This window comes from Hominiventricola sp., from assembly GCF_057604405.1.
The window spans coordinates 1-40,793 of record NZ_DBLYVB010000021.1 but is presented as its reverse complement, the minus strand read 5'-3'; the positions used below and the strand labels follow the sequence as shown (position 1 = coordinate 40,793).

General features: G+C 42.0%; 39 protein-coding genes, 2 tRNA genes and 1 pseudogene. 9 read left to right on the top strand and 33 right to left on the bottom strand.

The features are described 5' to 3' along the window. Positions 1 to 387: 387 nt before the first annotated feature. The 25 genes from ACZMB2_RS11555 to ACZMB2_RS11435 all read right to left on the bottom strand — a co-directional run bounded on the left by ACZMB2_RS11555 (position 388) and on the right by ACZMB2_RS11435 (position 22,719). Complete coding sequence (locus tag ACZMB2_RS11555; RefSeq protein WP_487596872.1) at positions 388 to 792, bottom strand: helix-turn-helix domain-containing protein; 405 nt, start codon at positions 790 to 792, stop codon at positions 388 to 390. 148 nt (positions 793 to 940) lie between these two features. Continuing rightward, entirely contained in the window at positions 941 to 1,894 is a 954-nt protein-coding gene (locus ACZMB2_RS11550; protein ID WP_487596871.1) for a phosphoglycerate dehydrogenase, read from the bottom strand. Positions 1,895 to 1,906: 12 nt separating this feature from the next. Further along, entirely contained in the window at positions 1,907 to 2,536 is a 630-nt protein-coding gene (gene eda, locus ACZMB2_RS11545; RefSeq protein ID WP_441018558.1) for a bifunctional 4-hydroxy-2-oxoglutarate aldolase/2-dehydro-3-deoxy-phosphogluconate aldolase, read from the bottom strand. A gap of 15 nt (positions 2,537 to 2,551) precedes the next feature. After that, positions 2,552 to 3,508 carry a phosphotriesterase family protein gene (locus ACZMB2_RS11540; RefSeq protein ID WP_441018556.1) on the bottom strand — a complete coding sequence of 319 codons (957 nt, stop codon included), beginning with the start codon at positions 3,506 to 3,508 and terminating at the stop codon, positions 2,552 to 2,554. A 21-nt stretch (positions 3,509 to 3,529) separates the two neighbouring features. Continuing rightward, complete coding sequence (locus ACZMB2_RS11535; RefSeq protein WP_487596870.1) at positions 3,530 to 4,105, bottom strand: glucose-6-phosphate isomerase family protein; 576 nt, start codon at positions 4,103 to 4,105, stop codon at positions 3,530 to 3,532. 10 nt (positions 4,106 to 4,115) lie between these two features. Next, entirely contained in the window at positions 4,116 to 5,051 is a 936-nt protein-coding gene (locus ACZMB2_RS11530; RefSeq protein WP_487596869.1) for a shikimate dehydrogenase family protein, read from the bottom strand. Between the two features lie 21 nt (positions 5,052 to 5,072). Next, positions 5,073 to 5,465, bottom strand: coding sequence for a VOC family protein (locus tag ACZMB2_RS11525; protein WP_487596876.1), 393 nt, complete (start codon positions 5,463 to 5,465; stop codon positions 5,073 to 5,075). Between the two features lie 116 nt (positions 5,466 to 5,581). Then, positions 5,582 to 6,331: a GntR family transcriptional regulator gene (locus ACZMB2_RS11520; protein WP_487596868.1), complete on the bottom strand. Its 750-nt coding sequence runs from the start codon at positions 6,329 to 6,331 to the stop codon at positions 5,582 to 5,584. Between the two features lie 147 nt (positions 6,332 to 6,478). Further along, positions 6,479 to 7,156: a hypothetical protein gene (locus tag ACZMB2_RS11515; protein ID WP_441018548.1), complete on the bottom strand. Its 678-nt coding sequence runs from the start codon at positions 7,154 to 7,156 to the stop codon at positions 6,479 to 6,481. Then, complete coding sequence (locus ACZMB2_RS11510) at positions 7,153 to 7,899, bottom strand: hypothetical protein (RefSeq protein WP_487596867.1); 747 nt, start codon at positions 7,897 to 7,899, stop codon at positions 7,153 to 7,155. Before ACZMB2_RS11510 ends, ACZMB2_RS11515 begins: the two co-directional genes overlap by 4 nt. Before the next feature lies 1 nt (position 7,900). Then, positions 7,901 to 9,424, bottom strand: coding sequence for a xylulokinase (locus ACZMB2_RS11505; protein ID WP_487596866.1), 1,524 nt, complete (start codon positions 9,422 to 9,424; stop codon positions 7,901 to 7,903). A 22-nt stretch (positions 9,425 to 9,446) separates the two neighbouring features. After that, positions 9,447 to 10,403, bottom strand: coding sequence for an ABC transporter permease (locus tag ACZMB2_RS11500; protein WP_487596865.1), 957 nt, complete (start codon positions 10,401 to 10,403; stop codon positions 9,447 to 9,449). An 18-nt stretch (positions 10,404 to 10,421) separates the two neighbouring features. Next, entirely contained in the window at positions 10,422 to 11,930 is a 1,509-nt protein-coding gene (locus ACZMB2_RS11495) for a sugar ABC transporter ATP-binding protein (protein WP_487596864.1), read from the bottom strand. 75 nt (positions 11,931 to 12,005) lie between these two features. Further along, positions 12,006 to 13,085 (bottom strand): substrate-binding domain-containing protein, encoded by a 1,080-nt coding sequence (locus ACZMB2_RS11490; protein ID WP_487596863.1) that lies wholly within the window; start codon positions 13,083 to 13,085, stop codon positions 12,006 to 12,008. 142 nt (positions 13,086 to 13,227) lie between these two features. Continuing rightward, positions 13,228 to 13,728, bottom strand: a complete 501-nt coding sequence (locus tag ACZMB2_RS11485; protein ID WP_487596862.1) for a nitroreductase family protein — start codon at positions 13,726 to 13,728, stop codon at positions 13,228 to 13,230. A 78-nt stretch (positions 13,729 to 13,806) separates the two neighbouring features. Continuing rightward, positions 13,807 to 15,024: an L-ribulose-5-phosphate 4-epimerase AraD gene (araD, locus tag ACZMB2_RS11480; RefSeq protein WP_487596875.1), complete on the bottom strand. Its 1,218-nt coding sequence runs from the start codon at positions 15,022 to 15,024 to the stop codon at positions 13,807 to 13,809. Between the two features lie 70 nt (positions 15,025 to 15,094). Beyond that, on the bottom strand, positions 15,095 to 15,427 hold the full coding sequence (locus ACZMB2_RS11475) for a DUF6040 family protein (RefSeq protein ID WP_487596874.1): 333 nt from the start codon (positions 15,425 to 15,427) through the stop codon (positions 15,095 to 15,097). Between the two features lie 2 nt (positions 15,428 to 15,429). Then, on the bottom strand, positions 15,430 to 16,209 hold the full coding sequence (locus tag ACZMB2_RS11470) for a ParA family protein (RefSeq protein ID WP_487596861.1): 780 nt from the start codon (positions 16,207 to 16,209) through the stop codon (positions 15,430 to 15,432). Between the two features lie 15 nt (positions 16,210 to 16,224). After that, complete coding sequence (locus ACZMB2_RS11465) at positions 16,225 to 17,085, bottom strand: ParB/RepB/Spo0J family partition protein (RefSeq protein ID WP_487596860.1); 861 nt, start codon at positions 17,083 to 17,085, stop codon at positions 16,225 to 16,227. 309 nt (positions 17,086 to 17,394) lie between these two features. Next, positions 17,395 to 17,466, bottom strand: a tRNA-Arg gene (locus ACZMB2_RS11460). Between the two features lie 743 nt (positions 17,467 to 18,209). Then, positions 18,210 to 19,094, bottom strand: a complete 885-nt coding sequence (locus ACZMB2_RS11455) for a DUF3881 family protein (protein ID WP_487596859.1) — start codon at positions 19,092 to 19,094, stop codon at positions 18,210 to 18,212. A gap of 10 nt (positions 19,095 to 19,104) precedes the next feature. Then, on the bottom strand, positions 19,105 to 20,382 hold the full coding sequence (gene serS, locus ACZMB2_RS11450) for a serine--tRNA ligase (protein ID WP_487596858.1): 1,278 nt from the start codon (positions 20,380 to 20,382) through the stop codon (positions 19,105 to 19,107). Between the two features lie 73 nt (positions 20,383 to 20,455). After that, positions 20,456 to 20,989 carry a DUF4446 family protein gene (locus ACZMB2_RS11445; RefSeq protein ID WP_487596857.1) on the bottom strand — a complete coding sequence of 178 codons (534 nt, stop codon included), beginning with the start codon at positions 20,987 to 20,989 and terminating at the stop codon, positions 20,456 to 20,458. A gap of 57 nt (positions 20,990 to 21,046) precedes the next feature. Next, positions 21,047 to 21,952, bottom strand: a complete 906-nt coding sequence (locus ACZMB2_RS11440) for a ParB/RepB/Spo0J family partition protein (protein WP_487596856.1) — start codon at positions 21,950 to 21,952, stop codon at positions 21,047 to 21,049. Continuing rightward, complete coding sequence (locus ACZMB2_RS11435) at positions 21,943 to 22,719, bottom strand: ParA family protein (RefSeq protein WP_487596855.1); 777 nt, start codon at positions 22,717 to 22,719, stop codon at positions 21,943 to 21,945. The genes ACZMB2_RS11440 and ACZMB2_RS11435 overlap by 10 nt, the downstream gene beginning before the upstream one ends. 342 nt (positions 22,720 to 23,061) lie before the next feature. On the opposite strand from ACZMB2_RS11435, the gene ACZMB2_RS11430 reads away from it, so the two are divergent. After that, positions 23,062 to 24,030, top strand: a complete 969-nt coding sequence (locus ACZMB2_RS11430; RefSeq protein WP_487596854.1) for an alpha/beta hydrolase — start codon at positions 23,062 to 23,064, stop codon at positions 24,028 to 24,030. 15 nt (positions 24,031 to 24,045) lie between these two features. On the opposite strand, the gene rsmG is transcribed toward ACZMB2_RS11430, so the two are convergent. From rsmG to rpmH, 8 genes and pseudogenes are all read right to left on the bottom strand, one after another. Further along, on the bottom strand, positions 24,046 to 24,768 hold the full coding sequence (gene rsmG, locus ACZMB2_RS11425; protein WP_487596853.1) for a 16S rRNA (guanine(527)-N(7))-methyltransferase RsmG: 723 nt from the start codon (positions 24,766 to 24,768) through the stop codon (positions 24,046 to 24,048). Positions 24,769 to 24,770: 2 nt separating this feature from the next. After that, a pseudogene (mnmG, locus tag ACZMB2_RS11420) lies at positions 24,771 to 26,713 on the bottom strand (tRNA uridine-5-carboxymethylaminomethyl(34) synthesis enzyme MnmG). Continuing rightward, positions 26,679 to 28,058 carry a tRNA uridine-5-carboxymethylaminomethyl(34) synthesis GTPase MnmE gene (mnmE, locus tag ACZMB2_RS11415; RefSeq protein ID WP_487596852.1) on the bottom strand — a complete coding sequence of 460 codons (1,380 nt, stop codon included), beginning with the start codon at positions 28,056 to 28,058 and terminating at the stop codon, positions 26,679 to 26,681. The pseudogene mnmG and the gene mnmE overlap by 35 nt, the downstream one beginning before the upstream one ends. Before the next feature lie 23 nt (positions 28,059 to 28,081). After that, positions 28,082 to 28,813, bottom strand: coding sequence for an RNA-binding cell elongation regulator Jag/EloR (jag, locus tag ACZMB2_RS11410; protein WP_487596851.1), 732 nt, complete (start codon positions 28,811 to 28,813; stop codon positions 28,082 to 28,084). A 16-nt stretch (positions 28,814 to 28,829) separates the two neighbouring features. Further along, positions 28,830 to 30,107, bottom strand: coding sequence for a YidC/Oxa1 family membrane protein insertase (locus tag ACZMB2_RS11405; RefSeq protein ID WP_487596850.1), 1,278 nt, complete (start codon positions 30,105 to 30,107; stop codon positions 28,830 to 28,832). A 17-nt stretch (positions 30,108 to 30,124) separates the two neighbouring features. Beyond that, a complete protein-coding gene (gene yidD, locus ACZMB2_RS11400) occupies positions 30,125 to 30,334 on the bottom strand; it encodes a membrane protein insertion efficiency factor YidD (RefSeq protein WP_487596849.1) in 210 nt (69 codons plus the stop codon). After that, the gene (rnpA, locus tag ACZMB2_RS11395; protein ID WP_487596848.1) at positions 30,331 to 30,666 is read right to left on the bottom strand and encodes a ribonuclease P protein component; all 336 of its coding nucleotides are present in this window, start codon (positions 30,664 to 30,666) and stop codon (positions 30,331 to 30,333) included. The genes yidD and rnpA overlap by 4 nt, the downstream gene beginning before the upstream one ends. Before the next feature lie 47 nt (positions 30,667 to 30,713). Beyond that, positions 30,714 to 30,848 (bottom strand): 50S ribosomal protein L34, encoded by a 135-nt coding sequence (rpmH, locus tag ACZMB2_RS11390; protein ID WP_117500048.1) that lies wholly within the window; start codon positions 30,846 to 30,848, stop codon positions 30,714 to 30,716. A gap of 315 nt (positions 30,849 to 31,163) precedes the next feature. On the opposite strand from rpmH, the gene dnaA reads away from it, so the two are divergent. The 8 genes from dnaA to ACZMB2_RS11350 all read left to right on the top strand — a co-directional run bounded on the left by dnaA (position 31,164) and on the right by ACZMB2_RS11350 (position 40,573). Next, positions 31,164 to 32,537 (top strand): chromosomal replication initiator protein DnaA, encoded by a 1,374-nt coding sequence (dnaA, locus tag ACZMB2_RS11385; RefSeq protein WP_487596847.1) that lies wholly within the window; start codon positions 31,164 to 31,166, stop codon positions 32,535 to 32,537. 287 nt (positions 32,538 to 32,824) lie between these two features. After that, entirely contained in the window at positions 32,825 to 33,937 is a 1,113-nt protein-coding gene (gene dnaN, locus ACZMB2_RS11380) for a DNA polymerase III subunit beta (RefSeq protein ID WP_487596846.1), read from the top strand. Between the two features lie 11 nt (positions 33,938 to 33,948). Further along, the gene (locus ACZMB2_RS11375; RefSeq protein ID WP_487596845.1) at positions 33,949 to 34,158 is read left to right on the top strand and encodes an RNA-binding S4 domain-containing protein; all 210 of its coding nucleotides are present in this window, start codon (positions 33,949 to 33,951) and stop codon (positions 34,156 to 34,158) included. 15 nt (positions 34,159 to 34,173) lie between these two features. Continuing rightward, positions 34,174 to 35,259 (top strand): DNA replication/repair protein RecF, encoded by a 1,086-nt coding sequence (recF, locus tag ACZMB2_RS11370; RefSeq protein WP_487596844.1) that lies wholly within the window; start codon positions 34,174 to 34,176, stop codon positions 35,257 to 35,259. Positions 35,260 to 35,273: 14 nt separating this feature from the next. Continuing rightward, positions 35,274 to 37,190, top strand: coding sequence for a DNA topoisomerase (ATP-hydrolyzing) subunit B (gene gyrB / locus ACZMB2_RS11365; protein ID WP_487596843.1), 1,917 nt, complete (start codon positions 35,274 to 35,276; stop codon positions 37,188 to 37,190). Between the two features lie 21 nt (positions 37,191 to 37,211). Beyond that, positions 37,212 to 39,740 carry a DNA gyrase subunit A gene (gene gyrA / locus ACZMB2_RS11360; RefSeq protein ID WP_487596873.1) on the top strand — a complete coding sequence of 843 codons (2,529 nt, stop codon included), beginning with the start codon at positions 37,212 to 37,214 and terminating at the stop codon, positions 39,738 to 39,740. Continuing rightward, a complete protein-coding gene (locus ACZMB2_RS11355) occupies positions 39,737 to 40,453 on the top strand; it encodes a lysophospholipid acyltransferase family protein (protein ID WP_487596842.1) in 717 nt (238 codons plus the stop codon). Before gyrA ends, ACZMB2_RS11355 begins: the two co-directional genes overlap by 4 nt. A 32-nt stretch (positions 40,454 to 40,485) precedes the next feature. Then, positions 40,486 to 40,573: transfer RNA gene (locus ACZMB2_RS11350), tRNA-Ser, on the top strand. Positions 40,574 to 40,793 lie beyond the last annotated feature (220 nt).

The window sequence follows — 40,793 nt, the reverse complement described above, 5'->3', positions numbered from 1 at the left end:
ATAGATTGGATACCACGAATTTCTTTGTATGTAACTTGCAATATTTCCTGCTTTCGGAATCTTTTCTTTTATTCTGCTTAAACACTCCTGATTGTCTGGAAGCATTGGTAACAATTCTCTCGGTGCTCACGAGCACCGGAAAAAAGAAAAAGCAGCAATGAGCTTTTACGATCATTGCTGCAAAAAATGCACGTTCCCAGGGGGAATCGAACCCTCAACTAGTGCTTAGGAGAGCTCCAACCTATTGTCACTCTCTGTCAATCTGAGGTAAGGTAAACCCATATGGGACACTATTAAAAACTGTTTCCTATTCAATTTGAGTTATTCTGAATACCCCCTCTGTCAAGCTCTGTAAAGCTCTGAAAGTTAGCTGATTGTTTGCTCCAGCTAATAATTGGGGAATGCCTTGATATTACCATCGACATCTGTTATATGACCACCATACGTCCAGGTTTCAGCAGCATATCCAAAATCAATTGGCTTCTGGCAGGCAATGTTAATGATCCAGGCTTTTTCTTCGTCTGTAATTTCAGCATTCCTGCCACGACCAGGGGCATCAGAGAGTGCATTTTCAATGCCGCCTTCTTTAAATTTTTTTAGGCAAAGCATGACGCTACAGCGGTTGAGCCCCACTTTATCGGCAATCGCATCTATTGATACGGAATCCGCACGTAATAATAGAATTCGCGCTCTTGCAACTGTTTGAGCCTGAATTGTTCTGGCACGAGTTTGAATTTCCAGATATTCTCTTTCTTCATTGCTAAGTTCAATTGATGATGCTCTTTTGCCCATGTAAATGCCCTCCAAAATCTTTATAAGGACATTGTCGCACAGATTTTTAATATAGTCGAGCTATTACTAGTATGGACAAAGATTATCAAAATATAAGACAAAGAACAGGCAAATTATTTCCCTTGTATTGCCTGCTCTTTGTCTTTTTCTAAATTTTATAACTGCAATTTCCTGTTTCCAACACCTCTATCACATTTTGTGCCGCCATCAAACTCATCTTGCTGCTGGCTTCTTTGGTTGCCGCTCCGGCATGCGGAGTAATAATACAATTCTGAAGCGTACACAGCGGACTATCATACGGCGGTTCCTGCACAGTTGCATCTAAACCTGCCCCTCTGATTTCTCCATTCTTTAATGCAGTATAAAGAGCCATTTCATCCACTATGCCACCTCTGGCTGTGTTGATCAGAATTGCATCTTTTTTCATCATCTGGAACTCTCTTGCCCCAAACATATTTTTTGTTTCTTCTGTTAAAGGAGAGTGTATCGTAATAAAATCAGACTCCTGAATCAGGGTATCCAGATCAACATACTTTGCTCCAAACTCTTTCGAAAAAAGATCATCCTGATATTTATCGTAACACAGGATTTGCATATTAAAACCTTTGCATCGTCTTGCTACTCCTTTCCCGATCCGCCCAGTCCCAATCACACCCAGAGTCTTTTCCCACATTTCGACACCGGAGGGTCTCACTCCATTTTTCCCTTTTATACTATTATCCATTATGGTAATATTACGTGCACAATTTAGCATCAGAGCCACTGCCATATCTGCTACTGAATCACCATTGGCACCAGGTGTTATTGTTACAATAATATTTTTTTCTTCTGCTGCCTGCACATCAACTTTATCGTATCCCACTCCATACCTGGATAGAACCTTAAGCTGCCCTGCCTTTTCTAATAAACTGCGATCATAGTTTTCTAAACCTGCAATTATTGCATCGGCAGTCCCGATCTCCTGTGCAAGCTGCTCCGTAATCGGCCCATCTGCTGCTTCCAGTTTTTTTATTTCACAATTATGCGCTTCCAATAGCTCCTTTGCTTTCGAATCCACACTGCCAAAAGAACGAGCCGTTACCAGAACCCTGTATTTTCCCATAGGTATCCCTCCTTACAAATCCTTTACAAGTTCGACTGCCTCCATCGTTGCCTTTTTTATCTCGTCAAACTTGCCTTCCCGGATCAATGAATCTTTTACCATCCAACTGCCACCGCATGCTATAATTCTGGGATCTGCCAGATACTCACGGATGTTGCCGGCATTAATACCTCCTGTCGGCATAAAACGCATCTGGGGAAATGGTCCGGATAATGCCTTAATCGTCGCCAGTCCTCCATATTGTGAAGCAGGGAAAAATTTCGCTACCGACAAACCGTATTCCAGCAAATACATAAGTTCTGTCGGCGTACAGATTCCTGGGAAAACAGGGATTTTATTTTCAATGGCATATTCTGTAACTTTTTGGCTAAAACCGGCTGAAACCAGGAATTTTGCTCCGGCTGACACTGCTTTTTTTGCCTGTTCTACTGTCACAATCGTTCCGGCTCCCACCAACATTTCTGGAAATCTCTCAGTAATTGCCCGAATCGATGCTTCTGCTGCCTCCGTCCGGAATGTGATTTCCGCAATCGGAAGTCCGCCTTGTATCAGTGCATCCGCCAGCGGGACTGCATTATCTGCATTATGAAGTACTACTACCGGAACAATTTTTAATTCTTCAATTTTCTTATTTACATCCATCTCTTCTTCATCCTCCTATTCCCACGCCAAAATCCGTCCTGGATTTTCTCTGAAAATCTTTTGGATTTGTTCTTCTGTAATTCCCTGTTTTCGCATTTCCGGAATAAATGTTTTTAAGATATACGCCAATCCAACTCCCTCAGGAGTATAGGTTTTTAATCTTTCTCTTGTGGTATCCAGCGAACATAACAATTGTCTCTCATAGCCACATTCAAATATTCTTTTGATCAATGCTATCTCTTTTTTGTCGCTGTGATATTTAAAACGTCCAATCGTATCAAATTCCAGCGCCGCTCCCGTTTCCAAAACTTTCCAGAAGCTTTCCTCTGCACACGCGCGATCCATATGACAGAAATAAACCTTTTCCATATTTATTCTTTCTGCCTTAAAAAATGTCAACAACTCATTAAGATCGCTTTCTGCCTCGATATGCACCATCAACGGTGCTCCTGTCTCTTTTTGTGCCCTCACTGCTGCCTTGAATAACACCGTGTATTGTCCCTGTAAATTACACTTATCTAAAGCAGTTTTAATGATCCCGGCTTTTCCTTTTTGCTGTTTTTCGAAAAATTTCAGGTCTGTATCGGTATACATTCCTTCTGTTAATTCCTTACAATAGAATTCGCACAATTTACGTTCTTCAACTGTACGAATCCAATGCTTCTCCGGATAAAACAGAAGCTTATGAAATCCGGTTGATGCCACAATATGCACGCCCGTTTTTCTACTGATTTTTTCCAGTCCTTCTGCGTCCCGACCACAGCCACCCGGCTGCGCTTCTACCAAAGCGCAGCCGCCTGCTTTTTTATAGTCCGTCACTTCCTGTTCCGACCATTCCCTGTTATCCATAAATAAGGCCGGATTGATCTCAAAAGATGTTCCTTTCCGCAGCAGAAGATGTTCATGACATTGTGTAAATCCCAAATCCTTAGATTCTATTTTTCCCAGTACCGTATGTATTTGCCCTTTCATCCGATTCACCGTACTTTATTTTTACCACTTAGGATTCGGCACAATCACAGGTTTCCCCTCCCGCTCCAGAATCAATTTGTGGTATCCCTTTGTCTCAATGGTTCCGTAATCATGGCCTGCATCCGCAGCGAAACAGAAAAACATCACCAACGGCTCTTTTCCTGTATTCACTGAACGATGCGCATATCTTCTCGGAACATACAAGGCCTCTCCCTTTTTTAACGGCATTTCCATGGTATCGCCTTCCGGATTCTCTAAAACCATATATCCGCTTCCATTTAATGTGTAATATACCTCTGCTGTCTCAAGCTGGGTATGAAAATGTCCCTTGGTCATAAAATATTCTTCGCCAACCAGACCCGGATATAAAATGGTAGTGCCGAATCCCAGATCGCCCTTTCTCTCCGGGAATCCCAGCTCATAAAACTCGTAAACCAACGGATCAGAAGTCTCCAGAATCTTCTCTGCCGCCTCCGTATCCAGATACATATTTTTCATCTGCGAGAGATATCTCTTTGTACTTTCCGCTGTCTTTGAAAACCCATTTAACAAATCAAAATCTACTGAAAAACTGCTGTCCCAATTAAAAGAATTCATATTATCCCCCTTATGCGTTCTTTGCCACTTCACTGAGCATCATTACTTTCGATTGCATATCATCGATATGAAATACCTCTGCCACTACCTGCGTCCAACCGTGTATAAAATAAATCCAGCCGTCCTCAATCGTAAGGTTTTTCTCTTTCTCCTGCGCCTTTGCCTGCTCCATAAATACAAGCTCTCCACGATAATTGATCTCCCATACCAAACTGTCTACCGGGAATTGCGCTGCATCCGTCAAAGGTGAACCCGGTGCATCTTTTCCAAGCCCTGTCGCATTTACTATCAGAGAATGCGGTTTTAAATCAGCCAGGATCTTATCATTGTCTCCCATATTGGGCGTATAGAGATATTCTAACTGGATATTTGGATTCAAACCGGTCAGAATTTTCTTTGCGGACTCCAGACGGGGCATGCTTCTATTAGAAATAATAATTTTCTTCGGGATGTCATCGCCGCCCTTCTCCTGACCAAAATACAGGGACATCGCAAGCGCTGCTCCACCTGCTCCCATCAGGAATACTTCGCCATCATACTTCTTCCAAAAATCCTTCGGCACAAAATGCTCCAAAGCCAGACCGCTTGAGATCGGATCTTTGGCATGTCCGCACAGCTTTCCATCCTTCTTCGAGATACTTGATATCTCTCCCAGCTTCTGCGCAAAAGGATCCAGATATTCAAATAAATCTTTGCATGCATTATATAAATCAATCTTATGCGTTGTTACAAGCGCTCCCAGGGAAAGCGGATCATTTTTAATAAATTCTACCGCTTCTCTGTAATCCTCTGCCGGCGAATGCGGTTTAAAATCAATTCCCTGAATTACTGCATCCAGTCCCAGTGCCTCCGCCCATTTCGGAAACACACGCATAATCGATGATTTTCCGGTAGTTACGCCAATAAAATAAATTGTCGGCCTCTCTGCTTTTTTCACATTTAACATTTTAATTTCCTCCTTTTTCTTTTATTTCAATCTCTCATTTAATTCCAGATGTTCATTATCCGGCCCGCGGAACATTACCCATTTCGAACCTTTCTCGAATGTCTGCGGCGCATGCGTATAGCTGCCCTCCTCAAAAGCAATCCCCTTTTTCTCCAACTCCGCTATCACTGCATCGATGTCTTCCACATTCATCGCAATGTGATCAAACCAACCATCTTCCCGTTGAATCGGTTTCGGAAATTGTACCAGTTCAATCACTGAATCTCCGTTTTGAATAAACTTCACCAGAACATCTCCATCGTCGCACTGATTCACAGATTCCCAGATCAGCTTGAAATTTAATTTTTCTGTATAAAACTTCAGCGATCTCTCAATATCATTTACAAACAGACCAATATGCGCAAATCCTTCCATCTTCAATCTTATTTCCTCCTTTTAATAATGATATTACGACGTATTGTTACGACATAGCAAGAAATAAAATAGAGAGTCCTATCATATGATTCATCACTTTAGGACTCTCTTTCCTCTTACTTATCTGTAAATACCGTGACTTCAAAACTATTTCTGTCACCCCGGTACCTTGCCAATGAAAACTCTATCGGCTGACCAAATACATTTACGCCCACGCTGGAAAAAAACTGTATTGGCTTTCCCTTTTTCATCTCGAGTATTTCCGCATCACTGGCTGTAGCTTCCACTGCTTCCACCAAACGTTTCACACAATATACCCTTGTGGAATCATCCCTTGATAATACCGAATATAATGATTCCTTGGTAAAATCATGTTCCATGACAAAAGAACAACGATCATAGGGAAGATAAGTTTTTAACACCACAATTGGCTCATCGTCAGCATATCTTTTCCGATACAAGAAGACAACTGGATCTTCCGGCCTGATATTCAAATGCTCCGCCACCTCCGGCTTTGCCTTTTCTACTTTAAAATCAAGCACTTCCGTATATGGTGTGCGTCCAGTCCGAACAATCTGATCATTGTATGGTTCCAGCTTCTGAATAAAATCCTGATTAATCTTGGGTTGTGATACGAAAGTCCCTTTACTCTTTACACGATAGAGCCAGCCTTCCTGTACCATTTCTGTAATGGCCTGTCTGACCGTTGTCCTGCTGATACCAAACATGTCACTCAATTCTTTTTCTGTCGGTATCATGCTATCTTTCGGGTATGACCCATTCTTAATCTCAGACATAATCAATTCTTTCAGCTGAAAATACAGTGGAATGGGGGTCGTTTTGTCTAACTTTTTTCCAAGCAGCATATGTCCTCTCTGGTCTTTCCTTTCCTTTTTATGCTTTTATGTAATCATGACAATTATATGTCCGATTGTAGTATCTTTGCATTTTATATTAGCATAATCTGGATATTTGTCAATCAAACCGATCCCTTTTTCCCTTAAGAGTCCTTTTCATGCTTCCATATTTAATTTTGTCAAAATTTCAAATCCAACCGGAGTATTTACCCGTGTAACCCCTGCTTCCAGCATATCCAGAAAACGCTTTGGTTCTGTTACATTACCTGCTCCAATAACCTCAAACCGTCCTGCTGCCAGTTTTACAAACTCACGTACCTGCTCAATCGTTGGTTCCGGAATATCGTAGGGACGGAAGTCTGCAGATACCACCATTGCACTAACTCCGGCCTCAGCTGCCGCATCACATATCTCCTTCATCTGACTGTGGTCAAAGACACTGATTTCTGTCACAATTTTCACCGGGATTCCATCCGCCGCTTCCACCAGCGCCTTCAATTCTTCCCGCATCTCATCCTTATGTCCGCTCAAATACATTCCCACCTGCATGACAATGTAAAATTCGTCAATATGCAGCGGTTCATTCAGCATATCTTTCACTTCCTCTACTTTCTGAGATGTGAAATATGCCCCTGAAGGATACGATAACGCACAATCTACTTTTATCTGATCCTCCTGATTCAAAAGACTGTTTACTACAGGTACCGCAGAGGGACCTACTACAACTGTGTTTCCTCCTGCACGTACAGCCTTTAATACCAGATTTTCAATCTGCTCATCCCCAACTTCATATTGCTGTATATTCGAAAACTCTACTCTTTCCGCGTATTTCATGCCTCAAGTCCTCCATATAACCGTGCCTGACGCTCCATATAGGTATTTGCAATATCCAGAGTACTTGCTGTATGTATTACTTCACAGCCCAACGCTCGATACCTTTCGAACTGCTCCAGTGTACGAATATTTCCCGATGGGTGGATATCAAACCGATTAGGGAAACACCGTTTAATCAATTCTACTTCTTCAAAAGATACTCCTAATTTACATCCCGGATTTACTTTTACCGAATATACGCCTGCTGAATCCAGAGCTTTCAGAACCTCTACTAATTCTGTATCACTTAACAGCGTCGCAGGTATCACAAATGCATTTTTAAAGAATTTTCCATCAAATTCTTTCATAATTTCAGCTGCTTCCATCTCCACATCTTTGTATCTGTGTGAAAATATTGCCTGCCAGTCAAGGCATACACAGGTATCTTCAATTCCTATTTCTAATAAATGCTCCAGATCCTGAAGCTTCTTCTTTAACGTCATTCTCCCAAGCGGATAAGATACTGCTGCATGCAGGCGGATAGAACCTCCGGTAATCTCTTGAATCATTTTTACAAAAACTGGTTCTGTATCAAAAGCAACCGGCTTAAAACCCGTATCAAGCAATCTATATAAAGCTTTTTTTACATCATCCTCTGTCTTTGTCAGTCCCTGCACTCCGAAATGGCAATGCGCTACCAGCGCCGCTCCCTCATTTCGTACGCGTTCTGCTATAATTGGATTCTTTATTTTTGTAAAATCCATATCACTTATCCTCCTGCGCTTCCGCCATATGTTTAAATGAAGGCTGCAGCACATCGTGCAATTCACAGAATACCTTATACATTCTGTCATAAATTGCCCGGTTCTCCGGTCTTGGCTGATAAATTTTCTTTACCTTTAAAAGCTTCTCAGCTCCAGCTTCCAAATCATCCACGAATCCCACTGCTACGGCTGACATCAGCGCCACGCCCAATACGCCGCCCTCATCTGCTTCCAATGTGCAAATCGGCACATTATAAATATCTGCCTTGATCTGATTCCAGGTATCTCCCTTTGCGGCACCGCCAGAATGATATACCATCTGAATCTTTTCTCCATTTGCCTCAAAAATATCAAGCGTACGCTTGAACTCAAATGCTACGCCCTCCAGGAGTGCCCTGACCATATGACCCAGACCTTTATCCAGGGACAGACCGATATAACAACCTCTGGAATCTGCACTTCCCATAGTACGCTCACCCATCAGATAGGGAAGGAAGTATAAGCCTTCTGCACCAGGCGCTACCTGTTCTGCCAGTTCACACAGATATGCATATTCGTCCATTCCTTTTGCATGTGCGGTCTCTGTCTCTTTCTTACCGAGATTATCACGCAGCCAGCGGAACGCACCACCCGCAGAATCAATATTTCCAAATGGTACCCAGCCATCCAGAACATGCCGCAGATTCATAATTCGCTTATCCAGCACCGGTTTCCTGGTATAAGCCTGAATCGTCGCTCCGGTTCCTGTGATATCTACTACACTGCCCAGCTTATGCATACCGGACACATAAAGCATACTCAGCATATCTCCGCCGCCTGTAATAACTGCTGTCTTTGTGCTCAGTCCTGTCTCCTTCGCCGCCTTTTCACTGACGGTTCCAATTACCTCATAAGCTTTTTTAATTTCCGGAAGCTTCTCTTTATCAATCCCAAGAAGGGCAATCAGCTCATCTGACCATGCGTCCTTCTCGCAATCCATAGCAAAAGTACCGGAAGCCTCAGACGGATCAATACATGCCTTTCCGGTCAGCATGAAATTTACGAAATCCTTCGGAGTCAGAAATTTATCTGCAGCTGCGTATACTTCCGGTTCATTATCTTTTAACCAACGAATCTTCACACCGTGCCAGGATGCGATAGGTGCATTCGCGCTCCGGTGATAATCTTCATCCGTCAAATGTTCTGCCAGTTGCTCCGCAATTTTACTCCCGCGTTTATCGCAGTAAAGCTGTATGTCTTTTTCTACTACTGTACCGTCCCATTTTACCGGGACCGCCCCATGCATATGAGCGCAGCAACCAAAAGCCGCTACATCCTCGCCTGATACATCTGCCTCTTTCAGAAGCTTCTGAATACTTTCCGTGATGATCTTCCACCAGGACATGGCGTTCTGTGTGGCCCACATAGGTTTCGGAGTCTCTACATACTGGGGTGTGTTTGTCTTCGCTATCAGATTCATATTCTGATCATACAGCTGAACCTTTATGGACTGTGTACCCACATCTGTTCCGATAACATACTTCATAGTTATATCCCTCCTGTTAAAATTATTTATGATTTTTATTTTTTAACTGATCAATAACTACTGCAATGGTAATCAATATGCCTGTGCTGATTTCCATAACGAAGGCATTGATACCAAACTGAATTCCCACATTGTCGATGAGTGTCATTAAGATAGTTCCGAGCGCTGTTCCAAGAATAGCTCCCTTGGCTCCAGACAGAGAGGCACCGCCGATAACTGACGCGGCAATTGCGTTCATCTCATACCCGGTTCCCGCCGTCGGTACCGCGCTGTTTACTCTGGCTGCCAGCATAATACCCGCGATACCACACAGAAATCCAGAAAATCCATACGTAAGATACGTTACTTTACGGATAGAAATTCCACACAGCTTCGCTACCTCTGTACCACTTCCCAGAAGATAAATGTTTCTACCAAAAGTAGTATACTTTAAAATAAGAAATCCCACAATAACAATCACCAGCCATAGCCATGCCAGATATGGAATTTTCAGAAATGAGCCTACGCCCAGATAAGTATAGCCACTGTCCAGTCCGGCAATCGTTCCGGCATTACTGATAACCTTAATCAGGCCACGAATAATGGTCATGCTGCCCAGTGTGGCAATAAACGGCGGAACATTCAGTTCATGGATGATCACCGCATTATACAGACCGCAAACAATTCCAATTACCACAGCCAACAACAGTGAGCTTCCCACAGACATTCCCCAACGCGCCTGTCCCATCGCTACCATCAAAGTGCTCATTCCTACAATAGATCCACAGCTTAAGTCTATTCCTCCGGTAATGATAATAAAGGTTGCTGATACTGCGATAACCCCATTAATAGAACCCTGTTTTAAAATATTCATCAGGTTGTATTCTGTAAAAAAGTTAGCGGTTCCAAATGTTGCGATTAAAAAGAGAGCCAGAATAATGATAATCAATGAGAATTCTGTTCTCCGAAAAATACTGTTTTCCTGTTTTTTATTCTTCATTTGCTATCCCTCACTCCCTTATTCTACTGCAGACGCCAGCTTTAACATGGTCTCTTCTGTTACCATTTTCAGTTCTTCTTTATTTAGCACTCCGGTGATTCGTCCCTCAGACATGACAATGCAACGATCAGATAATCCCATAACTTCCGGTAAATAAGAAGAAATTAGAATAATTCCTTTTCCTCTTCTTACTAATTCTTCTATAATTTTATAAATTTCCTGTTTTGCCCCCACGTCCACGCCAACGGTCGGCTCATCGAAAATCAAGATGTCCGGATCGCTGCACAGGATTTTGGAAATAACAACCTTCTGCTGGTTACCACCGGATAAATTTTCTACTTTCTGGTCAATATCCGGTGTTTTAATATTTGTCATTTCTCTGAATTTCTCTGCCCGTTTTCTTTCATCTTTCAGGCTGATAACTCCCAGTTTACTAATTGTTCCATAAGAACTGGAATTGATATTTGTCTTTATACTCAGCGGTAGAGCTACGCCATCCTGGCGTCTGTCCTCCGTCAAAAATCCGATCCCATTGTCAATTGCGTCTTTTGGACATGTAATATGTACTTTTTTTCCATCAATATAGATTTCTCCGGCTTCCAGCTTTTCCAATCCGAATAAAGCTCGCATGATCTCAGTTCGTCCTGCTCCTACCAGTCCGGAAAAGCCAAGAATCTCTCCTGCCCGAAGCTCAAAACTAATCTGTTCAAAATACTTTTTATGTGTCAGATTTTCTACATGCAGCAATTCTTTTCCAGGCTTACCATGTTCGATATTATAAATATCCCCTATTTCTCTTCCTACCATCATAGAAACCAACATGTCCTTATTTACATCAGCTACATTTTTGGTATCTACGTAAACTCCATCCTTCAACACGGATACGGTATCACATATTTCCGTAATTTCTTCCAACCGGTGCGATATATAAATAATGCTAACGCCCTGTTCCTTTAATTCTCTGATATAACGGAATAAAATTTCCACCTTATCATTTTCCAGAAGCGCCGTCGGTTCATCAAAAATCACCAGTCGAATCGTATCGTTTACAGAGATTTTGCTAATTGTTACCATTTCCTGCATAGCCACTGTCAAATCACTGATTTTTGCCCGTGGATCGATATCAATACCAAATTTATCAACTACTTTTTTACTGTCTTCATACACTTTTTTCCAATCCACAATTCCCAACTTTGTCTTTGGCAATCTTCCAAGGAAATAGTTTTCCGCAATACTCAGTTCACTTGCAATGTTAACATGCTGATAATTTGCAAACATGCCCAGGCTCATGCTTTCCACGGCATTTTTCGGTGTTTTCCATTCCCCATTACAATTGATACTGATTCTGCCTTCATCTGGTGTTTCCACTCCCATAATACATTTGATCAGAGTAGATTTTCCCGCCCCATTTTCCCCCAAAAATGCTCGGATTTCACCTTTTCTGATACTCATGCTGACATCATTTAATGCCTTTACGCCCGGATAGCTTTTACTGATATGCTCTATCTTCAGAATCGTATCTTCCATATTTTAATCCACCACCCTCTCCTGGTGTAACTCAGACCATGTTTTCTACTTCACATGGTCTGAGTTCTGTTTTTTCTATTTTGCAAGAATTTTGGGATTCAGAAGGGCTTTACTTTCTTCTGTATCCATATTCTCGGCAGTTACAACCTGCGATGTACAGTCAATGTGTTTCTCCGTTTCCGGATTCTTTCCTGTTTCCAGATAAGTAAATGCATTTACCGCTGCATTGTAACCCTGTTCATACGGTGTCTGAACAATGATTGCATATAAATTGCCTTTCTCAAGCGCTTCGATTTCAAGACTGTCAGAATCTACTCCAATACCTACAATCTTATCTCCCAGTTCCGCGCTTCCAATTCCCAGTGCAATACCATCACCGGAAACATTATTTCCACCATATAAGCCAATCAGCTCATCACCATATGTAGAAATCTGTGTCTCTACATTTCCCTGTGCATTGTTCACATCATTTTCATTATAAAGGGTATCCAGACATTCGATTCCCGGCGCATGCTCTGCCATGTATGCTTTAAAACCGTTCATGCGCTCTTCCAGGGTTTCTACTACTACGGACATGTGCATTCCAACTTTGCCCTTCGGTTCAATTCCTCTTTCCTCAAAAGCTTTCAGCATAGCTTCTGCTGCCGTCTGTCCAATTACGGTGTTATTACAGTAATAATGTACGCCATAATAATCGCCATACTTATTGGAGTCTCCGCCCTCTAGTCCCATGCTTACAAAATTTACATAAATTCCTGCATTCTGCGCTTCTTGTGTTTTGGGAACTGTTCCATCTGGCGCCAGCGTAGCAGTAATAATTGCATCTGGTTTTGAAGCTATAACACTTTCAAAAGCCTTAATATATGCATCTGTCTCAGATTCAGAAGCCGGCCCACTGACTGTAAAATTAATTTTTACACCTTTTTCTTTCTCCAAATCTAAAACTGCATTTCGAATACCGGTTTCTGCATACTGCCAATACTCAGACTCTGTAGACGGTGACAGGTATACGAAATCATACTCTTTTCCGTTTCCTGTATTTTCCGTTGTCTCTGCTACATCCGTTGTCGGGGAGTCTGCTTTGCTTCCGCACCCTGCAATACCTACTGCCATAACAGCTGCCACAAGAATTGATAATACCTTTCTTCCTTTCATTGTTACCTCCTTATTTAATTATATAACAACGTTGCTTTGTTATGACAAAGCATAGCACTAATTCTGATAACTGTCAATGTGGTTTTTAATATTTTGTATAGTTTATATATTTTCTTCTTTCTTTTTTTGTCTATTTTGCCAATCAATATTGATTATAATGAATCCTCTCCTCTTCGTACCTCTCTGTTTCGATTCTTTCTTCTGCTGGGTATCCTATAGAAATAATTGCAAAAGGTTTCGTATGCTCCGGCAAATGAAGTACTTCCGATACTTTATCCATTCTTTCCTTTTTTGGAGCAATTCCCATCCATACTCCGCCCAAGCCCAGTTCCACAGCCTCAATCAGGATATTTTCCGTTGTCGCCGCCAGATCCTGTTCAAAATATGCCGGTGACTTCATTCGTTTTTCATTCGCTACAGGTATGATAGCCAGAGGAGCCTCTGCCGCCGGACCAGCATAAGGACTACATTCCGAAAGTGCCTTCAATATCTCCTTATCCGTAACAACAACAAACTCCCATTCTCTCTGATTCCTTGCTGTCGGAGAGGACATAGCTGCCTTTAAAAGCTCATGAACCTTTTGCTCTTCCACTGCCCTTTTCTGATATTTGCGAATGCTTCTCCGTACCATTATACTATTCATATCATCCACCCTCTTCTGTCTTTTTTAAATATAACAGCCGGATCACACTGGATCCGGCTGCTGCAATCTTATTCTCTATTATCTCTTAATCTGTCCGTAGTACGCATTTGCTCCATGCTTTCTCAGGAAATGCTTATCCTGGATAACCTGCGGAGCCGGCTGTACTCTCGCGTTCAGAATCTCGGTACGGCATGCCATCTTGGCAACCTCCTCAAGAACGACTGCGTTGTGTACGGCATTGGCTGCGTCTGTTCCCCAGGTAAACGGTCCGTGGTTGGTGCACAGAACGCCCGGTACATGCATCGGATCGATGCCTCTGTTGTTGAAGGTTTCAACGATTACAAGACCTGTATTCTTCTCATACTCGCCGTTGATTTCCTCTGCGGTCAGGCTTCTGGCGCAGGGAATCTCACCGTAGAAGTAATCTGCGTGTGTGGTTCCGTAGCAGGGAATGCTGCGGCCTGCCTGTGCCCAGGAGGTAGCCCACGGAGAATGGGTATGTACTATGCCGCCAATCTTCGGGAACGCCTTATACAGCTCCAGATGGGTCGGTGTATCGGAAGACGGATTGTAATCACCCTCCACCTTATTGCCCTCAAGGTCGATAACCACCATATCCTCCTTGCCCAGGTACCAGAACTCCGTTACAAAACGGCGCACACCGATCTTCCATGCGGTGTCAATCATCGCCGGGAAATCAACCTGTCCCTCTCCGTACATCATGTCGCGGAATTTGCCCGGAACAGTCTCCTTTAAATGCATGGCAACCACATGGCCATCACAGCTTCGAAGGTCTGCAAGCACATCGGTTCCATAAGTAATTGCCGCATTATTGATATTACCACAGTCGGGATACACATTCAAGTAAGTAGAGTTGATCTCATCCACATATTTCATGGATTTTTCGCAGGTGTTCATAAATTCATTTTCCATGGTCTCAAATCCCATGAGCACGCCTGCTCTGGCTGCCATACGAACTGCTTTTTTGAGATTCCGTCCGAAACGCTCTACGGTCTCCGGCGTGGACTCGTCATAATATACGTCATAGCCTGCCAGCTGGATAATGCGGACGCCCAGATCGTCTGCCAGCTGAATAGCCTTCTCCATAATCTCCAGGCTTCTTGCCTCTGTAGCCGGATCGCCGCTTCCCAGCGGGTACTTCCGGTGTCCGGACAGACACATGCTGCGGATGGGCAGTCCCACCTCGTACATGGTCTTTACCAGCTTCACCTGGTTGTCCTCGTTGATATCGCTTAAATCCGCCGGAAGCTCGCCTACCCAGATCTTACCTGGCATACTCCAGTCATCCTTAAACTCATGACCGGACTTCAGCGCGCAGGCAACGATGTAGTATTTCATCCTTTAATTAACTCGACTTTTTGACAGGCAGTGTAACCTGTGCCACATTCTTCCCTGCCAGTATAGTCAATCCTGCAATGTTCTGTATAAAAGTGGCGATTGTATCAAAGAATACCACGCAATCAGAAATAAATATTTTTGACCGTATCATCTGAAAAAGAGTAGTTGATACGGAATACCATATCAGCAGAAACATCAATGCTTCATATATAGCTGTTTTTGCTTTATATCTGCCTGCCAGTTTTTCTCTCTGTGTATCATACCTTTCCTTAGCTTTCAGATAAGCTGTCTGTTTACAATTCCCGCACTTTTGATAGAGCACCGGCTTTTCAACCGGTATCTCTACTTTTTTCTGATGGGAGAGTGCATAATCCCGTTCCTGTTCTGCCTGTCTCTGCTTGGATCATAGGAATAAATACTTTTTCCTTCCACGCTGACTTCCGCAGCTCTGACTGACATCGGAATTTCCGAACCAAATACCTTGATGGATGCAGAATATGTATCGTACACCATCAATGAAATATCCCTTGCATAATTTGTCCTGTAATCTACCATTGTCAACAAAATTCCCTTTACCTTGAGCTTTGGATTCAGCTGTTTTTTCACCCTGCCAATAGTCTTGATCAGCTGTTGTAACCCTTTGACTGGAAGATAAGCCGCCTGTACCGGAATCAGCACTGAATCTGCACATGCTAATGCGTTGATTGTCATCATTCCCAGCGACGGCATACAGTCTATAAGGATGAAATCATAAAACTCTCGCAGCTTATCAACCAGTGATCTGAGAATCAGTTCCCTGCTCATAGCATTTACCAAAGATACCTCGATAGCTGATAATTCAATGTTGGCTGGGATCAGATCCACACCCTCTCCGTGATGCAGGATTGTTTTTTCCATATTCAGTTTTTCATCATTCACAACATTCAGCATCAATGTAGCCAGTGAATACTCCATCTCATCCGGTTCCTCATATCCTAAGCTGATAGTAAGGCTGCCCTGTGGATCAGCATCGATCAGCAACCCCTTTTTCCCTTCCTGTGCCAGCCCTATTCCAAGATTCACACATGATACCGTTTTACCAACTCCACCTTTTTGATTAGATACTGCAATTACTCTACACATATGTTTTTCCTCCCGTTATTCAAATGTCATATTGATTTTTAATAGTGTCAGTATTTCTCTTTTCATCTGTTCAGCAGTGTAATAGGATGGGAAATACCTGTATAACTGCTCATTTTTAAAAACCACCCGGTCAATGTCTTTCTGCTTGATCTCACTTAAAAGCTCCTCTATCTTTTCCTTACTAAAGACCCCGTTTTCCTGTAATTTTTTGATTCTGATTGCCTGGGACAGATTAGGAGTTCCCAATGTACTTTCCATTGCATCCAGTACAGTCTTCTGATTTTTTTCAGTTAATGATGCCAGTTCCACAGCTATCGTAAATCCCATTGTTTCGTCATCCACTTTTTCAAGCAGCTCTGGAATCAGTTTGGTAAGTTTTAAATATCTCTGTACCTGCTTGGGACTGTCCCCACATCCTTCGCTTATGACCTCCATACTCTTTTTTCCGGTCAGATAGTCAACCTGGCTACATTTTCTTCTGCCGGCCTTTCTCTTGAGCACATCATATTTCATCTTATAAGCAAATGCTTTTTCGCTCGGTGAGATCCACTCCCTCTGTAAATTGGCATCTACCATTGAAATAATGGCATCCTCTTCAAGCATGTATCTAATAATGACCGGAACCTTCGTATATTTCAGTTGCTGTGCTGCATACTTCCTTCTGTGACCTGAAATGATTTCATAAAATCCTTCCGGCCTCGGTCTCACAATCAGAGGATTAAGAATCCCATATTTCTTGATGGATTCCTGTAACTCTTTCATCTGACTGTCTGCCTGTACCTTGAATGGATGATTTTTAAAGTCCCTGAGCCGTTCAATCTCTATCTCAACGACTTTCTCATCTGGATCTCTTTGATCTTCTTTTCGTACTTCCATGTAATCCTCCTTTTCTTCTGGACGAAAAAATGCCCAGACTAGACTTGTTACATCTAATCTGAGCATCTATCTTTCTCAGGTCTGAATCGTACAGACAAGAAAACCAAATTTGCATCCATTGACAACCCTTTTTCTTCCCTACACCATATGCCACACATCCGGGTGGAAAATCATAATTTTCAAATGGGTGGCAAAATCTTATTTTGGGTGGATGAAATCCTTCTGTTTTTTCAATTCCGGGTGGAAATTTCCACCCAAGATACAAAAAAAGCAGCAATGACTTTTTCAATCATTACTGCTTAAAATGAGCGTCTCCTATAGGAATCGAACCTACAATAGAGTCTTAGGAGGACCCCGTTATATCCATTTAACTAAGGAGACAAATGCCGTATTTCCGGGCTTTTTCGACCCTTTGGCTCCGGCTGCCATCATTTATAACTCTAACACTTTCGTGATGAATTATCTCTTTCTTATCTCTTCTGATTTTTCAGATTTCGCTTCCTTAAGTGACCCTCAAACGCTACCCTTTTTCTTGAAAAGGGTTCCGCCATGGTTCTACCTTAGGAGGCGAGTGCTCTATCCAGCTAAGCTATGACGACACATGCCGCAAACCCTTGATTTTACTGGGTTTCTGGGATTTTTCCCTTCGGCCATATATAAGATTATCAACTCTTTTTCGAGTTGTCAATCTACAGATTTTTTCGATTTGGTAACATTAGAACGTTCCCCAATTTGGGGAATGCTTTGTTGTCACCTTTGGCATTTTTCAGAATAGATTCGAACTGAAAGTTGTTTTTCATTTTTTCCCTTTGGGGAATGCCTCGGCTTTCTCTTAGGAGGCGCTTGTTATATCCATTTAACTATGGGAACAAATGCCGTATTTTCGGGCTTTTTCAGCCTCTTCGGTTACGGTGACCTTCTTTATGAACTCAATCACTTTCGTGATGAATCATCTGATTTCTTATTTCGACATTTCTATATGCCATTGTTCAAATCGGACTCTTTGTTACCACCTTTTTAAGTTCCACGGCTTTAATTATGGTTACTTCTTAGGAGGACCCCGTTATATCCATTTAACTAAGGAGACAAATACATGGCTCCTTATTCAGAAGCCATGTTTTATCTTACCATTTTTCTTCAAAATGCACAAGTCCCTGGAGCCAGATTATTCCGCGGAATCGTCTTCCCCTCTCTGGTACTCCCAACAGATCCTGCTCATTGATGCAGACATCCAAAACGATGCTGTTTGACTCAATGGTCATCACATAAATCTTTTCTCCGGTCTTATTATTCTCCCGAAGTTCCACATCAAGAATATCTCCCATGATGTTGTAATGATCGCATTCCACACCACATGGCATAAAGTGCGTCGTTACGATGGAAAATACATCCTCATCTGCAATTCTTCTGGAAATCATGGAATAGGTATCCATATCTTCCAGTGTCAGATTTTCGATAGCATCTTCATCTCCATCCCGGGCTGCCTGAATCATCTTGGATCGTTCCTGACTGGATTTAATCTCCGACACAACCGGTGTTTTCTGATAAACAGGCATGAGAATCTTTCCTTCGACCGATAATCCTGACAATATCACAGAAGCAGAAAAAGAATCTGATCTTCCATATCTTTGCTTATTTAAATACTCTGACACATTCTGCAGATAAAATATCAGTGTTACTCCAAGATTCATATCATCGCAAACGCCGCAGTAAGCTTCTTTTTCAGCGAGTCTTTCGAAATTCATATCTTCATAGAATCGTTCCGCTTTTCCTGAAAAATACGGGATGCAATAATCCATATGATATTGATCCTGCTCATCATAGACACCTCTGGTCAAAAGTCCCATCTGGTCAGCAAATGCTTTCTTGCGTTCAGCAAATTCTTCTCCATCTGCAGTTACCGTTGTTTCTTCGGACTGATAGAATTCTGCGGCAAACTGAGCCAGAGTGTCATACTCTTCTCTTTTGTGAACCTTGCTGAAACCAACTGCCCTTAGATACCGATGCAAGAGATACCTCCTATCTGATCTCTGTCATTCCGCCCATGTACGGACGCAGTACTTCCGGAATACGGACACTGCCATCTGCCTGAAGGTTATTCTCCAGAAATGCGATGAGCATACGAGGTGGAGCAACAACAGTGTTGTTTAATGTGTGAGCAAAATATTTTCCATCCTCACCGTCTACACGGATCTTCAGTCTTCTTGCCTGAGCATCACCCAGATTTGAACAGCTTCCTACTTCAAAGTATTTTTTCTGTCTCGGAGACCATGCCTCTACGTCTACAGATTTTACTTTCAGATCTGCCAGATCACCGGAACAGCACTCCAGAGTACGAACCGGAATATCCATAGAACGGAACAGATCTACGGTATTCTGCCACAGCTTGTCAAACCACATCTTGCTGTCTTCCGGTTTGCAGACTACGATCATTTCCTGTTTCTCAAACTGATGAATTCTGTATACACCTCTCTCCTCGATTCCGTGTGCACCCTTCTCTTTACGGAAACATGGAGAATAACTGGTTAATGTATAAGGAAGTTTCTCTTCCGGAATAATCTGATCAATAAATTTACCAATCATAGAATGCTCACTGGTACCAATAAGGTAAAGATCCTCGCCCTCAATCTTGTACATCATAGCATCCATCTCTGCGAAACTCATAACACCGGTTACGACATTGCTGCGGATCATGAAAGGCGGTACACAGTAAGTAAATCCACGGTTAATCATGAAATCTCTTGCATAGGAGATAACTGCGGAATGAAGTCTTGCAATATCTCCCATCAGATAATAGAATCCATTTCCTGCTACTCTTCTGGCACTGTCAAGATCAATACCATTGAAACGCTCCATAATCTCGGTATGATATGGAATTTCAAAATCCGGAACTACCGGCTCTCCGTATCTCTGTACCTCTACGTTCTCCGTATCATTCTTTCCAATCGGAACGCTCGGATCAATGATATTCGGAATGGTCATCATGATCTTGGTTACTTTCTCATCCAGTTCTTTTTCTTTTACAGACAATTCTTCCAGTTTTTTGGCATCAGCTGCAACCTGTTTTTTTACCTCTTCTGCCTCTTCCTTCTTACCCTGTGCCATCAAAGCACCGATCTGTTTGGAAATCTTATTTTTCTCACTTCTTAATTGGTCTGCTTCCTGCTGTGCAGCTCTTCTCTCTGCATCCAGTGCGATGACTTCATCTACCAGCGGAAGTTTCTGATCCTGGAATTTATTTTTGATATTCTGTTTTACAATATCGGGATTTTCTCTGACAAATTTTAAATCTAACATAACATCCTCCTGTGTTCTCGTTGAACCTATCCTATTTATATTATCTGCTATTCATCAAGAATGCAAGGTCTTATTACTCGAATTTTTCCTTATTTACTGCGATTTTTAAGGCTTCCTGCTCTTCCTCTGACATTTCGATGCTGCATTTGCCGCCCACGATCGTTTTTACATAAGAGTAGCAGCCTTCACGACTGTACATGGAATTAATCATCACACCATTATTTTCCTTATCTAACAGTGTCAGCGCGTAGCTTAATTTTCCGCTCATTTCACGAAATGCATCATACTTTACCAATCCGGTTTTCTGATAGACATGCTGCAGGTTTTCAAAAATAGACTCAATCTGTCTGTCTTTTTCTTCATTGGATTTTTCCAACGCCTCGATTCTCTCAAACTGTGCCAGTACTGTCTCTTCCATGGATTCCATATTTTTTCCCCGCATAAAACGGTCATAAGTTTGGTACAGTTTTTTAAACTTTCCCATCAGTTTAATCTGCATAATCATTAAAATAAAGATCATCAGTAAAAGTACTGCCAAAATTCCTGCTTTTACATAGAATGGATCGATTCCGTTGGATGTCAGAAAGATTGAAATCATACTATTCATTTCATTTTCTCCTTCGTTATGTTATCTAAATATTAAATTTTATTCACTTATGTTACCTTATTTCATTAAAATTTCCATCAAACGTTCCAGTTCATCCATGGAATAATATTCGATCTCAATCTTACCCTTTTGATCATTTTTCCGGTTTATGGAAACTTTTGTACCCAGTGCAGCCTTCATCTTTTCTTCCAGATCCTGAAAAACAGCTGCCTGCTGTGTATTTTCTTCTTTCTTTGCAGTCTTTTCTTTTCCAAGATTCTTTACCAACTTCTCTACATCACGCACGCTGAGCTTTTCGTTGTAGATTTTCGTTGCAGTCTGGAACTGTAGCTCTCCATCTTCAATGGCAAGAAGTGCTCTCGCATGACCGGTAGAAAGCATTCCCTCAATGACCATCTGCTGTACCCGCTCATCCAGCTTGAGCAGACGCATGGAATTAGTGACTGCGGTTCTGCTCTTAGATACGCGCTCGGCTACTTCTTCCTGTTTGAGATTGAATTCCGTGAGCAGCCGTTTGTAAGCAGCCGCTTCTTCAATGGGATTCAGGTTCTCTCTCTGGATATTTTCAATCAGGGAAATCTCTACAATTTCCTGCTCCGTCATTTCACGGATCACAACCGGGACTTCTTTTAATCCTGCCAGCTTGGCAGCACGCCATCTTCTCTCACCGGCAATGATCTCATAGTAATCATCCCGTTTCTGAACAATCAACGGCTGCAGAATGCCGAACTGCTTAATAGACTCTGCCAATTCCTGCAGTGCTTCCTCATCAAAATTTTTACGAGGCTGCTCCCGATTCGGTTCTACCTGATTGATCTTCAATTTGATCTCAATGGGTTTCTCCACAACCTTTTCTACTACTTTCTCAACAACTTTTACTTTTTTTTCTTTTTCTGATACTTTTCCGGTATCCGGGATCAAACTGTCCAGTCCTTTTCCAAGTCCACCACGCTTTACTGCCATTCTTCTTCTCCTTTATGAAGCACTTCCTGTGCCAGCATCCGATAACTCTCCGCACCTGCTGATCTGGTATCATATAAATTAATGGGCAGGCCATGGCTTGGTGCTTCTGCCAGTCGTACATTTCTCGGAATAATCGTTTTATAAATATTCTGATGTAAATACCCTTTTACATTTTCTACAACCTGAAGAGATAGATTGGTTCTGGCATCATACATGGTAAATACCACGCCTTCTATCTCCAGTTTTGGATTCAATCGTTCTTGTACCAGCTCTATTGTATGAATCAGTTGGCTTAATCCTTCCAATGCATAATATTCACACTGAATTGGCACTAACACGGTATCTGCCGCAGTTAATGCATTGACCGTCAGCATATTTAAGGAAGGAGGACAGTCAATAATGATGAAATCATATTTTTTTCTTACCTTATTTAATGCTTTCTTTAAAATATATTCCTTTTCTTCTATTCCAATCAGCTCAATCTCTGCCCCGGCAAGATTTACATTAGAAGCAATTAATGACTGATTTTCTATTTCAGTTTCTACAATACAGTCTTTAATACCGCATTCTCCAAGTAATAGATCATAGACATTATTTTCTACGGCATTTTTATCTACGCCAAGTCCACTTGTAGTATTTCCCTGGGGATCAATATCGACAGTCAGCACTTTCTGACCAAGTTCTGACAGACAGGCTGATAAATTAATGGATGTTGTAGTCTTTCCTACGCCACCCTTCTGATTTGCAATCGCAATTATTCGTCCCACTTTGTTCTCCTTTATACTTTTTCTTCAAATTATTTTTATTATAGCACAACAACGTTTCACGTGAAACATGATATTAAGTTTTTTATTGTAAAACATTGAGGATATGAAAAGAAGTGAGAATATGTGAGCGGAACCGTTCGCACTAAGTCCTCGATCCAGCGGTACTAACCTTCGAATATCGTCTACGACTCATTCTCAGGAAGTACCGGGACTGCGGACGTTCCTTTCACATATTGTCACTTTTGTGTATTTCCTTCAATGTTTCACGTGAAACACAACTTTAGAGTTGCCGAATTAGACGATATGAGATAAAATATACCTATATAGAAAGGAGCGAATACCTTGAAAAACAAAAAACTTACAATATTTCTTACTCTATCTGCTTTACTCAGCAGTTCCCTTGGAACTCTTTTTGCAATAAATAAAATCATTGAAAAGCTTGCTACCAGCAAAGAACTCCTGGATCATCGAAAAAAAGAAACTTACCATTGGCGATTCGGTGATATAAGCTATAGTGTATCCGGTGAGGGAAATCCCTTACTTTTAATTCATGACCTGACACCCGGAAGTTCTTCCATTGAATGGGCTTACCTGGTACCGGAATTATCAAAAACCAATACCGTTTATCTGATTGATCTTCCAGGATGCGGTTTATCGGAACATCCTTCCATCATCTATACCAGTTACATGTACACCCAGTTGGTCAACGACTTTATCCATGATATCATTAAAAAGAGAGCTTTTGTCATTGCCACCGGAAATTCAGCTGCATTTGTTATAGAAGCATGTGGCATCAATGAAAATGCCTTTGAAGACCTGATTCTGATTAATCCAGAGAGTATCCGAACTTTCCGCAAGGCTCCATCCAAACGAACCAAATCCGCAGTCTTCATTTTGAAGCTAAAAATCATTGGAACTTTTATTTACAACATGCTGACTACCAGAAAACTCATAGAAAAAACCTTCGAAGATGATTATTTTTATGATAAAGACAAATTTTCCGATGCTCTGGTAGATTATTACTACGAATCCGCACATTTAGGAGGTCTTTCCGCGAAAAACCTCCACATTAGTCAGGTCGGACGATATATAAATGCTAATATTATCCGTTCTTTGAAATCCATCAATAAGAATATTCATATTCTCTGCAGTGCGGAACTTCCGGATATGCATAAGAAAATGAAAGAATATCAGTATTATAACCCGGCAATTGAGGTCGAATACCTGGATTATGTGAAACGACTTCCTCAATTGGAAACACCAAACGAAATTTTGAAATATTTGCAACTCTATCTTTCTCCAGAAGAGTAAAAAAATGCCCCGCTTCTAATGAAGCGGGGTTTTTGTCGGCATACCTGCCTTTCTCGGATACTTTTTGGGGCATCCACCAACTTTTTTGATTCGTACCAACGAGCGATGGATATCTGACCCAGGCAAATCAAAGTTTTCACAGCTTTCTACCTTTCCTCCCAGTAAAAAGACCGCACCTTTTGCATCCTGCAGTTCTTCTTCGATCTCTCCTGACTTATAGGGAATAAATTCACCTCCAATTTTCACATAGGGGAGACAATATTCCGATAAAGTTGCCAGATTTGCCACTGCTCTGGAAACACAGAGATCATAAACCTCTCGTTTCAGTCCTGGTTTTGCAAAATCTTCTGCCCTTCCATGAATTGTTTCGATATTTTCCAGTCCTGTCTGGCGAATGACTTCATTTAAGAAGTCAATTCGTTTATTTAGGGAATCCAACAACGTTACCTGGATATTGGGAAACACTATTTTCAATGGGAGTCCCGGAAAACCTGCTCCGGTACCCACATCAATGAGGTTATCCACCTCATTCATATTTTTTACCTTCACAATCGACAGACTATCCACAAAATGTTTCTGAACAACCTCTTCAAACTCGGTAATTCCAGTCAAATTCATAAAAGAATTCCACTCTACCAGAAGTTCATAGTAGCGATACAGCTGTTCCGCCATCTGATCTGTCAATGTGATATCCAGATGTGCCATTTTCTGTTTGATATAGGCTAATTTTTCTTCCATAGTTATGATTCCTTCTGATGATTTCCTCTATGTTGTTCCAGATAGACAAGAAGTACGGAAATATCTGCCGGAGATACTCCGGATATTCTGGATGCTTGTCCAACGGATATTGGTTTACATAAATTCAATTTTTGTACTGCTTCTATTCGAAGGCTCTTAATTTCTGCATAATTAATATCTTCCGGCAGTTTTTTGCTTTCCAATTTTTTAAACTGTTCTACCTGTTTCAACTGACGTTTGATATATCCGTCATATTTAATATCAATTTCTACCTGCTCACAAACATCTTGCGGCAGATTCGGCCATTCCGGATCAATTTCCTGCAGATATTCATATTTCATTTCCGGACGTCTTAAAATCTCCGCCAGTGAAGCAGCCGTTTTCAGCGTAGTACTCTCATGCTTCTCCAGAAATGCCTGGACTTCCTTGGAGCCACCCACCATGGTAGATTCCAGTCTTTCTTTTTCCTGCTCAATCATACTGATTTTTGTGAGCAGTTTCTGATAACGCTGCTCATCAATCAATCCCACCTCATGTCCAAGAGGTGTCAGTCTCTGATCTGCGTTATCCTGTCTGAGCAGCAATCGATATTCAGAGCGAGAAGTCATCATTCGATAAGGTTCGTGATTTTCCTTCGTTACCAGATCATCAATAAGTACGCCAATATAACCCTGGGAACGATCAATGACAATCTGCTCACGCCCCAGTACTTCCAACGCTGCATTGATTCCGGCTACCAGGCCCTGACTGGCTGCTTCCTCATATCCGGAACTTCCATTAAACTGTCCTCCGCTGAACAATCCATGAATGTTTTTAAACTCCAAAGTCGGATAAAGCTGCCTTGGGTTAATACAATCATACTCTATCGCATAAGCATTTTTCACAATTTTTGCATGCTCAAGTCCGGCAACTGAATGATACATTTCGTGCTGCACATCTTCAGGAAGAGAACTGGACATACCGCCCACATACATTTCATTCGTATAAAGACCTTCTGGCTCTATAAAGACCTGATGTCGGTTCTTATCTGCAAACCGAACCACTTTATCCTCAATAGAAGGGCAATATCTCGGACCAGTTCCTTCAATCATACCGGAATACAATGGAGACCGGTCCAGATTATTTCGGATAATCTCATGAGTCTTTTCATTTGTATAAGTCAACCAACAGGATGCCTGCTCAATCTGTACGGATTCCGGATCCGTTGTAAAGGAAAAGGGCACCACTCTCTTGTCACCAAACTGCTCTTCCATCTTACTGTAATCAATGGAGCGGCTATCGATTCTCGCTGGTGTTCCGGTTTTAAAGCGATACATCTCAATTCCCAGCTTTTTCAGAGAATCTGTCAGGTAATTTGCTGCCTGAAGACCATTTGGACCCGTATAAGTGCTTACATCACCATAAATACAGCGTGCTTTTAAGTATGTTCCCGTACACAAAACTGCCGCTCTCGCATGATAAATAGCACCAGAATATAGTCTGACACCCGTGACAGCTCCATTCTCGACCATTATTTCCGTCACTTCTCCCTGCACAATCTGGAGATGATCGGTATTTTCCAGCACCTGACGCATGGCGCGACTGTATTCTGCCTTATCAGCCTGAGCGCGAAGGGAATGAACAGCTGGTCCTTTTGATACATTCAGCATTTTTGACTGAATAAAGGTTTTATCAATCACTTTACCCATCTCTCCACCCAGAGCATCCAATTCCCGCACCAGATGTCCCTTGGAACTACCTCCAATATTGGGATTACAGGGCATCAGTGCAATACTGTCCACACTGACCGTAAAGATAACGGTCTCTAATCCGAGTCTTGCGCAGGCCAGAGCTGCCTCGCATCCGGCATGTCCGGCACCTACTACTACTACATCTACATTTTCTTCCAAAAAGGGCATCTTGGTTCCTCCCTATTTACCCATACAAAATTTACTGAAAATCTCATTGACCAGATCTTCCCCTGCCGATTCACCGATAATAGATCCAAGTGTTTCGTAAGCATCCATCAAATCAATGGAGAAAAAGTCTTCCGGCATACCAAGCTCCAGACTTTCCTTAACCTTCTCCAAACTTTCCTTCGCATTTCTCATAGCAGTCTGATGACGGATGTTCGTCAGATACACCTGGTCATTAAAGGAAATATTACCGGACAAAAACATGGATTCAATCAGATCAGATAATTCATCCATTCCGGTCTCCTCTCTTGCTGAAATGCATACCGAAGGTTTGGAAAGTTTTTTCTGAATTTCTTCCGGACCGGTTACCGTAGCAAGATCTGTCTTGTTCAATAAGACAATGACATTTTCATCCTGCAAAAAAGAGATAATCTCCTCATCATTTTCATCCAAAAGTGCAGAACTGTCAACTACATACAGAATTAAATCCGCATCCTGTACTGCTTCTTTTGCCCGTTCCACTCCAATCTTTTCCACCGGGTCGTCTGTTTTCCGAATACCGGCCGTATCCACAATATGAAGACTCAACCCTTTTAACTGAATCTGCTCTTCCAGAATATCTCTGGTAGTTCCAGCCATATCCGTTACAATGGCCCGATTACTTCCCACCAGTACATTCATCAAAGAAGATTTACCTGCATTTGGCTTTCCGATAATCACTGTACGGATTCCTTCTTTTAAAATTCTGCCATTTTGGGCAGAAATCAACAGCTGGTCTGCATTTTTCAGAAGGTTATCCACCTTATCCCCAAGCTTTTGTGTGTATCCATCAAGACTGATATGTTCCGGATCGTCCAATGCAGATTCAATAAATGCAATTTCATAGAGAATTTCTTCCCGCATTTCTTTAATCTTCCGCTGAAGAGATCCTTTCAGCTGACGGACAGAGCTTTTCAATGCATAGTTGTTTTTTGCGTCGATCACATCCATCACCGCTTCCGCCTGGGACAGATCAATTCGTCCATTTAAAAACGCGCGTTTTGTAAATTCTCCTGGTTCTGCAGGTCTTGCTCCACAGCGGATGGCCAGTTCCAACACCTTTTTCATTACAAATACGCCGCCATGACAGTCAATTTCCACTGTATCTTCCGCCGTATAGCTGTGAGGACCTTTCATCAGCAGTACGATCACTTCATCAATGGTCTCTTCTCCATCCACAATCGTTCCATAATGAATGGTATAGGACGGCTGCTCTGACAATACTTTTCCTTCTTTATACGGACGAAACATTTTCTCTCCAATAGAAAATGCATCTTCCCCGCTGATTCGGATTACACCAATTCCCGCTCCGGTCATCGGTGTCGCAATTGCCGCAATTGTATCACTTTTATACATGCCATTCACCAAAAAGAGGACGCTTATTCGCGTCCTCCACCCCTTTTGTCTTTGTTTCGATTGTAATTACCGCTGCGTCTTCCCGGTCCATTGTTGTAACGACGATACCGGTTATTTTCTCTCAGCTGAACTCCCTCTTTCAGAGATACCACTACTTTACGGAACGGTTCTTCTCCTTCACTGTGCGTTTCCACATAACGGTCATTCTGCAGTGCGGAGTGAATCACTCTTCTCTCATAGGGATTCATTGGTTCCAATGTTACCGGTTTTCCGGTTCTGCGTACTTTAGAAGCAATATTCTTTGCAAGATTTTCCAGAGTATCTTTTCTTCTCTGTCGATAATTTTCCGTATCTACTTTTACACGGATATAATCATCTTCCCCTTTATTAACGACCAGGCTTACCAGATACTGAAGAGAATCCAGTGTCTGACCTCTCTTGCCAATCAATACCCCCATATCATCACCGGCAAGATCAATATCAAGTGTTCTCTCTTCTTTATTCTCTTCCATGCTCACGGTTGCTTTCAGATCCATCGCCTCTAATACATCCATCAGGAATTTTTCTGCACGTTCTGCAGTTTCCATCACTTTGCGTGCACGGATTCTGGCTGGTTTGCTGCCGATACCAAGAAAACCATTACTTCCTTTTTCCAGAACTTCATATTCCATTCTGTCAGAAGTTGTCTCCAGCTTAATGGCAGCTTCCATGACAGCATCTTCTACTGTTTTCCCCGTAAACTCTCTGTATTCCATCCCCGGTTCCTCCTCCTTATTTTTTGGTCTTTTCGTTAAACTTGCGAACCATGTCTGCTTTGGATGCAAGACTTCCCGGTTTTTCTGCATTCTTATAATAGTTTGTAGCTGCCTCCATGGCTGCTTTCTTCTCTTCTTCCGTCATTTTCTTAATTCTGCTTTGAGAATCAACGGTACGGGTATCTGCTTTTGCAATATTTGTAATATTCTGAGCAGGAAGACCTTTCTTCTCACGAAGACGGTTGTTCTTCTCTACATTCGCCTTCATAATAGCATCAATATCCAGCTTGTCCAGATGCTTATTAATCAGGAACTGCTGAATTCCTCTTACCACTGCACCCATGATCCAGTAAAGTCCCATACCTGCAGGAAGTGATAAACAAAACCATGCAGACATCAGCGGCATCATCATGTTCATGGACTTCATGGTCGCATTCATGGAATCGTTCCCGTTTCCTGAAGACGGCTGCGGCATCATACGAACGTTGAGCCACTGAGTCAGTGCTGCCAGAACCGGAACCAGAATTGCACCGAATACCATCAGATACTGTCCTGTCGTAAATCCGGATTTGATCATATTCATCGGTGAGTTTGCAATATTAATCAGAACGAAATCATTCAGATGGCTGATAGAAGCATGCGTGCTGTCAATCAGTGCAGTCATGTTCGGGAACTGATCAGCCAGCATATCCCAGGTTGCTTTTCCTGTCTCCTGCAGCCGATACAGCACATCCACAACCGTGTTCATCTGGGTGAAATCTTTTCCAACATATGCGGTCATGGCGCCATTTTTACTCAGCTCCTGCATGAATTCCACTCCACCTGCGGTATTCATGATCTCGGTAGCAAGCTCCGTGAACACATCTTTGACACCGGTTACATAAGCTGGTACTCTCATAATTACCTGATACAGAGCAAACAAAATCGGCATCTGAATCAGCAGCTGTACACAGCTTCCCGTTGGTGAAACGCCATACTTGGTGTAGATTGCTTTGGTTTCTTCATTCATAGCCATCATGGACGCTTCATCTTTTTTATTCTGATACTTCTTCTGAACTGCCTGTATCTCCGGATTCATCTTTGCAGAGAATTTGGAAAACTTCTGCTGCTTGATTGTCAACGGCAGCATCAGAAGATAGATAATAATCGTAAATAAAATAATACATAAACCAATATTCTGGATACCAAATACACCATCAAGAAAATTAAACAGTGCGTTCATAATCCAGCCAAGAATTCTTGCCACATCCCCAATAATGAATGTACTGTTCTGGGTCAATACAATACCTGTCAAAATAAACCTCCTTCAATTTATGGAACTGGGTCATATCCTCCTTTAGAAAAAGGATTGCACCTCAATATTCTCCATAATGCCAGTAAACTGCCCTTCACCGCTCCATATTTCTGAATGGCTTCCAGTCCGTATTGGGAGCAGCTTGGTATATAAGGGCATTTCGTGCTTTTTAACGGTGATAAATATTTCTGATAAAATCGAATCAGATAAATCATAATTGTTTTCATACTAATATTCCATGAAGCTTTCCCAAGTGCTGCAGTGCACTTCCAATATCCTGGCAGGTCTTATCCTTTGCACTCTTCCTTGCGATGACTACCATATCCAAACCACTATTGAACATGTCTTCCTGTAGTCGGTAACTTTCCCTGATCAGCCTGGTTACCCTGTGTCTTACAATACTGTTTCCAACCTTTTTGCTGACCGATATTCCAAGCCGGTTGCGGCCTGTCTGATTTTCCAGAACATACATAACAAGATAACGGTTGGCATAAGACTTCCCGTTCTTATATACATTCTGGAAATCAGCATTTCGTTTCAATGACTCCGAAAATTTCATTGATACTCCTTATAAAAGCCTAGAAGAAAAGGCCACATATATGCGGCCTACGCTGATAACTGCTTTCTTCCTTTTAATCTTCTAGCTGCTAAAACTTTTCTTCCTCCCGGAGTACTCATTCTTGCTCTGAATCCGTGAACTTTCGCTCTGGAACGTTTCTTCGGCTGAAATGTCATTTTCATAAAGGGCACCTCCTTACTTATTCCAATACTACCATATGTTAAAAAACACTATTTCAATTATACGCAGAGACCCTCAGGAAGTCAAGTAAATCCGGCATTTTTTTATTTTAAAAAAGTTTTCCACATTTTTGTGGATAACTTGTGGATAATTTGTGTATATAACCTCTTTTTCCCCGTTACGGCTTGATATCTCAGCAAATTTATTGTATTATTTACCTTGAGAGACTAGCCGCTTTGCAGGTGTGAAAAATATGGTTTTTCTAGTTTTCCACACCCTGGCAATTCTTTTTATCAACAACTTGGGAGAAAAGGGATATGGATACACAACTGGAACTATTAACTGAAAAATGGGACGGAATCCTGCAGACCATCCGGCGGGAAAATGACTTATCGAAAGTAGCATTCGAAACATGGCTGCTTCCTCTGAAGATATTCAGAATCGAAGATCATGTTCTGAAAATTACGGCTCCCTTCGAACAAGCTGTTACTTATGTGGAAAATAAATATAAAATCTTTCTCTATGTGGCAGTTGCAGAAGCTATGGGAGAAGAATATGAGATCGAGATTATCACTGAGGATGAAGCCTCCAAGGAAAAAGCTTATATTCCTCAGCCAAAGAAAATCCCTGCCCCTGTTCCCATGGATGATAAGAAAACCAATCTGAATCCAAAATATACATTTGATACTTTTGTCATCGGCAGCAACAACCGGTTTGCCCATGCGGCCTCTGTGGCTGTAGCGGAATCTCCGGGAAAAGAATATAATCCGCTGTTCTTATATGGAGGCGTTGGACTGGGAAAAACCCACTTGATGCACTCTGTTGCCCATTATATTCTTCAGAAAGATCCGACCAAAAAGGTTCTTTATGTAACTTCTGAAGTATTTACGAATGAGCTGATCGATTCCATTCGTAATGGAAATAACACCAGTATGACAAAATTCCGTGAAAAATACCGGAATATTGATGTTCTTCTCATTGATGACGTCCAATTCATTATCGGAAAAGAAAGTACGCAGGAGGAATTTTTCCATACCTTCAACGCACTTCACAGTGCCAATAAGCAGATCATTATCTCCAGTGACCGTCCTCCAAAAGACATGGAAACACTGGAAGCGAGGTTACAATCCCGCTTTGAATGGGGTCTGATTGCTGATATTTCCTCACCGGATTACGAGACCAGAATGGCCATTCTCCGTAAAAAAGAGGAACTGGATGGCTACAATATTGATGATGAAGTGATCCGCTATATTGCTACCAATATCAAATCCAACATTCGTGAGCTGGAAGGCGCACTAAATAAACTGGTTGCCCTTTCCAATTTGGAAAAAAGAGAAATCAACATCTCCATGGCTGAGGAAGTATTAAAAGATATTATTTCTCCGAACAGCAAACGCGAGGTTACCCCTCAGGTCATCCTGGATGTGGTAGCAGAACACTACGGAGTTTCATCCAGTGATATTATCGGTTCAAAACGAAACTCGGAAATCGTGGTTCCACGACAGATTGTCATGTATTTATGCCGTGAAATTACCGATACCTCCTATAAAGCCATCGGAATCCTCCTTGGAAACCGTGACCATTCCACGATTATCAGTGGCGATAGCAAGGTACGTGACAAACTGGCTTCGGGCGATTCTTCACTGAAGAGCAACATCGATACCATCAAGAAAAAGCTCAGCGCAGGCTGATTTTTTGATAATCTCCTATATAATAGGAAGCAACTCAGATTTTTATTAACATTTTTTTGTGAATATCATGTAGATAACATGTGGAGAAGTGGATCAGTTTTTCGAGGCTGTTTATAACTCTCCGTTTCTTCACATGCTTATGTGCAGATTTCCACATTCATTTTTTCAGAAAAAATCCTTTTACCACAGGGCTTGTACGACTTATTCACAAATCCACACCCCCTACGGCTATGAAGACGGATTTACACCATAAAAACACAGATACACCCACGAAAGGAGTTATACACATGAAATTAATCTGCTCTAAAGCGAATCTCCTGAAAGGAGTTAACATTGTTTCTAAAGCAGTTCCATCTAAAACCACCATGTCCATTCTGGAATGCATTCTTATAGATGCCTCTGCCAATGAAATTAAATTTACAGCCAACGATATGGAACTTGGAATCGAAACCATCGTAGAAGGTGAGATTTTAGAAAAAGGCATCATTGCCATTGATGCAAAAGTATTTTCTGAGATTGTCCGTAAACTTCCGGACAATGAAGTCACCATTGATAGTGACAGTAATTATCAGATTTCCATTACCTGTGAGAAAGCTAATTTCCATATTTCCGGTAAATCCGGTGAAGATTTTTCCTATCTCCCCTATATCGAAAAAACGGATTTTATATCCATTTCTCAGTTCACCTTAAAAGAGCTGATTCGCCAGACTATTTTCTCCATTGCGGATAACGATAACAATAAACTGATGACAGGTGAACTTTTTGAGGTCCATAACAATGAGTTTAAAGTTGTATCACTGGACGGACATCGTATTTCTATCCGTAAAATTGAGTTAAAAGATTCCTATCCAGATCGTAAAGTCATTGTTCCTGGTAAATCACTTCAGGAAGTCAGCAAGATTTTATCTGGCGAAACTGAAGATGAAGTGCGTATTTTCTTTACCGGAAATCATATCGTATTTGAATTTGACAATACGATTGTTGTTTCCCGTCTTATTGAGGGAGAGTATTTTAAGATTAACCAGATGCTTTCCAGTGATTATGAGACAAAATTTGTGATCAATAAAAAAGAGATGTTAAGTTGTATCGATCGTGCAACTCTTCTGGTAAAAGAAGGAGATAAAAAGCCGATTGTATTTAGAATTACTGATGAAAATATGGAGATCAGCATTAATTCCCAGCTGGGTTCCATGAAAGAAGATATTGATATTCAAAAAGAGGGCAAAGATATTCTGATTGGTTTCAATCCGAAATTTCTCATTGATGCCCTTCGTGTCATTGATGATGAAGAGGTTACAATTTACATGGTAAATCCGAAAGCTCCATGCTATATCAGGGATGAAGAAGAAAAATATGTTTATTTGATTCTTCCAGTAAATTTTAATGCTTCAGCAAATTAAGGATGGAAAATATGCAGGAAATTAAATTAAGAGATGAATTTATCAAACTTGGCCAGGCATTAAAAGCAGCCGGACTGGTTGGTTCCGGTGTGGATGCAAAACTGGTTATCCAGGACGGTCTTGTAAAAGTCAATGGCGAAACGGAAGTTCAGAGAGGAAAAAAGCTTTATGATGGGGATATGGTGACCTTTGAAGGAGAAACCATCCGCATTGTGAAATAACAGCTGCGCGGTATTATGTTTATAAAATCTATTAGTCTTCAGAATTATCGAAATTATAAAAATTTGAGTCTTGATTTTGATCCGAAGACGAACATTTTCTATGGGGATAATGCCCAGGGAAAGACAAATATTCTGGAAGCTGTCTATGTAAGCGGGACAACCAGATCACATAAAAGCGCAAAAGACCGGGAACTGATTTATTTTGGGGAAGAAGAAGCCCACATCTGTACCATCATGGAAAGGAATGGACTGGATCATAAGATCGATCTTCATCTGAGAAAAAATAAAACCAAGGGAATTGCCATAGATGGAATTCCGATTCGAAAGGCCAGTGAACTCTTTGGCCTGGTACATTTTGTGTTTTTTTCCCCGGAGGATCTGTGCATTATAAAGAACGGCCCGTCTGAAAGAAGACGATTTATCGACTCAGAATTATGTCAACTAGATAAGGTTTACCTTCATGAACTGGCCAATTATAACAAAATCGTTTTGCAAAGAAATAAACTGTTGAAAGAAATTCATTTTCGACAGGATTACAGAGAGGTACTTGAAATTCTGGACCTACAGCTGATAAAATATGGCAGGGAGATCATTCGGCGGCGTACACTTTTTGTACAGGAACTGAATGAAATCATTCAGGAAATTCACCAGAAACTGTCTGGAGGACAGGAACAGATTGTGCTGGGGTATGAAGCCAATGTACAGGAAGATCAGCTGGAACAAAAGCTTCAGGATCACATGGATCGGGATATTCATCTGAAGACCACTACCGCAGGGCCTCACAGGGATGACCTTTCCTTTCTGGTAAATGATATTGACATCCGCAAGTTCGGATCTCAGGGGCAACAGAGAACTGCTGCTCTGTCTTTGAAGCTGTCTGAAATTGAGCTGGTGAAGCGTCGCGTTCATGATACACCGGTGCTTCTTCTGGACGACGTATTGTCTGAGCTGGACAGCAGCAGGCAAAACTATTTATTAAACAGCATCGAAAATATACAGACATTGATTACATGTACCGGATTGGATGAATTTATTAATCATCGTTTTTCGGTCAATAAGATTTATAAAGTCAGCGGTGGAAATGTAACTGTGAAAAATTAACAGGAGGCGGATCAATGAATAACGAATACGGAGCAGATCAAATTCAGATTTTGGAGGGACTGGAAGCAGTCAGAAAGAGACCGGGAATGTATATTGATGATACATCTTTCAGAGGCCTTCATCATCTGGTATATGAGATTGTAGACAATTCCATTGATGAGGCTCTTGCAGGGTATTGTACCCATATACAGGTAACCATTCATAAAGATAATTCGATCACGGTAGAGGATGATGGCCGTGGAATTCCTACAGGTATTAACCATAAAGCAGGAAAACCCGCAGTTGAAGTCGTATTTACCGTGCTGCATGCCGGCGGAAAATTCGGCGGTGGAGGATACAAGGTATCAGGAGGTCTTCACGGTGTAGGAGCTTCTGTTGTAAATGCTCTTTCTGACTGGCTGGAAGTTACCATTTACAGCGAAGGAAAGATTTATAAACAGCGGTATGAGAGAGGCAAAGTATGTTATCCGCTGGAAGTGGTTGGTACCTGTCTTCCAAGTAAGACTGGTACGTCGGTCAGCTTCCTTCCGGATGAGACAATGTTTGAGGTGACAGAATACGATTTCAAGACACTGCAGACCAGACTGCGTGAGATGGCATTCCTGACCAAAGGGCTTAAGATTACTTTGACCGATGAGAGGGTAGAGCCGGTACTTTCCAAGGTGTACCACTATGAAGGCGGTATTCAGGAGTTTGTACAGTATTTGAACAAGAGTACCACGCCGATCTATGATGACATTATTTACTGCGAGGGCGTGAAGGATGGTGTGCAGGTGGAAGTTGCATTCCAACACAACGATTCTTATTCTGAGAACTGCTACAGCTTTGTAAATAATATTAATACCCATGAAGGCGGAACTCATCTGACCGGATTTAAGAATGCCCTGACCAGGACATTTAATGATTATGCAAGAAAAAATAAACTTCTGAAAGACAGTGAAAACAACCTTTCAGGAGAAGATATCCGTGAGGGACTGACAGCCATTATCAGTGTCAAGATCAGTGAGCCCCAGTTCGGTGGACAGACCAAGCACAGCCTTGGAAATACGGAGGCAAAGAGTGCAGTAGACGGCATTGTATCCGAGCGTCTGACGGTTTATCTGGAGCAGAATCCGCAGGTGGCAAAGATGATCCTTGATAAGTCTATTCTGGCTCAGAGAGCCCGTGAGGCGGCCAGAAAGGCAAGAGATCTGACCAGAAGAAAATCTGCTCTTGATACGTTTGCACTGCCCGGAAAATTGGCAGATTGTTCCGATAAGGATCCGGTAAACTGCGAGATCTACATCGTAGAGGGAGATTCCGCAGGCGGTTCTGCGAAGACGGCCCGTAACCGGAATACCCAGGCAATCCTGCCGCTCCGAGGCAAGATTCTGAATGTGGAGAAAGCACGTCTTGACCGTATTTACGGGAATGAAGAGATTAAATCCATGATCACGGCATTTGGTACCGGTATTCATGAAGATTTTGATATTTCTAAACTGAGATATCACAAGATCATCATTATGACGGATGCCGATGTGGACGGTGCCCATATCAGTACATTGCTCTTAACCTTCTTATACCGGTTTATGCCGGAGCTGATCCGTCAGGGATATGTGTATCTGGCACAGCCGCCTTTGTACAAGGTAGAAAAGAACAAAAAAGTATGGTATGCCTACAGTGATGAAGAACTGAATGATATTCTGACGGAGATCGGCCGCGATCAGAACAACAAGATTCAGCGTTACAAAGGTCTGGGAGAGATGGATGCAGAGCAGCTCTGGGAGACAACCATGGATCCGGAGCGTCGTGTGCTTTTAAGGGTTACCATGAATGAGGAGCAGACCTCTGAGATTGATCTTACCTTTACTACCCTGATGGGAGATAAAGTAGAGCCGAGAAAAGAATTCATCGAAGCTAATGCGAAATACGTGAAGAATCTGGATATATAGTCTGAATATGGGGATTAGATGATGGAAGATAATATTTTTGATAAAATTCATGAAGTAGACTTGAAAGAGACCATGGAGACCTCTTACATTGATTATGCAATGAGTGTCATCGCGTCCAGAGCGCTCCCTGATGTCAGGGACGGTTTAAAACCGGTACAGCGCCGTGTGCTCTACTCTATGATAGAACTGAATAACGGACCTGATAAGCCTCACAGAAAATGTGCCCGTATTGTCGGCGATACCATGGGTAAATATCATCCCCATGGAGACAGCTCTATCTATGGAGCCCTGGTTAATATGGCACAGGAGTGGTCCACCCGTTACCCGTTAGTAGACGGTCATGGAAATTTTGGCTCCGTGGATGGTGACGGTGCAGCTGCCATGCGTTATACTGAGGCACGTTTAAGCAAGATTTCCATGGAGATGCTGGCAGACATTAACAAAGATACGGTTGATTTTGTACCGAACTTTGATGAAACGGAGAAAGAGCCGTCGGTACTGCCGTCCAGATATCCGAACCTTCTGGCAAACGGAACTTCCGGTATTGCCGTTGGTATGGCAACCAATATTCCGCCCCACAACCTGAGGGAGATTATTGGTGCGGTAGTAAAGATTATTGATAATCGTATTGAAGAGGACAGAGAAACTGGCATTGACGAAGTGCTGGATATTGTAAAGGGACCGGATTTTCCGACAGGTGCGGAGATCCTTGGTACAGCAGGAATCAACGAAGCTTACAGAACCGGACGTGGAAAGATCAGGGTACGTTCCGTGAGCAACATTGAAGCCATGCCAAATGGAAAGAACCGGATCGTTGTCACAGAAATTCCGTATATGGTTAATAAAGCCCGCCTGATTGAGAAGATTGCGGAGCTGGTAAAAGACAAGAGAATTGACGGAATTACCCATATTGCCGATGAGTCCAGCCGTGAAGGCATGAGAATCAATATCGAGCTTCGAAAAGACGTGAATCCAAATGTGATTTTAAATCAGCTGTATAAGCATACACAGCTGCAGGATACGTTTGGTGTTATTATGCTGGCTCTGGTTGATAATGAACCAAGAGTATTAAATCTTCTGGAGATGCTGCAGTATTATCTGGCACATCAGGAAGATGTTGTAACGAGAAGAACCAAATACGAACTGAATAAAGCGGAAGAGCGTGCCCACATCTTACAAGGCCTGCTCATTGCGCTGGATAACATTGACCGTGTGATCCAGATTATCCGCGGTTCCCAGACGGTTCAGATTGCAAAAGCTTCCCTGATTGAGGAGTTTGCACTGGATGATGTACAGGCACAGGCCATTGTTGATATGCGTCTGCGTACACTGACCGGTCTGGAACGCGACAAGATTGAAAAAGAGTATGAAGATCTGATGGCACGGATTGATTACCTGAAAGGCATCCTGGCGGACGAGAAGAAGCTTCTCGGTGTAATCCGCGAGGAAATTATGCTGATCTCTGATAAATACGGAGATGACCGGAGAACCAAGATTGGTTATGATGAGTTTGATCTGAGTATGGAAGATCTGATTCCGGTCAGTGATTCTGTCATTACCATGACACATCTGGGATATATCAAACGTATGACCGTAGATAATTTCCGCAGCCAGAACCGCGGCGGCAAGGGTATTAAAGGTATGCAGACACTGGATGAAGATTTTATTGAAGAGATCTTCATGACCACGACGCATCATTACCTGATGTTCTTTACCAACTTCGGACGGGCATACCGTATGAAGGCCTATGAGATTCCGGAGGCAGGAAGAACCGCAAGGGGAACTGCCATCATCAACCTTCTGCAGCTGCAGCCGGGTGAGAAGATCTCTGCAGTCATTCCGGTAAAAGAGTGGGATGAAACCAATTATCTCATTATGGCTACCAGAGACGGCATTGTGAAGAAGACGAAGATGAAGGATTACTCCAACATCCGGAAGACAGGTCTTCTGGCTATCAGTCTCCGTGAAGGTGATGAGCTCATTGAGGTGAAGATCACCGATGGTAATGACGACGTGATTCTGATTACGAAGAATGGTATGAGTATCCGGTTCCATGAGACCGATGTACGTACTACAGGACGTGTTTCCATGGGTGTTATTGGTATGAATCTGGATGAAGATGATGAAGTGGTTGCCATGCAGCTTGACCGTCAGGGCGAGTATCTTCTGATTGTTTCTGAAAATGGATACGGAAAAAGAACTTTAACCTCTGAATTCCATGTACAGAATCGTGGCGGTAAAGGTCTGAAGTGCTATAAGATTATGGATAAGACCGGCTGTGTGATCGGTGCCAAGGCAGTCAATGACGGCAATGAGATTATGATGATTACCAATGAGGGAATCGTAATCCGTACCGGCTGTGATGATATTTCTCTTCTTAAGAGAATTACTTCCGGTGTGAAACTCATGGACATCAAGGCGGAAGAAGGCATCAAGGTAGCCAATATTGCAAAGGTAAGACAGGAAGTTTCTCAGGATAATGACCTGGAGGATGGATTTGAAGAGTCTGTAGAATCCATGGAAGAGTCAGAAACGGAGTCTGAAGAATGAAAAGAATCTTATTGATGGTATTCCGTAATATCATCTTTGTTCCATATTGGTTTTGTCAGCTTCTCTGGTATGCGGCCCATACGGACAGCATACCGGAGGAGAAAAAGCTGGCACTGCTGAAAAAAATCGTAGCACATGCCAATGCGGGCGGCAATGTGACGGTAAAGGCATATGGTACGGAACATATCCCGCGTGATGGAAGCTTTATGTTTTATCCGAATCATCAAGGACTTTATGATGTGCTGGCAATCATTGATACCTGTCCGCGTCTGTTTTCTGTTGTCATGAAAAAAGAACTGAAAGACATCTTTTTCTTAAAACAGGTTTTTCAGATTATGGGAGCTTATGCACTGGACAGAGAAGATGTGCGTCAGTCCATGAAGGTGATTCAGCAGGTGAGCCAGGATGTGGCAGCAGGCAGAAACTTCCTGATCTTCCCGGAGGGTACCAGATCCAGAGATGGAAATGAACTAGGGGAATTCAAAGGCGGTTCATTTAAATGTGCCATGAAGGCAAAATGCCCCATTATACCGGTAGCCATTATTGATTCTTATAAAGCATTCGATACCAGCTCTACGGAAAATGTAAATGTACAGATACATTATCTGGAACCGATTACATACGATGAATACAAGATGTTGAAGACGACAGAAGTTGCAAAAATTGTGAAAGAAAAAATCAAAAATACTATTGACAATTACACAACCTGTTAGTATAATATACAATGCGTCGCGAAATGAGGCGCGGAGAAATACTCAAGTGGCTGAAGAGGCGCCCCTGCTAAGGGTGTAGGTCGGGTGACCGGCGCGAGGGTTCAAATCCCTCTTTCTCCGTTTTCTTTTATCAAAATAACAACTAAAAACAAATTAAAAAAATTGAAAAAAGTTGTTGACAAGATAAAAGAGATATGATAAGATAGTCAAGTCGTCGCGAGAGAACGAATGACAAAGACAAACAATGAACCTTGATAATTAAATAGTGCTTTAAAGATCTTCGAAAATTCTTTTTGAAAATTTTTAAACGAACAGCTTTAACTTATATAAGTCAAAAGCA

Coding starts and splice junctions, on each gene's coding strand:
- eda (WP_441018558.1), bottom strand. CDS start 2,536: ATGGATGTAAATAAGAAAATTGAAGAATTAAAAATTGTTCCGGTAGTA.
- jag (WP_487596851.1), bottom strand. CDS start 28,813: ATGGAATACAGAGAGTTTACGGGGAAAACAGTAGAAGATGCTGTCATG.
- ACZMB2_RS11540 (WP_441018556.1), bottom strand. CDS start 3,508: ATGAAAGGGCAAATACATACGGTACTGGGAAAAATAGAATCTAAGGAT.
- ACZMB2_RS11505 (WP_487596866.1), bottom strand. CDS start 9,424: ATGAAGTATGTTATCGGAACAGATGTGGGTACACAGTCCATAAAGGTT.
- ACZMB2_RS11355 (WP_487596842.1), top strand. CDS start 39,737: ATGAAAAGAATCTTATTGATGGTATTCCGTAATATCATCTTTGTTCCA.
- rnpA (WP_487596848.1), bottom strand. CDS start 30,666: ATGAAATTTTCGGAGTCATTGAAACGAAATGCTGATTTCCAGAATGTA.
- ACZMB2_RS11445 (WP_487596857.1), bottom strand. CDS start 20,989: ATGAATAGTATGATTTCAATCTTTCTGACATCCAACGGAATCGATCCA.
- ACZMB2_RS11510 (WP_487596867.1), bottom strand. CDS start 7,899: ATGGATTTTACAAAAATAAAGAATCCAATTATAGCAGAACGCGTACGA.
- ACZMB2_RS11470 (WP_487596861.1), bottom strand. CDS start 16,209: ATGTGTAGAGTAATTGCAGTATCTAATCAAAAAGGTGGAGTTGGTAAA.
- ACZMB2_RS11550 (WP_487596871.1), bottom strand. CDS start 1,894: ATGGGAAAATACAGGGTTCTGGTAACGGCTCGTTCTTTTGGCAGTGTG.
- ACZMB2_RS11525 (WP_487596876.1), bottom strand. CDS start 5,465: ATGGAAGGATTTGCGCATATTGGTCTGTTTGTAAATGATATTGAGAGA.
- ACZMB2_RS11440 (WP_487596856.1), bottom strand. CDS start 21,952: ATGGCAGTAAAGCGTGGTGGACTTGGAAAAGGACTGGACAGTTTGATC.
- gyrB (WP_487596843.1), top strand. CDS start 35,274: ATGAATAACGAATACGGAGCAGATCAAATTCAGATTTTGGAGGGACTG.
- rpmH (WP_117500048.1), bottom strand. CDS start 30,848: ATGAAAATGACATTTCAGCCGAAGAAACGTTCCAGAGCGAAAGTTCAC.
- serS (WP_487596858.1), bottom strand. CDS start 20,382: ATGTTAGATTTAAAATTTGTCAGAGAAAATCCCGATATTGTAAAACAG.
- ACZMB2_RS11555 (WP_487596872.1), bottom strand. CDS start 792: ATGGGCAAAAGAGCATCATCAATTGAACTTAGCAATGAAGAAAGAGAA.
- yidD (WP_487596849.1), bottom strand. CDS start 30,334: ATGAAAACAATTATGATTTATCTGATTCGATTTTATCAGAAATATTTA.
- mnmE (WP_487596852.1), bottom strand. CDS start 28,058: ATGTATAAAAGTGATACAATTGCGGCAATTGCGACACCGATGACCGGA.
- ACZMB2_RS11500 (WP_487596865.1), bottom strand. CDS start 10,403: ATGAAGAATAAAAAACAGGAAAACAGTATTTTTCGGAGAACAGAATTC.
- gyrA (WP_487596873.1), top strand. CDS start 37,212: ATGGAAGATAATATTTTTGATAAAATTCATGAAGTAGACTTGAAAGAG.
- rsmG (WP_487596853.1), bottom strand. CDS start 24,768: ATGGAAGAAAAATTAGCCTATATCAAACAGAAAATGGCACATCTGGAT.
- ACZMB2_RS11520 (WP_487596868.1), bottom strand. CDS start 6,331: ATGCTGCTTGGAAAAAAGTTAGACAAAACGACCCCCATTCCACTGTAT.
- dnaA (WP_487596847.1), top strand. CDS start 31,164: ATGGATACACAACTGGAACTATTAACTGAAAAATGGGACGGAATCCTG.
- ACZMB2_RS11490 (WP_487596863.1), bottom strand. CDS start 13,085: ATGAAAGGAAGAAAGGTATTATCAATTCTTGTGGCAGCTGTTATGGCA.
- dnaN (WP_487596846.1), top strand. CDS start 32,825: ATGAAATTAATCTGCTCTAAAGCGAATCTCCTGAAAGGAGTTAACATT.
- ACZMB2_RS11485 (WP_487596862.1), bottom strand. CDS start 13,728: ATGAATAGTATAATGGTACGGAGAAGCATTCGCAAATATCAGAAAAGG.
- araD (WP_487596875.1), bottom strand. CDS start 15,024: ATGCCAGGTAAGATCTGGGTAGGCGAGCTTCCGGCGGATTTAAGCGAT.
- ACZMB2_RS11465 (WP_487596860.1), bottom strand. CDS start 17,085: ATGGAAGTACGAAAAGAAGATCAAAGAGATCCAGATGAGAAAGTCGTT.
- ACZMB2_RS11375 (WP_487596845.1), top strand. CDS start 33,949: ATGCAGGAAATTAAATTAAGAGATGAATTTATCAAACTTGGCCAGGCA.
- ACZMB2_RS11535 (WP_487596870.1), bottom strand. CDS start 4,105: ATGAATTCTTTTAATTGGGACAGCAGTTTTTCAGTAGATTTTGATTTG.
- recF (WP_487596844.1), top strand. CDS start 34,174: ATGTTTATAAAATCTATTAGTCTTCAGAATTATCGAAATTATAAAAAT.
- ACZMB2_RS11515 (WP_441018548.1), bottom strand. CDS start 7,156: ATGAAATACGCGGAAAGAGTAGAGTTTTCGAATATACAGCAATATGAA.
- ACZMB2_RS11530 (WP_487596869.1), bottom strand. CDS start 5,051: ATGTTAAATGTGAAAAAAGCAGAGAGGCCGACAATTTATTTTATTGGC.
- ACZMB2_RS11495 (WP_487596864.1), bottom strand. CDS start 11,930: ATGGAAGATACGATTCTGAAGATAGAGCATATCAGTAAAAGCTATCCG.